Source organism: Paraburkholderia silviterrae (assembly GCF_004353915.1).
GTDB lineage: Bacteria > Pseudomonadota > Gammaproteobacteria > Burkholderiales > Burkholderiaceae > Paraburkholderia > Paraburkholderia silviterrae.
On the sequence record NZ_SMRP01000001.1, the window covers coordinates 279,593 to 337,263 of the forward strand.

The following is a 57,671-nucleotide window of genomic DNA, read 5'->3' on the forward strand; positions in this document are numbered from 1 at the left end:
GGCCAAAACCACAACAACGCACGCAAATCTCAGCTCACCGCGCGGCATCGCCGAGACGATACGCTGCGCTCGCCTCATCCAGCTGCGCCTTCAACGCGGAATCGAGCTCGAGATCGGCGGCAGCGATCGACGCATCGAGTTGCTCCGGCTTGCTCGCGCCAACGAGCGCGGAAGTCACGAACGGATTAGCCAGCACCCAGGCGATCGACGCGGTCGTGAGCGACTGGCCGGCCTGCCCGACGATGCCGCGCAGCGTCTCGATGGTCTCGAACTCGCGCGCGTGCCAGTAGCGGTCGTGGTACATCTTCCCGGCCACGCCCACGCTTTGCGTGAAGCGCCCTTCAGCGGGCGCGCTGTCCGCACGATACTTGCCGGTCAGGAGGCCACCCGCGAGCGGGTTGTACGGAATCACCGCAAGCCCCTCTTCGCCCGCGAGCGGCAGCAGCTCGCGCTCGATCTGGCGAAACAGCAGGTTGTAGCGCGGCTGCACCGAAACGAAGCGCGCCAGGCGCAGGACATCCGCACGGCCGAGCGCGCGTGCAAGCCGGTAAGCGAGGAAGTTCGATACGCCGATATAGCGCGCCTTGCCCGCGCGCACGATCGTGTCGAGCGCTTCGAGCGTTTCGTCGAGCGGCGTGTTCGGGTCGTCGGAGTGCAACTGGTAGAGATCGACGTAGTCGGTGCCAAGGCGCCGCAGCGAGGCGTCGATGGCATCGAGCAGATGCTTGCGCGACGCACCCTGATCCCACGGCGACGGCCCCACCTTGCCCACCGCCTTGGTCGCCACGATGAAGCGCTCGCGCCGCCCCTTGAGCCAGCGCCCGACGATCTCCTCGGTGCGCCCGGCGTGCGTTTCGCCGCCGCCGAGCGGATAAACGTCGGCGGTGTCGATGAAGTTGATGCCGGCGTCGGCGGCCTTGTCGAGAATGAGACGGGACACGTCCTCTTCGGTCTGCAAGCCGAAGGTCATCGTACCGAGACACAGACGCGAAACAGTCAGGCCAGTATGGCCAAAACGGCGGTATTGCATCGAATGCTCCTCTTTCTGGCGGTGCGTTACATTGCGTTGCGTTCAGCGCGCACGACGCTCGCGCAATGTTGCGAAGCATAGCGCGCTCGCGCCGAACCTGCCGGGCGCGGCAGCGGCCCCTTACGATAGTGAAATACGGGCATTCGATATGGATCGGGCAAGGCGTGGCGCGCCCGCCACCGCGCGGTAATGTTGCTGAAGGGCCAATCAACGCGATCGGGCGCGATTGATTGAATAAGCGGGTCCGGCACGCTCTAATCGCGCCGTTGCCCGCGTGCGCCCTGTCGTAAGCTCGTAGCGTCCTTCATTTCGCCCGCCCCACCGTGACCTCGACGACCACCGACGCGCCCATCCAGCCCGATCGCCAGCAGGAGGCGAGCGCGCTCAGCGCGCAAGGCCGCTTCGCCGAGGCACTCGCTGTGCTCGCGCCGCTCGTCGGCACGCATGCGCGCGCGGACGACGCGGCCCTCGCCGAAACGCTCCATCTGGCCGCGCTCTGCGCCCTAGGCACTGGCAAGACCGACATGGCGCATGCACTCTGGCAGCGTTGCATCGACGCTCGGCCCGCGTTCGTGGACGCCTGGCACGGCCTCGCCGCGATGCTCACGGCGCTCGGCCAGTGGGCCGCCGCGGAGACGCTCTGGCGGCGCCTGCTCGCCATGGACCCGGCGCATGCGGACGCGCACAGCAATCTCGGCATCGTGCTGCATCGCCTCGGGCGCGCGCAGGAAGCGGAACTCGCGTATCGCATGGCGCTCGCGCGCCAGCCCGGGCACGTGGACGCCCATTACAACCTCGGCATCGTCCTGCACGAGGCGGGCCGCCGCGACGAAGCCGAAGCGGCCTACCGCGCGGCGCTCGCGGCCAACCCGCGCTATGCGCGCGCGCACAACAATCTCGGCACGCTGCTGCGCGAGCGCGGACGCATCGAAGAGGCCGAGGAGGCCTGGCGCCAGGCGCTGCTCGCCGAGCCGCAATATCCCGAGGCGCTCAACAATTACGGCGCGCTGCTCAAGTCGCTCGGCAGGCTGATGGAGGCGGAGCTGGCGTGCCGTCTCGCGATCAAAATCCGGCCGGACTATGTCGAAGCGCTCAACAACCTGGGCTGCGTGCTCACAGAGCTCAAGCGCCAGCCCGAAGCCGAGCTGTTCTACCGGCAAGCGCTCGCGCTGCGCCCCGACCACGTCGACGCGCACTACAACCTGGGCGTCACGCTGCAGCAGCTCGAACGCTACCCCGAAGCCGAAGCGGCCTACCGCACGGCCCTGCGGCTCGCGCCGGCGCGCGCGGAAACGCTCAACAATCTCGGCTGCATGCTGAGCATGCTAGGCCGCCTGCCCGAAGCGCTCGAGACGCTTCGCGCGGCGCTCGCCTGCAATGCCGATATCGCGCAGGCCCATTTCAACCTGGGCGGCGTATTGAAAGAGCTAGGCGCGCTCGACGAAGCCGAGGCCGCATACCGCCGCGCGATCGCGCTGGCGCCCGATTACGGCGACGCCGTGTTCCGCCTCGCCACGCTGCTCATCACCGTGGGCCGCTATGAGGAAGGCTGGCGACTCTATGAACGGCGCTACGAAAACACGGGCTTCGTGCATTTCGCTTCGCGCGAGATGCTGAGCTGCGCGCATTGGCAAGGCGAGCCGCTCGCCGGGAAGTCGCTGCTGCTCTGGCAGGAAGACGGCCTTGGCGACATGCTGCAGTTCGCCCGCTACGCGCGCCTCATCAAAGCGCAAGGCGCGGCGCATGTTGCGTTCGGCTGCGTCGACGCCCTGCACCGCGTGCTCGCAGGCGTCGAAGGCATCGACGCCGTGCACACCCACGCCGAAGCCACCACGCGCGCCGCTCAGTTCGACTACTGGGCGAGCCCGCTGAGCATGCCGCTGCGTCTGGCCACGAGCGTCGACACGACGCCGCCGCCAACCCGCTTCGCCCTCGACCCTACGCTCGCACGCAAGTGGGCCGCGCGACTCGAAACGCTTGGCGACGGCCCGCGCATCGGGCTCGTGTGGAAAGGCAATCCGAAGCACCACAACGACCACCATCGCTCGGTTCCCTCGCTCGCGGCGCTTGCGCCGCTCTGGAGCGTGCCGGGGCTGAAGTTCGTGAGCCTGCAAAAAGGCGCGGGAGAGGACGAAGCGGCTGAGGCGCAGCGCGCGGGCGCCGACGCGCCGCAACCCATCCTGCACCTGGGCGCCGAGATTGCCGATTTCGTGGACACGGCGGCCATCGTCTCGCAGCTCGATCTGCTGATCTGCGTGGACACCTCGACGGCCCATCTGGCCGCCTCGCTGGGCACGCCCTGCTGGGTGATGCTGCCGAGCCGCGATGTGGACTGGCGCTGGCTCCATGCGCGCGAGGATTCGCCGTGGTATCCGCAAACGGTGCGGCTGTTTCGACAAGCGGTCGACGAAACATGGCGCGCGCCAATCGAACGCGTACGGCAGGCGTGCTTGCAGCGGTTCAGCCGGTGAGGCCTGGCGCGCGCGAAAGGCGTGGGCGTGCCAGGCCCGGATTCAGTCCCACATATTGCGGAACGCCACGGCGGCGATCACCGGCACGCAAAGCACGAGCGGAATCGCAAAGTAAGGCATCTCGCGATCGACAACCCAGCTGCGGATCAGCCAGCCCACGCCGAGCGCGAGCGTGAGAATACCCACGAGCGCAGTCAGGGTGTTGAGCAGCCAGGTGGGCGGCGGCTTGCGCTTTTTCTTGTCTTCCGTGGGAGACGGTTTCATTGGGGTGGTGAGAGTCGCGTTGAGCGATTGAGCATCCCGACCGGGACGCCAATCAAACAATTTTACTCTCGATGCCCGACCGCCAGCAGATGGGGACAGGTTCTGATCGGCCACGCGCAATACGCTTTTTTGTGGCGCCAGAAAAGAAAAAGCCCGCCTGATTGGGCGGGCTGAATCCATATCAGGAGGAGACATGGAGGAGACGAGTTGATTCTAGGGTTTTCCCTAGGCATTTGCAAGCGTTTTTTGTGGGGCCATGCTCATTCGTTGGAAATCGGGTCTTTCCCGGTATTTTCTTACCGTTGCATTACGCTTTTTCACCAGACGTTCACTAACTTTTCATTGGCCGCGGCGCTGCCGCTTTGAACGTGAATGCGGCCGCAAACAGGGCGCGCCGCTTTGGCTTTACCGGCAAGCGCGGGTATTGCGTCGCCTTCAATCAGGTGAGCGCTGCGAGAACGGACACCCGAATTAACAGGATCGACTCCACGATGATGGCCGGTGGTTACATCGGATGGAACAATCGACCCGCGTAGAATCAACAGGCCGGGACGGCCGGCGGATCAAACACTGGAGAGTGAGCACAATGACGACCTATACAGACCAACAAGCGCTTGATCGCGCCGTCGAGATCATCAAGGCCGCAGTAGCCGCAGGCGCCATTGGGACCAGCAGTCCAGCCAACATGAGCTCAGCCGATGCAAACGGCCAGAAAGTCGGCGAGTTCCTCGGAAGCGCAATTGGAGCCTTGCGCGACAAGCTGAAGTCGCTGTAAGCAAAAAGCCCGCTTGCGTTCGCATAGCGGGCTTCGATGTTGGTTGCGGGGGTAGGATTTGAACCTACGACCTTCGGGTTATGAGCCCGACGAGCTGCCAGACTGCTCCACCCCGCGACCGCAATTGTACTCGAAGAGGGGCGCCGATGCAAACAAGAAAACCGCTATCACCGCACCTGATCGCGCAAGTGCTCGCCAATGAACCTGCTCCAAGCACTTTGCATCGCATTCCTGATCGATTTGCCTTTCGGTCTCGCGCTAGCTGAAACTTCGCCGATTGCGCAACCTGATTACATGCTCGATGGCATGCCTGCAGCCTTTGAAGGCAGTGCGGAAGGCATCATCAGGGCTATCAAACGGACCATAGTCGTCGCCCACCGCTCCCGGATTGCGCGCTGCGCTTACCGAAGATTCCCTGTATGTGATGGGCTCCACGATGTAGTACTTTGCCTCGCCCTTCGAGGTGAGCCTGCTTTCAACCGTTGCCCTCATTTGCCAACCATTGTATGTGTCGAGGCGCGTTTCCATAGATCCTCCCATCGAGAGCTGGGAAGACCATCGCGAGATCGAAAGTACGATTCCCAAGCCCATGGTGCGCCTAATGCTGCACGTTCACAAGGCTTATATATCAGCGCGATGCATGACTTCGATGTATCGCGACACCCGCGCAGCCGAATGGGCCGAAATCAAGGTGGCGTCCAAATTTCAGGCGAATTCTGGACGAATTGTCGACAGCCCAGCGCTGGCGCGGGTTTGGAGGCGATCACTTTACCTGGCGGGTAATCGATTCGTCTCCTGCCCCGCCCTATTCTCGTAAGCAATTCACGCCCATTTCCATGCGCCTGCGAGGATAGCCATGACGACCTACGCCATCGCCCATTTGCACCAAACCGAACTTTGCGCCGATATCGTCGAGTACCTGGAAAAGATCGACGGCACGCTTGCGCCGTTCGGCGGCCGCTTCATCATCCACGGCGGACCCGTCGAACGGCTCGAAGGGAAGTTCAGGGGCAACCTGATTGTCATCGAGTTCGACGACCGCGAGCGCGCACGCGCGTGGTATCGCTCGCCGGCCTATCAGGCCATCCTGCCGCTGCGCACGCGGCACGCAAGCGGCGAAGTGTTCTTCATCGACAAAGTCGCGCAGCCGCATCGCGCCATCGACGTACTCGAAGGCGTTCTCACACCTGCGGCCAGAACGGTATGAGCCGGCGCGCTTCGGCGAGCCGCGGAGCGAACCACGGCCGGGCAGTCTGCCACCGTCACGCGCCCGCCGAATAAGGCGCCCGCGTCACGCTCAGCCAAGCGTGCCGCGTTGTTGCTGGTCCTTCTCCTGCGACTCGAACAGGGTTTTGAAATTGCCCTCTCCGAAGCCGTCTTCGCCGCGACGTTCGATGATTTCGAAGAACACCGGGCCAATCTGGCGCTTCGTAAAGCGCTGCAGCAGAGTCTTCCGCGGCCCCTTGCCGTCGACAAGCAGACCGCATTGCGCGAGACGCTTGAGGTCAAGGCCGTGCCCGGGAAGACGCTCGTCAATTCCATCGTAGTAGTGCCGTGAAGGAGCGGCCATGAATTCAATGCCTGCGGCGCTGAGTTTTCGAATCGTGTCCTCAATGTCGGACGTCAGCAGCGCGATGTGCTGGATCCCCTCGCCTCCGTAGTCGCGGATAAACTCGTCGTTCTGGTTGAGAACGCCGGGTTGATCGTGCGCGGCAGCCGCGACTGGAATCGACACGCGGCCACAGGGGCTCACCATCGAGCGGGCCCGCATTCCGGACATGTGCCCCTTGACCTCGAGATACTGCTTCTCCGCGAAGCCAAAAGTGTCGCGATAGAAGTTCGCCCACTTGTCCAGGTTCTCGAGATGAACAATATTCGACGTGTGGTCGACCGCCAGAATACTGGCGTCGCCCGCCCGCGTATTGCGTGCTTCGACGGGCAGTGAGAAGCCCTTCCGGAAATCGGTGTCGACGAAGTACACGAGACTCGCGCCAATGCCCAGAATCGCCGGCGTGTCGACGACGAACTCGCCTTCAATATCAGCCGAGGCCGAAAGCGCACCGCCAGCCAGCGCTTGCGCATGGGCAAGCTTCGCGTTGTCGACGCGAATGCCGATTGCCCGTACCGACGGACCATGCTTTTGCTCGAACGCGTTCGGGTTCCCGTTGACGAGGAACGCGGCTGCGCCTTGCGTCATCAGCCACACGCCGCTCGCGGACTTGCCACGGAGACGGAACCCGAGGTGTTCGAAGCACTCGACGAGCTCCATCGGGCGAGATGAAACGAATTCGACAAATGCGAATCCGTCTATTTTAACGTGCGCGCTCATGATATTTAATAGTATTCCTTATCATATTATAGAAAATAGGCCACGTGGCGCGTCCTCTCTCAGCTGCGAGTCGCAGCAACGACCTTGATTTCGACGATGAGCTCTGGACGCGCAAGCGCAGCGACGCCGAGGATGGTCCATGCCGGAAAATCCGAACGGATATAGCGCTCCTTCACTTCGCGAAACGCAGCGAGTTGCGAACCGACATCGACGTGGTACGAGACCAGTTCGACCACATCCGTGAAGTCGAGACCCAAATGCTCGAGCACAGCCTCGATGCGCTTGAACGCGACGTCGATTTGCTCCTGCGGGTCTTGCGGAATCGTCCCGTCGGCACGCAGGCCGATTTGACCGGCGATGAAGACCAGCCCGTTGGCCGTCACGGCGGTCGAGTACTGGAACAGGTCGAAAATGCGGTTGCTTCCGAAAGTGGCGTCGTCCTCGGGGAGGCGCAGGCGCTCGATTTGGCTCATGGCAGTCCTTCAATCAACAGTACGGGGAATGTGAATACAGCGTGCCCCACTCTACGTGACCGGCCAGACTGCCGTCTGTATAGCGAGTTACCAAATCAGCCAAGAAGTTTGGAAGTGTCCAGCACCCAGATACGCCGCTGACGCAATTCAATCGCGCCGAGTGTCGTCAGCCGCTTCAAGGCGCGCGTAACGGTGACACGGGTCGCGCCTGTCATCGCGGCGATTTGCTCGTGAGTCAGGGGAATGGCTATGAGCGTTCCGCCCTCGCGCTTCTCCCCGTACAACTCTGCCAGCCGGCCCAGCAACTCCCCAATTCTCATTTCTGGTTTCGGAAGCGCGAGGTACTGAATGCGGGACGCGAGAATCCGCTGCTTGATTGCAACGATGCGCATGAGGGAGATAGCAAGCTCAGGGCAGGACGGGATGGCTCCAGTAATCACCCTGATATCGAACTCGATGAGCTCTGAACGCTCGGCCGCGATAGCGGTCGCGATGCGAGGCAAGCCATCCATGGCCGGAGACTCGCCAAACATCGCCCACGGCCCCATCATCTCGAGCATGAACTCGGCGCCGTCGCTCTGGAAGATCGAAACCTGGATGCGGCCTGCCAGCAGGAAGTAGAACGTGAAGCCGAGCTCGCCCTGGCGGTATATCGTGGCGCCCTTCTCGACCTTGATCTTCCGGCCGAGATGAGCCGCACGAATCCACACGCCGGCTGTGGCGTCGTCCATGTGCCAGGTTTGCGTGGCCGCCAAAGCGCTCTTGCTCAAACTTGTCTCCTTCTTTGTCCACACGTGGCCGCACCACGATCGAGCCGTCAACCATCCGCCAGGCAACCACGCGCTGCTGACCAGCTCGATGCACGCGCCAGGCGCGCCCGATTTTTATGTGATATCGAAAGCAATTCGAAAGATTTTGGGTGATAGCTCCGAAACACTAGCACTCATTGCTGCCCAGGATTCCTGCAGCCGATCACATTCACAGCAAAGACGTTTGCAAAGGAATTTTCATCGCGCGCAAACGTTTCCGCCGCTTTCACAATTCTTTCTTCGAGACTGGCGAAACTGTGCGCCGACCCATTCTCTCGCTCATTTCACGAGACCGGAAGCGCACATGCAAAGACGCCCTTTCGCGCAGTCATTGGTGAGCACGATATCCGTTGTGCTGGCAACCATCATGCTTGCGGCATGTGGCCCGGGCGACAGCGCGTCGTCGCAAGCTGCCGCCGCGAACGCGCAAGCACGTTCCGATGATGCAGCACAAGCGCCGGATTCCTCTGCGCTACTGCCGCGCGCCTCACTGCCGCAAGCTTCGGCCTCTACGGACAACGTGGCCAACGGCATCGGCACATCGGCCCAAAACGCCGCCAGCGCCGCGGACGCCACCCGTTTCGCCAGCAACGCGGTAGAGAGCGTGCAGGCAAGTCTCGCCGCCGATAGCCAGCAAGTCGCGCCCATCATGAGCTACGCGCCCGGCGAAGGCTCGCCGCCAACGCACACCGGCAGCGATTCCAGCAGCACCGCAACGACGAGTCAGTAATCCGCCCTCAGTGTGCATATGCCAGTGCGTATGCACGCTCACCCTATCGACAAGCAGAAAGGTGAACCACAATGACGTCATCCAGCCGTCGCCGTTTCCTGCAGACCGTTGCCTCCTCGGGCGCCGCCGCCGCGGCGATGACCGTATTGCCCGAATCGATCCGCAACGCGCTTGCGATTCCGGCGTTCTCGCGCACCGGCTCGATCCGCGATGTCGAGCACATCGTGGTGTTCATGCAGGAGAACCGCTCCTTCGACCACTACTTCGGCCACCTGCGCGGCGTGCGCGGCTATAACGACCGCCTGCCGATTCCGTTGCCCGGCGGCCAGCCGGTCTGGTATCAGCCGTCGAAGGAGGACGTGACGAAGCCCGTGCTGCCGTTTCACCTCGACACGCAAACCACGAGCGCGCAATGCGTGGGCGACCTCGATCACTCGTGGTACGCCACCCACTACGCGATCAACAACGGCGCATACAACCAGTGGCCGCAGTACAAGACCGACATGACGATGGGTTATTACCTGCGCGCGGACATTCCGTTCCACTACGCGCTGGCCGATGCGTTCACCGTCTGCGACAACTACTTCTGCTCGCTGCCGGGACCGACGCACCCGAACCGCTCGTACCTGATGACAGGCATGGTCGATCCGACCGGCACGATGGGCGGCCCGCTGCTCGACAACAACGACTATGTGGACGGCGACGTGCCGCCCACATACCAGTTGCTCTCGTGGACGACCTACCCCGAGCGCCTGCAGGCCGCCGGCATCTCCTGGCAGATCTATCAGCAGGGCACGAACGGCAGCGACCCGATGAACGGCAACTACGGCACCAACATCCTGCAGAACTTCGCCAACTTCATCAACGCGCAACCGGGCTCGGCGCTGTATCAACGTGCGCAGACCGTGCGCACGATCGCCGACCTCAAGAACGACGTGCTCGCGAACAAGCTGCCGCAAGTCTCGTGGCTGCTGCCGCCGGCGGCATTCTCTGAGCATCCGAAATACACGCCTGCGTACGGCGCCGAATACACCTCGCAGATTCTCGATGCCCTTACTTCGAACCCCGAAGTATGGAGCAAGACCGTGCTCTTCATCATGTACGACGAGAACGACGGCTTCTTCGATCACGTCGTGCCGCCGCAGCCGGCCACCACGCCGGCGCAGGGCAAGTCGACCGTGAGCGTGGACGGTGAGATCCACAACGTCGTGAATCCGGGGCGCGGCGGCAAGTACACCGCCGACGGGCTGCCCTACGGCCTCGGGCCGCGCGTGCCGATGACGATCGTCTCGCCCTGGAGCAAGGGCGGCTTCGTATGCTCGCAGGTGTTCGACCACACCTCGGTGATCCGCTTCATCGAGGCGCGCTTCGGCGTGTACGAGCCGAATATCACGCCGTGGCGCCGCGCGGTGTGCGGCGACCTCATGACGGCCTTCGACTTCCGCACGCCCGACGCGACCATGCCGACGCTGCCGGACACGAGCAACTACATGACGCTCGCGAACAACCAGTGCTCCGCGAACCCCGCGCCGACCGTGCCGGCCACGCCGGGCCCGATCGACCCGCAGGAGCCGGGCGTGCGCTACGCGCGTGCCTTGCCGTACGAATTGCATGTGAACGCCCACGTCGACACGACGAAGAACGCCCTCTCGATCACGTTCGCGAACAAGGGCCGCCAGGGCGCGCACTTCTACGTGTACGGCACGAATCGCAGCGACGGCCCGTGGCGCTATACCGTGGAGGCCGGCAAGTCGCTCGACGACACGTGGGACCTGAGCGTGACCAACGGCGTCTATGCCTTCGAGGTGTACGGCCCGAACGGCTTCGTGCGCCGCTTCTCGGGCACCATCGGCACAAGCGCGGGCACCGCTGCAGCCGCGCAGCAAGGCCATGGAGGGAAAGGCGGCACGCCGCAACCCGAAGTCGCTGCGCACTACGACGTGGCGAACGGCAACCTGTTCCTGAAGTTCACGAACATGGGCGGCGGCATCGCGCGCCTCACCGTGACGGACAACGCCTATGGCGCACGCGAGCGCCTGCTGGTGGTGCCGGCCGGCGCGCACATCGAGGAGCCCTGGGTGCTGGCCGCGAGCCACCACTGGTACGACCTCACGGTCACGAGCCGCGACGACACGACCTTCGCGCGCCGCTACGCGGGCCACGTCGAGAACGGCAAGCCGAGCATCAGCGATCCGGCCGCGATTGCGCCCGTCACGCAACCGGGCTGACGTGCCGCGGCAAAGCCAGAATCGCCCCTGAATACAGGGGTCTAACCGCCAGGGCCTTCGATCTCCTCGAGGGCCCTGCTCATTTGGCGCGCCAGCAGAACCTCCTAAGCGGTGGCAGAATAGACGGCTTTCAGGCATTTTCCCGGCCACGGCGCCCCACGCGTTGCCGCGCGCGGCGCCCGCTTCCCCACCGTTGCACCGTTGAAGAGGATCGTCCCATCATGAGTTCCAGCGTGAAGCCCTATCCGGATACCCAGATTTACGTCGACGGCGCATGGCGCGCCGGCGCGAAGACGATTGCCGTGGTCGACCCCGCCACGGAGGCCGAGATCGGGCGCCTGAGCCTCGCCAGCGAGCAGGACCTCTCGGACGCCGCGGAGGCCGCCGCGCGCGCCTTCAGCGCATGGCGCAAGGTCTCGCCGCTCGAGCGCAGCAAGCTGATGCGCCGCGCCGCCGACCTCCTGCGCGAGCGCGCCGGCGAGATCGCCGCAATCATGACGCGCGAGCAGGGCAAGCCGCTTGGCGAAGCGAAGGGCGAAACGCTCGCGGGCGCCGACGTCATCGACTGGTTCGCCGAAGAAGGCCGCCGCACCTATGGCCGCGTGGTGCCCTCGCGCACGGACGCGGTCCGCCAGATCGTCACGCGCGAGCCGGTGGGCCCGGTCGCCTGCTTCACGCCCTGGAACTTCCCGCTCAATCAGGCCGTGCGCAAGGTATCCGCCGCGCTGGCATCGGGCTGCACCGTCGTGCTCAAGGGACCGGAAGAAACGCCCGCGAGCTGCGCAGCGCTGGTGCAGGTGTTCGTCGACGCGGGCCTGCCCCAGGGCGCGCTCAATCTCGTGTTCGGCGTGCCCTCGGAAGTGTCCTCGTATCTGATCGCGCATCCGGCCATCCGCAAGATCTCGTTCACGGGATCGACGCCGGTAGGCAAGCTGCTGGCCTCGAAGGCCGGCGAGCACATGAAGCGCGCGACGATGGAGCTCGGCGGCCATGCGCCCGCCATCGTGTTCGCCGATGCCGATATCCCGCGTGCCGCGAAGCTGCTCGCAGGCGCCAAGTTCCGCAACGCGGGCCAGGTGTGCATTTCGCCCACGCGCTTCATGATCGAAGATGCCGCCTACGACGAGTTCCTCGAGCACTTCGTGGCGGCCACCAAGGCGATCAAGGTGGGCAACGGTCTCACTGAAGGCGTGCAGATGGGGCCGCTTGCGAACGACCGCCGCCTTGCCGCGATGGAGCGTCTCGTGGCCGACGCGCGTGAGCACGGCGCGAAGGTCTTGACCGGCGGCGAGCGCGTGGGCCGCGAAGGCTACTTCTTCGCCCCCACGGTGCTGACCGACGTGCCGCTCTCCGCGCGCATCATGAACGAAGAGCCGTTCGGCCCGCTGGCGCCCGTTGCGCGCTTCTCGCGCTATGAAGACGCGGTGGCCGAAGCGAACCGCCTGCCCTATGGCCTCGCCGCGTATGCCTATACGCGCTCGAGCGCGACTTCGGCGGCGCTCTCGGAAGACATCGAAACGGGCATGCTGTCCATCAACCACCACGGCCTCGCCCTGCCCGAAGTGCCGTTCGGCGGCGTGAAGGATTCGGGCTACGGCTCCGAAGGCGGCACCGAGGCGATGGAAGCGTATCTCGTGACGAAGTTCGTCACCGAGCATCGTTGATTGGAAAACGCGCCGCGCGTGGGGTTTTCCGCGCGCGGCGCGTGGGTTGTACGCGTTACGTCTCCGGATAGCCGCGCGGATATCGCGGCAACCCATCGGCAAGTCGAATCCACGCGAGCTGCTGCGACGTCCAGGTGTGATGCTCGGGCGGCGCCTCGTTCGGATGATCCAGTGTGCCGGTGGCCACATCGACCTCATCCGCGAACGCCGCATTGCGATAAATGAGTGGCGTGCCACAATCGGCGCAAAAACTGCGCTCCACGTGCGCGCTCGACGCATACGTCTTCGGTGCGCCTGCAACGAATCTGAACGCCGCACGAGCGACACTCAACCAGCCGACCAGTGGCGCCCCCGATGCGCGCCGGCAATCCGCACAGTGGCACATCGTATTGCCAATCGCTTCGCCCGAGATTTCATAGCGGATCTTTCCGCATAAGCAGCCGCCAGTCATCATCGCACTCTCCACGTCCAGTTCCCGGCGGCTTGCAACCGCCTTACACCCATTCCATCCTTCGCACGCAAATTCGAATGGAATAGATCGCCTGCTCGTCCTGTTGACATCCACAACGGCCTCAAAGCCCTTCTACAGGACCGATCATGCCTCATCGCGCACCGATATGCCCATTGCGCCCGCGTGAACGCGTGGCGCTTTCCATTGCGCTTCCCGCTCCGCACGAACGAATGCAATTGGGGTGCGAGCCATGACCCGCACCGCCATCTGCGTGCCGTGCCGGCTCGCGGCCATTGCGGCGGCGACAGCCTGCGCAGGCGCCGCCTTTGCGTGGACCGCCGGTTGGATTACGCCGGCGCGCGTGAACGCGCCGCATATCGTGAACACTTTCGAATCGAACTATGGCGTGCACCCCGGCTACCGGCGCAATCATGCCAAGGGGCTTTGCGTGGAAGGCACGTTCGAGAGCAACGGCAATGGCGCGCGCGTATCGCATGCCGCCATGTTCGCGCCGGGCGACACGCCCGTTATCGGACGCTTAGCGATTCCGGGGAGCAATCCGTCCGCGCCCGACGGCAGCACGCCCGTGCGCAGCATGGCGCTGCTGTTTCAGTTGAAAGACGGCGAGCAATGGCGCACCGGCATGAACTCCACGCCCGTATTCGTCGTTCGCACCCCGAATCAGTTTTACCGGCAGCTCGTTGCGTCGAAACCCGACCCCGCGACGGGCAAGCCGAACCCCTCGAAGCTCGACGCGTTCTTCCGCGCCAATCCGGAAACCCTGCCGTTCCGTCAATGGATCAAGGCGCACCCGCCAGCTTCCAGTTTCGCGAACACGGCCTTCTACGGCATCAATGCGTTCATTGCCACCGATGCGGACGGCAACACGCACGCCGTACGCTGGCAGGTGGTGCCGCAAACGCCGTTCGAGCCCGAAACGTCTGCCCAGAAAGCCGATCCGAATTTCCTCGCCGACGATCTCGACGCGCGGCTCGCACAAGGCCCGTTGCGCTGGCACCTCGTGCTGACGGTGGCCGCCCCCGGCGACCCCACCAACGATGCCACGCTGCAATGGCCGGACGGACGCGAGCAGATCGACGCAGGCACGCTCGTGCTGCGTCGGGCGACACCGCAACGCGAAGGCGCATGCCGCGACGTCAATTACGATCCGACCATCCTGCCCGACGGTCTGAAGCCCTCCGACGATCCACTGCTCGCCGCACGCTCGGCCGCCTATTCGGTCTCGTTCAACCGGCGCACGCATGAAGAAGCCGCACGCTCACAGGGAAACGCGCAACCATGAAGACCCCTCGCTCGCATTTCAGTGTCCTTTCCCGGCTCTTGCACTGGTCCATGGCAGTCCTGATCGTTACCATGCTATTCGTCGGGGTGGGCATGGTCTCGACCGTTTCGCGACTGCACAACACCTTGCTCGCCCTGCATCGCCCGCTTGGCATCGCGTTGCTCGCGCTCGTTATCGTGCGCCTCGGCGTACGCCTTGTATCCGGCGCGCCACAACTGCCTGCCGATATGCCGGCCTTGCAGCGCATGGCGGCGCACGGCTCGCACCTCGCGCTCTATCTGCTCATGTTCGCCATGCCGTTGATCGGGTGGTCGATGCTCTCGGCCGGAGGGTACCCCATCGTGCTGGCCGGCGGCGTGCACTTGCCGGCCATTGCACCACACAACGTCGTGCTGTACGCCTGGCTGCGCGCGGCGCACACGTGGCTAGCGATGGCGCTGTACGCAGCGATCCTGCTGCACCTCGCGGCGGCGCTCTTTCACGCGCTCATTCGCCGCGACGGCGTGTTCGCCAGCATGGCGCGCGGATAGCGCGCCAACTCGTGACGCCACGCTCACGGCACGCGACCGCTTCGGGCGCGTGGCCGCGGGGCTATTGATTTCGTTTCCAACCATGCGCTGCGGTGCCGATACGAAACCGCACTACGTGGCACTGCTCAAACGCGCGGGCGCGGCGATTTCGGCGCGCCTCGGCTATCGCGAGCCGGCGCTCAGTGCCTCGGGCGAGCCTGCCGCCGCCGAGCCCAGCTGAAATTCCGCCAGCGGCGAGCCGGCGCCGCCCCGCTCAACTCGCGGCGCTGCGCCAGCCGAGCCCCAGGCTTTTCTGAAGCGAAACAAAGTCCTTGAGCAACTGGGCCTGCCCCGAAACCACGTCTTGCTGCGCGAGGAATTCGGCGCGCTGCGTATCGAGCAGGTCGACGAGGCTCGATGCGCCGGCGCGGTAACGCTGACGCATCAACGTAGCCGAACGTTGCGCGGAATCCTGCACCTTTTGCAGCGTCACCAGATGCTCGCGCTGGTAGCCATAGCGTGAGAGCGCGCCGTTCGCGTCTTGCAGCGCTGCGAGCACCGCCTTTTCGTAGCGCGCCTCGGCTTCGTCGCGCGCCGCCTCGGCGCCATGCACTGCGCCGAGCGTACGGCCGAAGTCGAAGACGTTCCACTGCAAATACGGCACACCCACCCAGCTGAAATTATTTTTGCGCAGCAGGTGACCCGGGTCTGCCGCCGTGAAGCCCAGATCGCCGAACAGCGTGAGCTTGGGCAAAAAGTCGGCCACATGCTCGCCGATCTGCGCATTGCTCGACGCGAGGCGGCGCTCGGCGGCGCGAATGTCGGGCCGCTGCGCGAGCATCGTCGCGGGGTCGCTCACCGGCACCGATGCAGGAAGCGCTGGCAGCGCGCGCGGCGCGGCCAGTTCGGCGTCGAGCGCGCCGGGCGCCTTGCCGGTAAGCACGGCCAATTGGTCGAGCGACATCTCCACCTGTGCCGCGAGCGGCGCGAGCGTCGAGCGCGTGGTCTCGACCTGTGTCGTCAGCCGCTCGACGTCCACCTCTGCCGCCGTTCCGCCGGCGCGCCGCTGCTCGGTCAGCGTCAGCATCTGTTGCTGCAATTCGGCCGTGCGTTGCGCAATCGCGAGGCGCTGCTGTTCATCGCGCAGATCGATATAGGCCTGGGCCACTTCGGCAGCGAGCGAGACTTGCGCATCGGCGAGATCGGCCTGCACGGCATCGGCTTCATCGCTCGCCGCCTCGACCGCTCGACGCGTGCCGCCGAACAGATCGATCTCCCATGACGCGTCGAAGCCCGCCGTGTAGAACTGCAGCGGGCCGCGCCCCGACCCGGAACTGGCCGGCTGCTGCGAGAACGCGCTGAGATTGGGCTCGCGCATGCGCGGCGCGGCGGCGCTGGCCGAGACCTTGGGCATCTCGGCTGCCTGTTGCTGCTGCAATTGCGCGCGCGATTCGCGCAGCCGCGCCTGAGCCGCCCGCAGATCGGGATTGTGTGCAAAGGCAGCGGCAACCAGCGCGTTCAGCTGCGGGTCGTCGAACGCCAGCCACCATTCGCTGGGCGCACGCTCGGGCGCCACGCCTTGCGCCGGCGTGCGAACGAAGGTTGCGGCGCTGGCCGCCTCGGGCGCGACCGCCGGTGCGCCGCGATAGTCGGGGCCCACGGTGCAGGCCGCGAGCGCACAGGCGGCAGCCAGCACGGTGAGCGGCGCGATTGCGGTTCGGGAAGAGCGAATTGCGGTCATGAGTCAGGAGTGAGAGCGTCAGTGACCGGCGGACGGCGTCTGCGCGCCGGGCTGCGGTTTCTTGAGCAGGAGTGCCAGCGGCACGCATGCCGCCAGCGCGATGCCGAGCACCCAGAATGTTTCGGAGAACGTGATAACCATCGATTGCTGCTGGATCTGTGCCGCGATCTGGCCAAGCGAGCGCATCTGCGAGTAAGCCATGTCGCCCGTCTGCGCGAACCAGTTCGCCGCGCCCGCAGCTACGCGCTCCTGCCCGATCAGCGAGTTGGCGCTGAGCGACTCGCGCAGCACCGCCGTGTGGAAGGTCTCGCGGCGGTCGATGAGCGTGCCGATGATCGCGAGCCCCACCGAGCCGCCCAGATTGCGCGCCATGTTGTAAAGCCCCGCCGCGTCGCCGGAATCCTCGCGGGCGACCGCTGCCATCGAGGCCTGATTGAGCGGCATCATCGCCAGCATCTGCGCCGCGCCGCGCACGAGTTGCGACCAGACGAAATCGTGGCCCACGCTCTGTGCCGTGAGCGAGATGTCGAGCATGCAGCTCAATGTGAACAACAACAGTCCGCTCACCACCAACACGCGAAAGTCCACCTGGCCGAGCAGGCGCGGCAGCACCGGCATCATGATGAATGCGGGCAGTCCCGAAAGCAGCATGATCGCGCCCGACTGCTCAGCGTTATAGCCCGCCACCAGGCTCAGGAACTGCGGCAGCAAATAGGAAATGCCGTAGAGCCCTGCCCCCACCGCGAACACGATAATGATCACACTTGCATAACGAGGATTGCGCATGAGCGAGAGGCGCAGGATCGGCTTTTTCGCCGTGAACTGCGAAAGCGCGATGAGCGCCATGCCCGCAAGCGTCACCCACGTGAGCGCGACGATCATGTCCGACTCGAACCAGCGCTCGCGCTGCCCCTCTTCGAGCACCACGGTGAGCGAGCTCAGACCAACGGCCAGGCCGACGATGCCGAGCCAGTCGGCCTTGAAAAAGGCCTCCCAATGCGGACGATCGGGCTTGAGGCCAACGAGCAGCAGCGTGATGAGAGCAAGACACACTGGCAGGTTGATGAAGAAGCACCAGCTCCAACTGATGTTCTCCGCAAGCCAGCCGCCCACGACCGGGCCGAGGAGCGGGCCGAGCAGCACGATGAGTCCGAACACCGTCATGCCGATCGGCAACTGCGAGAGCGGCAGGCGCGTGCGGATGATGGTCTGGCCCGTGGGAATCATGGCGCCGCCCGTGAAGCCCTGGCCGATGCGCCCCGCGATCATCACGCCAAGCGAGTTCGACCAGCCGCACATCATCGAAAAGCCGATGAACAGCGCGGAATTGGCGAGCAGAAAATTTCGCAGTCCGAAGACCCGTGTGAGCCACGCCGCAAGCGGGATCATCACGATCTCGGACATCAGATAGCCCGTGGAGATCCATGTGCCCTCGGTGCCGGTCGCGCCAATCTCGCCTTGAATCTGCGGCAGCGCCGAGTTCGTGATCGAGATGTCGAGCGTCGCCATCAGCGCACCCAGCGCGCCCGCCGCCACGGCGACCCAGTCGGCTGCGCTCGCGCGCTCGCCGTGCGGAGGAGCCCCGCCCGCTTGTGCGTTGGCGTGTTCAGCCACGGTGGTTCTCGGCGTCGATACGGCGATCGTCGTCGCGCGCGGAGCGCGTGTCCACGTCCACGGTCACCGACATGCCCGGCAGCAGCACGCTGCGTGTTTCGGGACCGGTATCGAGGCGGATGCGCACCGGCACGCGCTGCACGATCTTCGTGAAGTTGCCGGTGGCGTTCTCGGGCGGCAGCAGCGCGAATTGCGCGCCCGTGCCCGGCGAGAAACTGTCCACCACGCCATGCAGCGTATGGCCCGGCAGCGCGTCGACATGCATCTCGACCGGTTGGCCCACGCGCATGCGGCCGATCTGCGTTTCCTTGAAATTCGCCGTGAGGTAGGTCTTCTGCACGGGCACCACGGTGAGCATGCGCGTGCCGGGCTGCACGTACTGGCCCACACGCACCGTGCGGTCGCCCACGCGGCCCGCCAGCGCGCTCTTCACCACCGAGTTGTCCAGGTCGAGTTGCGACTGTGCCGCATTGGCGCGCGCCGCCTCGAGTTGGGCGCGAGCCTGTGCGAGCTGCGCGGTGAGCGCGGCGATCTGCGAGCGCGCCGCTTCCACGGCGGCCGAATCCGCGGCCAGCGTGGCCTGGGCCTGGTCACGCGTGCTCTTGAGTTCCGCGAGACGTTCGGCCGTTTCCGCGCCCGTCGCCGCGAGCGGCGCATAGCGCGCGACCTCGTCCTGCGCGTGGCGCAGGCTCACGCGCGCCACTTCCTGCTGTGCCTGCGCCTGGGCAATGTTGGCGTGCTGCTGTGCGATCTGCGCCTCGGCATGCTGGATGTCCGCGTTGCGCGCATCGACGGTCGCGCTGGCCTGATCGAGCGCGACCTGATACTGGCGCGCGTCGAGCTTCACGAGCGGATCGCCAGCCTTGACTGCCTGGTTGTCGGCCACGTAGACGTCGGTGACATAGCCGCTCACCTTCGGCGCGATCGTCACGCTGTCCGCCTGCAAATAGGCGTCGTCGGTGCTCTCGATGAAGCGCCCGACCAGCCACCAATGGCCACCCCAGACACCGGCGGCAACGAGCGCCGCGAGCCCGAGACCCACCAGCACGATGCGCTTCGCACCGCGCGTTTTCCCGTATTTTTCAGGCGTGACGGCGTCGCTCGGCGCCTCGCGCTCAGCTGTGCCTGCAGTCGTAGACATGTTTGCCCAGATCCAGAATTGTTCCAGTTGGCAAAATTATTCCATTCGGAAAAATTGTGTCAAGTGATATATTTCTTGGAGCGAGGGCGCAAACCGGAAATTTATGAACGAACCGAAACGACTGCGCCGCCCGACGGCTGGCGGCTATGCGCGCGGCGACGAAACGCGCCGCAAGATCATCGAGGCCGCCATCAGCCTGTTCGGGCAGCACGGCTTCGAGGGCGCCTCGACGCGGGACATCGCGGCGCGAGCCGGCGTCAACGCACCTGCGTTGCAGTACTACTTCGAGAACAAGGAAGGGCTCTACCGCGCGTGCGCCGAGTCGCTCGCCGACGCATCGTGGCAAGCCTTCGAGCCCGCCGTGCTGCGCGCGCGCGCAGCGCTCGAACGCAACGCCGACACCGCCGCTCTCATCGACGCGTTCATCGACATCCAGCGCATCGTGGCCGATCGCACCTTCGTGAAGCACTGCGAGCCGGACCAGCGCCTGTTCTTCGCACGCGAGCAAGGCGGCGGCGAGCCCGAGATTGGCACCGAAGTGCTGCGCGAGCGCGTGCGCATGCCGCTGAACAAGGTGAACACGGCGCTACTGGCCCGCATCACCGGCCTGAGCGCCGACGACCCGCTCACCATCGTGCGCATGTTCAGCCTTTACGGGCAGTTTCTGCTCTTCTATGTCGCGCGCCAATCGACGCTCACGATGCTCGAATGGAAGGATATCGACGCGGAAAAGGCCGAGTTCCTCAAGGCCAACGTCGGCGAGCAAACCCGCGTGCTGCTCGAGCACTGGAGCCGGGAGCGCGACGCGAAGCGGGATCGGCCGGCGCAGGGCGGCTAAACGTGGCTGAACGTCAGCGCGATGGCGGCTCACGTTTCCGATCATGGAACGCGACGGCGTTTTGAAGCGCTTGCGAAACTTCGGGCGCATCACACAGTTTTGCGCTCCAGCGCCTCCAACTGACCCGTGCAGCCAGCCCGTGCGCGTGCTAGTGTTAAAAATTCGTTCCTCGCGCAACCGGTGCCGCCATGTCCCCCACCACAGCCGTCCTCAGCATTCTCGCCGCCGTCCTGCTGGGCGCCATGAGCCCCGGCCCCAGCTTCGTGATGGTCGCGCGCAACGCAATCGGCTTGTCGCGCCGTGACGGCGTCGCTACGGCTTTCGGCATGGGCATCGGCGCGATCTGCTTCGCGGGCATTGCGCTCGCGGGACTCTATACGCTGCTCGCCACCGTCGCATGGCTCTATGCCGGACTCAAGATCGCAGGCGGCCTCTATCTGCTCTACATTGCCTCGCGCATCTGGCGCGGCGCGGGCCACCCGGTAACGATGAGCAAGAGCGAGATGGACGGCGCGCGGCCTGGCAAGTCGTTCTGGACCGGCCTGACAACCCAGCTGAGCAATCCAAAAACGGCGGTGGCCTACGGCAGCATCTTCGTGGCCCTGCTCCCGCAGCATCCGCCGCTCTGGTGTTATTTCGCGCTGCCGCCGCTCGTGTTCGCGATCGAAACCGGTTGGTACACCGTGGTCGCGCTCTGCTTTTCGAGCCAGCGTCCGCGCGATCTCTATCTGCGCGCGAAGCGCTGGATCGACCGAATTGCAGCCGGAGCGATCACCGCACTCGGTTTGCGGCTGATTCTCAGCGCGGGCCATCGCGGGCTCTAAGCCGCGCCTCACGGCCCATCCACGGGCACGGCATCCTTTTCCGGGTCTTTCTAGATGTTGAGTGCGCGCTTTTGAACGGCGAGCGCCGCTTCCCGCATCACTTCGGAAAGTGACGGATGCGGGTGCGAGATCATGCCGATATCTTCCGACGACGCCTTGAATTCGAGCGCCACCACGGCTTCCGCAATGAGGTCCGAGGCATTCGCGGAAATGATATGGACACCCAATAGTTCATCTGTCCGGGCATCGGCAATCATCTTGACGAAGCCTTCGGTCCGCCCGATCCCCAGGGCCCGGCCGTTGGCCATCATGGGGAATTGCCCCACCTTCACCTCGCGACCCTCCGCCTTCAACTGCTGCTCGGTCTTGCCGACCCATGCTATTTCCGGCTCCGTATAGATGACCCACGGAATGCAGTTGTAGTCGATATGCGGCTTCTGTCCGTCGATGATCTCCGCCACCATCACGCCTTCGTCCTCGGCCTTGTGGGCGAGCATGGGGCCGCGCACGACGTCGCCGATCGCGTAGACGTGCGGCACGCTGGTCGCGCAATGGTCATTCACGGGAATGAAGCCTCTTTGATCGACCGCCAGGCCGACCGAATCGAGTCCGAGATCGTGGGTGTTCGGCACTCGCCCGATCGATACGATCAGGCGGTCGGCTTCGAGCACCTGCTGAACGCCGTCCTTGTCCGCCCAGGCGATCGAGACGCCGTCGGCACGCGTCTTGACCTCGCCGATCGAGGCGCCGAGCATGATCTTGAGGCCTTGTTTGGCGAACTGCTTCGCGGCCTCTTTCGTGATGGACTCGTCCGCCGCCGGCAGAAAAACCGGCAGCATTTCCAGCAAGGTGACGTCAGCACCCAGCCGCCGCCAGACAGATCCCAATTCAAGCCCGATCACGCCGGCACCGATCACCGCCAGCCGCGCCGGCACCGAATCGAACGCAAGCGCGCCCTCGTTGTCGCAGACAATGTGGTTATCCACGGCAACGCCCGGCAAATGACGTGCGTTGGAGCCCGTCGCAATGATGACGTCCTTCGCCGTGTACGTGGCGCTTTCTGCGTAACCGCTCACGCCAACGCGTATCAGTTCGCCCGCCTTGCCCGCGAGCTTGCCATGGCCCTTGAGCCACGTGATCTTGTTCTTGCGAAAGAGGAACTCGACGCCACCGGTAATCTTTTCGACAATGGCTTCTTTGCGTCCCACCATCTTGCGCACATCGAGCGTGACGCGCTCAACGCCGATGCCGTGATCGCTCAAATGGTGCTGGGTCTTTTCGTACTCCTCCGAAGAAGCGAGCAATGCCTTCGACGGAATACAGCCGACATTCAGGCACGTTCCACCCAGCTTGGGCTTGCCGGCCGGGTTCTTCCACTGCTCGACGCAGGCGACGGACCTGCCGAGCTGCGCCGCGCGTATGGCCGCGATATAGCCGCCAGGGCCCGAACCTATGACGATCACATCGAAGTCCGCGCGCTGCGAATCCGGCTGCGCCACGGGAGCGGGAGCCTGAGGCGCAGGGGAAGCGCTAGCCGGCTGAGCGGGCGCGTGCGAGGCGGCCTCGGTATCGATGAGGGCGATGATGTCGTCCGCATGAACGGTATCGCCCTGGTTGTGCAAGGTCGCGGCCAGAACGCCGGCGGCGGGTGCCGGGACCTCAAGCACGACCTTGTCGGTCTCCAGTTCGATCAGAATCTCGTCCTGCTCGACGGCATCGCCGGGATGCTTTTTCCATGCAAGAAGTGTCGCTTCGGTAACGGATTCGGAAAGCTGCGGTACCTTGACCTCTATCTTTGCCATCGATGATTCCTCGGACGTCGAGCGTATTTCAAACGATCATACCCATGCGATTTCGCAGCACGGCTTAATCGTTCTTAACGCCAGCTGAAACCTTCGGCTGTCCGATGGCCCGGTGGCCGGGTGACCCGCCAAGCCGATGCTAGAATCGGCCGCAATGGAACCGCGGCACCGAGGCAAAAACCCGGCGGTGCAGGAGACGCACATCATGTACACACGAGTCCTCGTCCCGGTGGACGGCAGCGAAGCCGCATCGCGGGCATTGGACGCCGCGCTGGAACTCGCCGTGGAGATGGCGGCCGAGCTTCGGCCGTTTTATGTGATCGACGTACCGGTGCTCGCGTTCGAGTCACCCGAGCTCGATCCCTCGATCATGCGCAACGCGTTCGCCGCCGAAGGGCGTGTTGCCTTGGCCCATGCCGAGGCGCAGATGAGAGAGCGCAACGTAGCGGGTTCCACCTGCCTCGCCGAGATCTCGGGTCCCGGCAAGGACATTGCGCACCATATCCTGCTCGCCGCTGCCGATTGGCGCGCGGACCTCATCGTGATGGGAACGCATGGGCGACGCGGCTTGCAAAGGCTGATACTCGGCAGCGTGGCGGAGCGGGTGCTGCGCGGCACCACGCTGCCTGTGTTGCTGGTCCCCGCCCGTGCGCGGGCGGAGAATTGAATTCACCCGTTTCTGCCGATGTGCGGCTCTCGGGCGAGTGTTTGTAGACGAAGCAAAGGTGACGGCCATCGCGCCTTCATCAAGCCGAACAGCGCAATGGCCTCACTATCGAACTCGCCGCAGCGTCAGGCGATGTCGAAGCGGTCGAGATTCATCACCTTGACCCACGCAGCCGCGAAGTCACGAACGAACTTCTCCGTGGCGTCATTGCTGGCATAGACTTCGCTGAGCGCCCGCAGCACCGCATTCGAACCGAACACCAGATCCGCCCGGGTAGCCGTCCACTTCAGCTCGCCGGTCTTGCGGTCGCGTCCTTCGAACACGTCGCGCGCTTCCGAAACCGGCTTCCACTCCGTACCCATGTCGAGCAGGTTGCGGAAGAAGTCGTTGGTCAGCGCCTGCGGACGGTCCGTGAACACGCCGTGCGTCGCCTTGCCGTCGTTGGCGCCGAGGACACGCAAGCCGCCGATCAGCACCGTCATTTCCGGTGCGCTCAGCGTCAGCAATTGCGCCTTGTTGACCAGCAGCGCTTCGGCCGGTACGCGGACGCCGCCCTTGACATAGTTGCGGAAGCCATCGGCAAGCGGCTCGAGCATGGCAACGGATTGCACGTCGGTCTGCTCCTGCAATGCGTCCATGCGGCCTGGCGTGAAAGGCACGTCAACGGCATGACCTGCGTTCTTTGCCGCCTGCTCGATACCGGCGCTGCCGGCCAGCACGATCAGGTCCGCCAGCGAGATCTTCTTGCCGCCGGACTGCGCGGCGTTGAACTCGCCCTGGATGCCTTCGAGCACCTTCAGCACCTTCGCCAGTTGTTCAGGCTGGTTCGCCTCCCAGTCCTTCATCGGAGCGAGGCGAATGCGTGCGCCGTTCGCGCCGCCGCGCTTGTCCGAGCCGCGGAAGGTGGACGCCGAGGCCCACGCGGTGGACACCAGCTCCGCGATCGACAGACCCGATGCCACGATTTTCTGCTTGAGCGAGGCAATGTCCTTGTCATCGACAAGCGGATGGTTCACCGCCGGAATCGGGTCTTGCCAGATCAGCTCCTCGGCGGGCACTTCCGGGCCGAGATAGCGCGCACGCGGACCCATGTCGCGGTGTGTGAGCTTGAACCACGCGCGGGCAAAGGCATCCGCGAACGCTTCGGGATCCGCCAGGAAGCGCCGCGAAATCTTCTCGTAGGCCGGATCGAAGCGTAGCGAAAGGTCGGTCGTCAGCATCGTCGGCAACAGCTTCTTCGAAGCATCGAACGCGTGCGGGATCGTTGCTTCGGCATCCTTTGCAACCCACTGATGGGCGCCGGCCGGGCTCTTCGTCAGCTCCCATTCGTACCCGAACAGATTCTTGAAGAATCCCATGCCCCATTGCGTCGGCGTGCTGGACCAGGTGACCTCGAGTCCGCTCGTGATCGCGTCCGCGCCCTTGCCGGTGCCAAAGCGGCTCTTCCAGCCGAGCCCCTGCTCCTCGAGCTGCGCCGCCTCGGGCGCCGCGCCCACGTTGTCGGCCGGACCCGCGCCGTGCGTCTTGCCGAAGCTATGGCCGCCGGCGATCAGCGCGACGGTTTCCTCGTCGTCCATGGCCATGCGCCCAAAGGTATCGCGGATATCGTGCGCCGCAGCGAGCGGGTCGGGGTTGCCGTCCGGGCCCTCCGGATTCACATAGATCAGGCCCATCTGCACGGCCGCAAGCGGATTCTCCAGATCGCGCTTGCCCGAGTAGCGGCTGTGGGGGTTGTCACTCGGTGCGAGCCACGTGGTCTCACTGCCCCAGTAAACGTCCTGGTCCGGCTCCCACGTGTCCTCGCGGCCGCCGGCGAAGCCGAACGTCTTGAAGCCCATGGTTTCGAGGGCGACATTGCCGGTCAGGATCAGCAGGTCGGCCCAGGAAATATTCTGGCCGTATTTTTGCTTGATCGGCCAGAGCAGGCGGCGCGCCTTGTCGAGGCTGACGTTATCCGGCCAGCTGTTGAGCGGCGCAAAACGCTGCTGGCCGCGCCCCGCGCCGCCACGGCCGTCGCCGATGCGATAGGTGCCCGCGCTGTGCCAGGCCATGCGGATGAACAACCCGCCGTAGTGGCCGAAGTCCGCCGGCCACCAGTCCTGCGAGTCGGTCATGAGCGCCGCGAGGTCCTTCTTCACCGCGGCGAGATCGAGGCGCTTGAACGCCTCGGCGTAGTCAAAGTCCTTGTCGAGCGGATTGGACTTGCTCGAGTGCTGGCTGAGCAGATCCAGCCGCAGTTCATTTGGCCACCAGTCGCGGTTCGTCATCCCGCCGCCGGCCGTATGGTTGAACGGGCACTTTGCTTCATCTGACATTTTCGATCTCCTTCCAGCGTGTTCACCCATCCGGAATACGCGATGGTCGTAAAGGGAAGCAAACGCCCATGGTGTCACGGTTCTCGTCGGCTTGCATTGTGGCTGTCTGAATCGTTCTGAATGCGGGCGCGACGCCTGCGTGCTCGCGTCATCCCCCCGCCTTTGGCTGGACAACAGACCCGGTCGCGTTCACCCCCAACAACAATTCGTGATCTATGTAACCGGCACCGTCGCGCATGCGAACTAGCTCGTGTATCCGGTACGGGTACGAGTCGCGAACGACCGATCAAAAATCCGTTCGTGACAGTCACGATCTGTTCTGCGGTATTCGGTTTGTAATTTGCCAACCTATGGAGCCGTCAATGAAATCAGACCGCCTTTTCCCCCGCGCAGCGCGCAAGAATTTCATCTTTGCCATCACCGCCGCGCTGGCTTTACCCTCGATTTCATGGGCCGATTCGGATATCGACCCAGCGGGCGCTGTCTTTGTCATGTCGAACCAGCCAACCGGCAATGCCGTACTGGCGTACTCCCGGGACGCGAACGGTCAACTTGTGTACCAGGCCACCTACCCGACGGGCGGTAAAGGTGCGGGTACCGGAGCCGATCCGCTCGGCTCGCAAGGCGCACTGGTTTTGTCATCCGGATTCCTGTTTGCGGTGAACGCAGGCAGCAACGACGTTTCCATGTTCAAGGTAGAAGGCACGAAACTCACGCTGCTCGACAGGGAGCCATCGGCTGGGCAAACGCCGGTCAGTGTCGCGGTAAAAGGGTTTATCGCTTACGTGGTCAACGCAGGCGGGACGCCCAACATAAGCGGATTTTTCGTCGACGGATTTGGAAAGCGTTTGATCCCGCTACCGAATTCGCTGCGTCCGGTCGCGGGTGGCGCATCGGCTCAACCCGGTCAGATCGGCTTCGCACCGGAAAGCGACGAACTGCTGGTGACCGAAAAAGGGACGCAACTCATCGACACCTATCATGTCGACCCCGCCGGATATGCGAAGGGCCCCGTGCGGCATGCATCGAGCGGCGTCACGCCGTTCGGCTTTTCGGTCACGCGCCGCGGCTATGCAGTCGTTGCGGCGGCGGGCTCGGGCTCCGTTGCCTCTTACGACATCGAGCGCAATCAGGACCTGACACCGGTCAGCAACGTCCCCCTCGGGCAAACGGCGCCGTGCTGGCTCGTCACGACAGGTGACGGGCGCTATGCGTATACGGCCAACGCGGGCAGCAGCTCGATCAGCAGCCTTCGCGTGAACGCCGATGGAACCACGCAGTTGATCAATCCGACTGCCGCGATCGTTAGCACTCCACTCGATCTCGCACTTAGTGCGAACAGCAAGTTCCTCTACGTCCGCGAAGGTGACGGCGCCGTTAGTGGCTTCAGCGTCTCGCCCGATGGCAGCTTGAATCCGATCGGCGCAGTGACCGGCCTGCCTTCCGGCGCGCAAGGCATCGCCGCTCGCTGACCGGTTGGTACTGCTTAAGGTGCCGGGCAGCCGAGCGGGTCGGAATGCGACGGGGCGCACTGCCAGGCACGCCCGGCTTGGGTCACTGTTCGTCGAACAATCCGTTCAGCGGCGCGGTGTCGTGTTGGGCTTCGCGAACGTCACTGACGCGGGTGAAGCAGGCCGGCTCGCGCGGACGTTGCACGCGCGTCTGCAGAGCTGATCAGCCGGCTTCGTTACTGATGGAATCGTCATCGCGTGTCGGTTGCGGCCAATTCATCAAGCCGCGCTTTAGCCCGCTGCAAATCCGCAGTGCCGAATCCTTCCGTGAAAGCGTCACGGACAGGAGCGAGAATTCGCCTCGCTGCGCTCGTCCGGCCTTGCGTCAAATAGAGCCCCACCAGGCTCAGCGCCGCGCGCAGTTCGAGCGATCTGGCGCCACGGCGGTGAGCCATGGCAATCGCCTCGTTGAAACGCGCCTCGGCCGCATCGCGCTCCGCGACCGCCGCAGAGGCAACAGCAGTCGGCAGCCCCGCCGGAAGCAGCAGCAACTCGCCTGTGAGGCGATACAGCTCCGGCTCGTGATGGCGTTCGCCCGATTCTTCGACTACCGCCATGGCTTCGGCCAGCGCCTCCAGCCCCGCGTCGCGCTGACCCGCCCTTGCGCAGGTTTCAGCCAACAGTGCCAGAAAGTACGTGCGGCCAAGTCGAGCCCCTGTTGCTTCATAGTCGGCGAGGCCGTGGCGCACGCGAGCCATACCCTGCTCGGCTTCCCCCGTTTCGGCCAGCGCCCAGCCGTCGAGTATGGTCGCCCACGCAAGTATCGTAGGGAACCCCTGCTCCGTCGAAAGGTCGATGGCCGCCTCGGCGCAGTCATGCGTGAGTCTGGGCTCGCCGCGCAATTGATGGAGCTCTGCCTTGAAAACAAGCGATTGCCCGAGACTGACCAGGTCGTGCAACGCGCGAGCGCGAGTGAGCGCCTGCTCAGCACGCCTTAATGCCTCATCCGGATAGCCCATGTGCCAGAGCACGAGGCCCAGGCTGCTTTCGCCAACGCTGCGAGGATCTCGCCCGTGCGCGAAGATCTCCTCATCGAGTGGCTCAGCGTCATGCAATAGCGACAACTTCCCCAGGCCAGCGAGGTACGCATGCGCGGGAGTCAGCTCCCCGAGCCTGAACAAGCTCATTCCCAGCAGGTAGTTTGCCTCCATGACCTGCGCGGGATTGTGCGCACGCTCGGCCAGGTCGAGCAGCCTTTCGGCGATCTCCTTGGCCGTCTTGTATTCGGCGCCCAACTGATAAACCATGCGCAGGCCGGTTTGAGCCCGGAACAGATGCGGCGTTTGTCCGGCCTGCCTGCACAGCTCCAGCGCACGTGTGTACGTCGCCTTCACTTCGGGCGAAGCCCATCCCCTTGCCGCCATCAAGGCCGGCCCGATGGCAAGCCGCAACGCGAGCTCCCGATCGGCGCGTTCGGGCGTTTCAGGCAGACCTCCGAGCAGATCCAGCGCCATGCCCAGCTGACGAATCGCTTCGGCATTCGCCGAACGTTGCCAGGCCTGTTGCCCGGCGCGATGCAAATACTCGACCGCTTTCGGCACGTTGCCGCTCAGGCTGTAGTGATGCGCGAGCTCATTCCAGCGGTCCTTGAGATGCCCCTGAAAAAGCGCCTCGAGTGCCTGGCCGGTGCGTTCGTGCACCAGGCGGCGCCGCTCGGCAAGCAATGAATTGCCGGCCACTTCCTGCGTCAACGCATGCTTGAACACATACTCCACCGCCGGGAAAGCGGGTTGCTCGTCAATGAATCCCCCTCTTTCCAGGCGCGTGAGCAGTGTGTATAGCTCGTCGTCCGGCAGCTCGACAACATACTGAACCAGGTTCGCCGGGAACGTCTTCCCAATCACCGCGAGCGTTTGCAGCAAATCTTTTTCCGCGGCCGGCAGCCGGTCGATACGCGCAGCCAGCACGCCCTGCACCGTGGTCGGGATATGTAACGTGAGCGGCACCGCCTGCATGCGGTAATGGCCCTGCTCGCCCACGAGCACACGCTCTTCGGCCAGCGTTCGCACCACTTCTTCGATAAAGAACGGATTGCCTTCCGTTTTGTCGAGGACATGCTGCTTCACGGCAACGAGCGTGCGATCGTCACCGACGAGCGCGCTGATGAGCCCCTGAGCATCGGCGCGTCCCAGTGGCTCGAGCACCAACGGGGTGTAACAGTCGCGATCGCTCCAGTCATGCCGATACTCAGGGCGATAGTTGAGCAGCAGCATCAGGCGGCCACTCGATACATGATCGACCAGGAGAGCGAGGAAAGCCTGCGTCTCGCTGTCGAGCCACTGCAGGTCCTCGAACACCATGGCGACGGGTTCGTTCACGCTTTCTCGCACAAAAAGTCGTGCAATCGCCTCGAACGTGCGATCGCGCCGGATCTGCGAATCCATTCGCGTGAGCGCCGGACTCGCCTCGCCGATCCCGAGCAGATGAAGCAGATAAGGCACCCGATCCTCGAGACTGCGCTCGAGCGTCAGTACGCGACCCGTCACCTTTTCGCGGCACCGTCGCTCGTCGTCCGCCGGGGAGATCTGAAAATAATTCTTCAGCAATTCAATGAGCGGCAATAACGCGAACGACTTGCCGTGCGAGACCGAGAACGTCTCCACCACGAGGCAGCCTTTTAACGCCGCTCTCTTGAACTCATGAAAGAGCCTCGATTTCCCTACGCCCGCTTCGCCCATGACGCCAACGACACAGCCTCTCCCCGCTTTCGTCGCATCGAGCGCGCTGCGCAATGTTTCGAACTCCTCATGGCGGCCCACGAACCGGGTCAGCCCACGCTGCTCGGCCACCTGAAGACGGGTGCGCAACGCGCCTGGCCCATGCAGCTCGTAGACGGCAAGCGATTCGGCGACCCCTTTGACCTGGGTCTGCCCCAAAGCCTTGAACTCGAAATACCCCTCGGTCAGCCGGTAGGTAGACGGGCTCACGAGAATCGAGGCCGGTGTAGCAATCGCCTCCATGCGCGAGGCAATGTGGATCGTGTTGCCGACTGGGTCATAGTCCGTGTGCAAGTCGTCCTTGCGGATGGATCGCATGACGACCTCGCCGGTGTGGACACCCACGCGGATTTGCAACGGAATCGCGTGCGCGAGGCGAATGCGGTCGCTATGCCGGCGCATCGCCTGTTGCATTCTGAGCGCCGCATACAGTGCGCGCTGCGGATGATCCTCGTGCGCGATGGGCGCGCCGAACAACGCGAGGATGCCGTCGCCGAGCAACTTCGCGACAAAGCCCTCGTAATGATGAACCGCCTCCATCATCAGCTCGATGACGGGAGCGATCAGTCGATGCGCTTCTTCGGGGTCCAGATCGTAGATCAGCGCAGTCGAGCCAGCCATGTCCGCAAACAGTGCGGTAATGGTCTTACGTTCGCTGACGGCCTTGCCGCGCGCTTCGAGGACCGCCTGTGCCGCGCGGATTTGCTCAGCCAGATGCGATGGCGTGTAGTCGATGGGCGAAGGTGTGGCTCCCGTGCGAACGAGGACGACACCGCACTGCTCGCAAAATCTGGCGGCCTCGCGGCATTCAAAGCCGCAATTTGTGCAGCGCATATAGTCCCCCGGCTCGTGGGACGCTCTCGATCACCATTAAAATCTCAAACTATCCGGGTATCAAGCTGCCTGCAGCGCGTTTTGCGTGCTTTATTTTCATACGAATCGGCGCGTGCAACCTCGCGTTGCATACGCAAGGCACTATCCGTTCCAGGTGCTCGCCGAAGACAGCGCCATGCGCTTATGCTGCAGGAACCGGCGCACGGCCGGATCGCGCTCCAGGCCGATCGCCAGATCGTACGCGCCGAGCGCTTCGGCCTTCGCGCCGGCACGTGCCAGCAAATCGGCACGCGCGGCCCAGTACGGCTGGTAGTCGGCCAGCCGCGGATCGTCCGCATACGGCTCGAGCGCGGCGAGCGCCGCGTGCGGGCCGTCCCGCTCCGCCAGCGCAAGCGCGCGGTTCACCGCAACCACCGGCGAGGCGGCAATCGCGAGCAGCGCGTCGTAGAGCTGCACGATCTCGTCCCAGTTCGGGCGAAGCGTCCGGCAGCGATGCACATGCGCCGACTGCAGCGCGGCCTCGAGCTGAAAGCGTCCGATTGCATTGAATGCGCTCGCGCGCAGCAGCAGCGCATCGGCTGCGTCGATCATCGGTGCATTCCATGTCGCCGGATCCTGAGCCGACAGCGGCACATAATCACCCGCCGCATCGCGTCGCGCATCGCAACGCGCCTGCGCATACAGCATCAGCGCGAGCAGACCAAGCGTCTCGGGCTCCCCGGGCAGCAATTCGACGAGCAGGTGTGCGAGAAACAGCGCCTCGCCAGTGAGATCGCGCCGCTCGGTATCGCGGCCAAGCGGGTCGGTCCACCCTTGCGCATACGCCGCATAGACCGCTTCCAGCACCGCAGCAAGCCGGCCGGGCAACGCTTCGTGCTCGGGCACATTAAACGGAATGCCCGCGTCGCGGATCTTGTTCTTCGCCCGCGCGAGGCGCTTGCTCATCGCGGCGGGAGACATCAGGAACGCGGACGCAATCGTCTTCGCTTCGAGCCCCAGCACCACCTGCAACATCAACGGCGTGCGAATCGCGACGTCGATCGCTGGGTGCGTGCACGCGAACAGCAGCGCGAGCCGCCGGTCGGGCAACGCGGCGGCTTCATCCTCGCCGATCTCGTCGGCGAGGATGGCGAGCTGGTTCGTCACTTCGTCGCCGGCACGGCGATGGCGCGCGCCGTCGATCGCCCGGCGGCGCGCAACCGTCATCAGCCACGCTTCGGGATTGGCGGGACAGCCGCGTGCCGGCCAGTCCGCGAGCGCGGCCGCGAACGCGTCGGCCAGCGCGTCCTCGGCCGCGGCAACGTCGCGCGTGCGCATCGCCAGCAGCGCGACGAGCTTGCCGTAGCTGCGGCGAGCGACGGCCTCAGCCATCGCCTGCGCGGCGCCGTCCGCGTCACGAGCGCCGCCGGACGCACTCATGCCCCAGATGGCGCTTCGTAAGGCGCTGTCCAGACCGGACGCACTTCCATGATGCCGTGCGCCGCGCCGGGACAACGCGAAGCCCACGCGAGAGCCGCATCCAGGTTGGGCACGTCGATCAGGTAGTAGCCGGCGAGCTGCTCCTTCGAATCGGAATACGGCCCATCGAGCACCTGCGGCTTGCCGTCGACGAGCCGCACCGTGGTGGCCGCGTTCGTGTGCTGCAGCCGGTTGGCGCCGACCAGCGCGCCTGCCTTGCCCAACGACTCGGTGTACGCCTGATACGCGGCGACGCCTTGCTGCCGCTCGCTGTCGCTCATCTGGGCCCAGCCGTTTTCTTCTGAATAAATCATCAACAGGTATTGCATATGAGCCTCCATCATCGGTTGATGGCGGGTGATTGCATCGCGCCGCCATTTCAATGACGCGCGGGCCGGGTGCTGATGGACAAGCGGCGCAAAAAATTTCGCACGACCCGCGAAGGTGTCGAAGGCGGCGAACAGGCGTTTGGAGCGCGCGGCCGCCTGTCTCGATTCTGGCATCGCCGTTGTGGATCAAAGGAAATTAATTTTCGCATCGGCACTTGACAATCTATCTGCTAGTAGATAAATTAGAACCCATGGAAACGAAACTGACAGTGCGCGAACAAGTTGTGGACCACGCGATCACGTTGATGATGCTGCGCGGCTACAACGGGTTCAGCTACCGCGACCTGTCGGAGCTCGTGGGCGTGAAGACGTCGAGCATCCACTACTATTTCCCGTCGAAAGACGACCTGGTGCTCGAAGCCGTGAGCCAGTACAGCGACGAGGTCATGCACGCCCTGCAGGCGGTGGACCCCGCGCTGCCGGCAAACGAAAAGCTCGCCATGTACACGCGGCTGTTCGGCAAGACGCTCGGCGACGGCAACCAGATCTGCCTGTGCGGCATGCTGGCCGCCGACATCGAGACGCTGCCCGAGACGGTGCGTCAGGCGGTGCAGGCGTTCTTCCGCGCCAACGAGTCGTGGCTCGCGAAAGTGCTGGAGCAAGGCGTCAAGGAAGGCACGCTGGTGGCCAAAGGCAAGCCCGAAAGCGCGGCGCGCACGTTGTTCGCGGCGCTGCAGGGCAGCGTGCTGGCGAGCCGCCTGTTTCATACGAAGGCGCGCCTCGAAGATGTGGAAGCAACGTGGAAAACCGTCTCCTGATGGGGACGATCGGAAATATTTGAACGAAGGCGGCTCGCCGCCTTTTTGTGGGGCAAGTTATCTATCTTTTAATAGGTAGAATCAGTTTCGAAGCAACCCGATGCAGGCGGAGTAAGGTATGTTTCTGCTTTGCCCATGCATCTATCTAGTCATAGATAGCATCAGGCAGATGGCAATCATGCTTACGCCACGAATGACCGCTATTGTCGTTGTAACGCCGTAGTACAGCATGTCGCGAAGACCGCAGTCGGTCTGGACGACTAATGATTCAACACCCGCAGTCCAACTGCTGCATTGCTCACTCAGGAGAGCCAGTCATGTCGATCGAACAAGTCCTCTACACCGCCGACGCAACCGCAACCGGAGGCCGTGACGGCCGCGCGGTCGTTCCCGCCAGCAATCTCGACTTCAAGCTCACCACGCCGCGCGAGCTCGGCGGCGCGGGCGGCGAAGGCGCCAACCCCGAACAACTGTTTGCGGCAGGCTATAGCGCCTGCTTCATCGGTGCGATGAAGTTCGTCGGCGCGCGCGACAAGATCGCCATTCCGGCCGACGTCTCCATCAACGGCCGCGTGGGCATCGGCGCGATCCCCAACGGTTTCGGCATCGAAGTGGAACTGCGCATCTCCCTGCCCGGCATGGACCGCGCGGCCGCTCAGGCTCTGGTCGAGAAGGCACACATCGTGTGCCCGTACTCGAACGCCACGCGCAACAACATCGACGTCACGCTGACGATCGTTTAACGGCGCGCCGGTAGTTTTGCCGATTTGTTTTCCCGGTTTCCGATTGGAACGGTCGGGCCGCGCAGGTCGGACCACGCCAGGCTCACTTGCCTGCGTGGTCCGGCCCGCGCGGCCCTTATTGTTTTCGCTTTATCGGATGGGAAACCCTCATCGGCCGTCCGGCCTCACTGAGCCCCGGCGTCGTGGGCAAGCCCCGCCATCAAGCCGCTCGCGCGCTGGACCTTCGCCTGAACCGCGCGGTCGAGCACGGAGCGTCCCTCGGGAAGCGCCAGCGTAAGAAACGCACGCGCGCGCGTGATGCCGGTGTAGACGAGCTCCCGCGTGAGGATCGGACTGTAGGTATCGGGCAGCACGAGGGCCGCGTGCGTGAACTCCGAGCCCTGGGACTTGTGGACGGTGAGCGCAAACACGGTCTCGACACCCTGCAGCCGGCTCGGCGACACCCATTTCACCCCGAGCGTGCCGTCACCGGCCGGGAACGCCACGCGCAGCACCGGGGGCGCGCCCGCTTCCACCGGCAGATCGAGCGCGATGCCGATATCGCCGTTCATCAAGCCGAGCTCGTAGTCGTTATGCGTGACGAGCACCGGCCGGCCCGCGTACCAGTCGCCGAGCGGCTCGATCAGCCCCTCCTCCTGCAAAATCCGCGCGACGCGCCGGTTGAGCCCTTCCACGCCCCATGCGCCGCGGCGCAACGCGCACAGCAACTGGAACTCGGTATGCGCCTTCAACACCGCGGCCGCCCATTCGGACAGCGCCTCGGGCGACGCGCCCGGCGCGGGACGCAAGGCGCGCATCGTCACCAGGTAGTGCCGGTAGCCGCGCCGCTGCGCGCCCCCATCGGGTACGTCGCGCGCGTCGTGCTGTTGCGGCGCCTCGCTCACGACGCCGTCGACGATGAGTGCGCGCAGCGGCGCGTCGTCGTGCGCAGGACAAACGAGCCGAGCGAGATCCGCGTAGCCATGCCGCCAGATTTTTGCCACCCCCGTGGCGTCGCCCACGTTGACGAGATCGGCCAGTGCGCCGATCCCGCTTTCCGATGCGAAACGATGACTCTCGCGCAGCATGGCCACGGCCTGATCGAGTGGCGTGCCGCGCGCATCGAGCATCGCGACATCGATCCGCTCGCCCGTCGCGGCCTCGAGCCAGCTGCGCGACGCCTGCGTGTAGTGCCCTTCGCGCGCGCGGTTGCAGAGCTCGCCCAGCACCGCGCCCGCTTCCACCGAGGCCAATTGATCCTTGTCGCCGAGCAGGACGAGACGCGCCGTGGGCGGCAAGGCATCGAGCACTGCCGCCATCATCTCGAGATCGACCATGGAGGCCTCGTCGATCACGAGCACGTCGACAGGCAGCGGATTGCCCGCGTCGTGGCGAAAGCGCCGGCTGCCCGGCCGCGTGCCCAGCACGCGGTGCAACGTCGTCACCACGGTGGGAATCGCGCTGCTTAGCGCGGCGGCGTCCACCTGCTGCGCGAGCGCCTCGAACGGCAGCCGTGCAACGGCACCCGCGATCGATTCGTTCAGGCGTGCCGCCGCCTTGCCCGTGGGCGCCGCGAGGCGAATCCGCAGCGGCCGCCCGCCGGGGTTCTGCGGACTCGCAGCGCGGCCGAGCGCCAGCGTCTGCAGCAACGCGAGCAACTTCACGACCGTGGTCGTCTTGCCGGTGCCGGGACCACCCGTGATGATGCTGAAGGCGCTGCGCGCCGCGAGCGCACAGGCGAGCTTCTGCCAGTCCGTGCCTTTCGCATCGGCGCGGCGCGGCGCAAACAGCGCGTCGAGCGCCGCACGCGCGAGCGCTGGGGGCAACTCGGCCTCGAGCCGGGCGCCCTGCGCGAGCCGCGCTTCGATACCCGCACGCACATCCTGCTCGTACTGCCAGTAGCGGCGCAGATAGAGCCGCGTGCCCGCCAGCACGAGCGGCGTATTGCCTTGCTCGCGGCCGACCAGGTCGGGTAGGTCAAGCGCGCTCAGCCACTGCGTGAGCGTCACGCCAGCCAGCACCTCGGCGGGCGGCAAGGGCGGCTCATCGGGCAACTGCGCAGTGGGCAGTTGCGGGCCATCCGGCGGCAACGAAAGCGCGAAGGCCGGATCGTCGAGCGTCGCGTGCAGGTCGAGGCAAACGTGCCCACGCCCCAGCTGGTGGCTCGCGAGCGCCGCGGCCAGCAACAACAGCGGCGGCGCATCGGGCGCCTCGTCCAGCAGAAAGCGGGCGAAGGCGCCGTCGAGCGTACGCAGCCAGCCGCGCTCGACCCAACGGCCGAGGGTGGCGAGCATCTGCGCAGACGATTCGCATGCCGTTGCGCTCACAACCACATCGGGTTGCATGGAGCTGCGCACCGGCTCCTCCGGCGTCTCGCCCTGGCCGCCATCGAATTGCTCGAACAGATCCCCGGTCACGCCGATGCCATCTTTCGGCCCGCGTGCCCCCGTGGTACGTCGCTTCGTCATACTGCGTCCTCCAACGCGCCGTGATGCGCGAACAGCGCATCGAGTTGCTCGATCAGCTCGCGCGGCGGGCGCTCGCAATGCAGCCCCTGGCTCGGCGCGTGGCCGCCGCGCAGGAACATGTAGACCGCGCCGCCCACGTGACGGTCGTAGTCGTAGTCGGGCAGGCGTGACTTGAGCAGGCGGTGGAGCGCGAACAGATAGAGCACGTACTGCAATTCATAGCGCGAATGGAGGATTTGAGAGCGCATCTTTGCCGCTGTATACGACGCGTCGTCGGGTCCCAGCCAGTTCGACTTGTAGTCGGCCACGTAGTAGCGGCCTTCGTGAATAAACACGAGATCGATGAAGCCCTTGAGCATGCCGTTCAGCCGCGCTGCATCGAGTGGTGGGCGAGCAGCGCCGTCGAGCGTCAGCGCCGTGACGAGCGCATCGAGTTCCTGCGTGTCCACCTTGTGCACTGCGACCCAGAACTCCATTTCGGCCATATAGGACGACTTGTCGAGCGCAGCAAGCACGACGGGCGGCACCGCCTCGCCATCGAATGCCGGCAAATGCAACGGCATGCTAATGAACTCCCGCATCCACTGCGTGAGCGTGTCGATCCAGCGATCCCAGCCGCGCATGCTGCAGCGGCGCGCGATCATGTCGCGCAATCGCGCGCCCTCCTTGTCTTGCGCGATCTCCGCGAAGCCCTCGTTCGCCACCCATTCCATCAACTCATGCAGGAAGCTGCCTGCGTCGGCACCGCGCGCGAAGCCGTGCATCGGCGCGTCCGCCGGCGCAATGGCGTTGGCCTCGGGCACCGCAAGCGCGGCGTCATCATCGGCGGGCGCGCTTGCGCCCAGCAGTTCGAGGAACACGTCTTCGCCGCGCGTGTCGGGCGCCGTGCGCGCCTCTTCCTCAGCGTGCGCGGCAAAGGCGTCCTGCGCACCTTCCACCGTCTTCAGGCTCGAATAGCTCGCGATCCACCACGGTATGCGCGTGCGGCGCGGAAACGTGCGTGCACGTCCGCGTACCGCGCCCGGCCCTTGCTGTGCGAAGACTTCGTTGCCAGGCTCCGGCGCCTGCGCCACGGCGATATCCGTGCACGATCCACGCAACGTCTCGAGCAACGTCGCGCTCTGGTCCGCCGGCAATGCCGCGCCGCCGCCCACGAGGTAGCCGAACGCGCTCGACTCCACGCTTTGCACGGGCGCATAGCCGATCCACGTCGCGTAGCGCGCGCGCGTGAGCGCGACGTACAACTTGCGCAGGTCCTCGCCAAGCCGTTCGCGGTCGGCCTGTTCGAGCACGCGCGGGTCCGCTTCGAGCGTGACACGCAGATCGCCGTCTTCATCGTGCCACTTGAACGGCACGTCGTCGGCCTTCACGGCGCGATGCGCGCATGCGAACGGCAAGAACACGAGCGGATATTCAAGACCTTTCGACTTGTGGATCGTCACCACCTGCACGAGCCCCGCATCGCTTTCGAGCCGCAGCTGGCGCGCATCGCCTCCACCGCCCGCCCCTTCGTCTTCGCGCTGCTCGTCTAGATAGCGGATCAGCGCATGCTCGCCGTCGAGCTGCGTGCTCGCCTGCTGAAGCAGCTCGGCCAGATGCAGCAGATTCGTGAGCGCGCGCTCGCCATTGAGGCCCGAAGCCGCGCTCTGCCAGAGCAGGCGCTGCGGCACGTGAAAGTCGTTGAGCAGACGCCGCAGCATCGGCAGCACGCCCTTCTTGCGCCACACCTCGCGATAGCCGCGGAATTGCAGCACCCGCGCTTCCCATGCAATCTCGTCGTGGCCGAGCGCATCGAGCTCGCTCCAACCGAGACCGAGCGAAGCCGTTGCGAGCGCGCTGCGCACGAGGCGCCCATCGTCGGGTTCCGCGCAGGCGCCGAGCCAGTAACGCAATTCCTCTGCCTGCGGCGTTTGATAGACGGAATCGCGATCGGACAGATAGACACTGCGCACGCCACGCTGCGCGAGCGCGTCGCGAATTGCGCGCGCCTCGTCGCGATTGTTCACGAGCACGGCCATGTCCGCAGGCCGCAAGGGCCGCAGCCCGTGCTCGCCTTCGAAGCCCGCCTGCTGTGCCTGGCCCAGGTTGAGAAAGCGCACCATCTCGGTCGCGCAGCTCGCGGCCATGCTTGCAAAGTAAGCGGTCTTGCTCAACGGCTTGCCGTCTTCCGTGGCGGGCAGCCACCAGACATTGAGCGCCGCAAGCGCCTTGCCGGCCGCCTCCAGCTCGTCGGCGCGGCCATGCGCGTCCGCGGCGACGAACGGCAACGCGTTCGTCTCGCCTTGCGCGCCGCGAAACAGAAATGCACCGCTTCCTTCGGGGCGCAATTCCGCCGCTTCGAAGCATCGATTCACCGCGTCGACCATCGCACGCGTGGAGCGGAAGTTCTTCTTGAGCGTGTAGAGGCGCCCCGCGCACGCGCGCCGCGCGCGCAAGTAGGTATAAATATCGGCGCCGCGAAACGCATAAATCGCTTGCTTCGGATCGCCAATCAATATGATGGCCGTCTCGCTGCGATTCGCTTCGATGTCGTAGACGGCATCGAAGATCTGATACTGCACCGGATCGGTATCCTGGAACTCGTCGATCAGCGCAACCGGATACTGCTTGCGAATGATCTCGGCAAGACGCGGCCCGTTCGGCTTTTTCAACGCCGCGAGCAGGCGCGTGAGCAGGTCGTCGAAGCCCATTTGCGAACGACGGGCCTCTTCTTGCTCGAAGCGGTGCGCCACCCATCGCGCCGCGTGGCAGAGAATGGGCAGCTTCGCCTCCGGGCGCGCGGCGAGCGCCTCACGCAAGGTCTCCATCGCGCAGAAGCAGGCGTGTGCCGGCGGCGCGCCGTCCTTCCAGATTTCGGCGAGGCCGGCAGGCGTGAGACGCGTCCAGACCGCCGCGTCGTCCTTGAAGCCCGGGTGCGTGCTCTGCGGGTCGTTCGCCCATTCGCGCAGCTTGCCGAACCACGTTTCGCAATGGCGCGTGTTCAGCTTCTTCGCGTCGAACTGCTTCTTTTCGCGCGCCGCCGCGATCAGCCCTTGTGCTTCGTCGATGCCTGCGCGCCACGGCGCCTTGAGGGCTTCGAGCGCCTCTTGCGCCCGGGTGCGGGCGTCGAGCAGCGCCGCCTCGGGCGTTGGCGCCTCGGGCAGCAGGTCCGCGTGCGCAAGCAGCCCGCGAATCGCACCGTGCAAGTCGTCTGGACTCCCAAACCAGGCACGGACTTCTTTCGCGCTCTGCGCATCGAGCGGCGCCATGAAGGTGCGCCAGTAGTCGCGCACGACTTCGGCACGCAGCTCGGTCTGGTCCGTCTCCAGCGTCTGCGAAAAGAGGCTGTCGCTATCGAACGCGTGCTCACTGAGCATGCGGTTGCACCAGCCATGGATCGTCGAGACGGCAGCCTCGTCCATCCATTCGGCGGCAAGCTGCAGCCGCCGCGCGCAAGCGGGCCACCGATCCGGCGCGTACTCTTCCCGCAAGTCGTATAGCAGATCCTCGCCGGGCGAGCGCAGCGGCACGTCTTCGGGCAGCGCGCGGAAATACTCGGCCGCTTCGATCAAACGCGCGCGAATGCGCTCGCGCAACTCTTTCGTGGCGGCGTCCGTGAAGGTCACCACGAGAATCTCGGGGGGCGTGAGCGGGTGCATGCCCTCATGCGCCTCCGCCGTTTCGTCGTGCTCGAGTTCATCGTCGCCATGCCCCGCGCTCTGGCCACGATGGCCCAGCACGAGACGCACGTACAGCATCGCAATCGTGAACGTCTTGCCAGTGCCCGCGCTCGCTTCGATCAGGCGGCTGCCATACAGGGGGAAGCGCAATGGCTCCAGCACGTCGGCAATCATGTCGTCTGCCGGGGTCATGCGGTTTCTCCAGCGGAGTCGGCTGCGTTGGGGGCGGCACGGTCGGGCTTCGATGAAGCAAGCGGCGCGCGCTGCACCGGCTGCAGCAATGTGGTTGCTAGCGCAACGAATTCGTCGCTTTCAACGAGCGCATCGAAATCGGCAAATGCCCTGCGCAGATAGGGATTGGTCTCGCGCTCGCCGGGCATGCGCATAGCGCCCTCGTACGCCGTGCGCGCAGCGTCCCACGCCTCGGCCGGCACCGTCCCGTGCGCAGCGCCGAAATCGACTGGCAGCTTGCGCAGCCACGCAAACGCGGTCTTCACGGCCAGCGGAAGCGGCCGCCGCCCGCCTTCGTCCCAGGCCGCGAGCAGCGCGAGCAGCCACGCGCGCGCGACGGGCGGCGCCACGGGCGCGAACTCCGCCACGCCCACCTTGCTCACGATCACCGTCGTGACCTCGCCCGCCGCCAGTTGCGCGGCGACATGCGCGACCCAGTAAGCGACGAGACGCTCGCCGCGATATTTGTTGTCCTTCACGAGCGTGCCGGCATCGAGAATGACGCGCCCCAGTGCGCCGCCCTCGCCTTCGCGGATGTCGTCGATCCAGTCCTGAATCGCGAGCGTGCGCCCATCGATCTGCGCATCGAGGCGTATTTCGTATTGGCGCGCGAGCGACGTGGGCCAGCGCGCGAGCGCCTTGCGATATTCGCCGAACAGGTCCTGCATCGGAGCGAGCAATTCTTCGCCGATGACTTCGCCGAAACCGCCCGCCGCGAGGTCGCCGCTGCGGTGCATGCGTTCGAGCCGCGCGCGCGCCGCCGTATCGAGATCGGCAACGCCTTGCTCCATCGCACTCAACTGCGCGCGGATCAATTCGCCCTGCAACTGCCACGCCTGCAGCGCATCCACTTCGAAGGGCTCGTGATTCTCACTCGCCTCGTCCTGCATTTCGAGTCCCACGCGCAGACGCTGGCGAAAGAAGCTGCGCACCGGATCGCGCAGGAATTCGCCCAGCTCGCGCACGGAAAGCGGCTCGTCGCGCTCGGACGCGGGCAATGATGCGCCCGCCTGCGCCGCGCCGGCCAACGGCGCGGGGCGGCTCCATTCGTGCGCGTAGGTATAGAGCGTCGCGCTGCGCGGATCGGCGGGAAAATAGTCGGGGCTGAAGGGCTGCAGCCGATGCTCGATCGTCAACGCATCGAGCAGCGCGTGAGGCGCTCCGTCCTGTTCATCCTCTTCGTGCTCCAGCCGCCAGCCGGCCTTCAGATGGTCGCGCAACTGCCCGACGAGCACCGAGGGCGGCCGTGGCGTATTGTCGGTCACGCTGCGGCCCACCCACGAAACATGCAGATGATCGCGCGCGGAAAGCAGCGCTTCGAGAAACAGGTAGCGGTCGTCCTCGCGCCGCGAGCGGTCACCAGGCCGATAGTCGCGCCGCATCAGGTCGAAATCGAGTGGCGTGCGGCTGCGCGGATAGTCGCCGTCGTTCATGCCCAGCAGGCAGACATAGCGAAACGGAATCGCGCGCATCGGCATGAGCGTCGCGAACGTCACCGCGCCCGCGAAAAAGCGCTGCGCGAGACCACCGCCGTCGAGCTGCCCGAGCCAGTTCTCCGCGACGATCGCGAGCGGCAGCGCTTGCGTGAGCGCGGCTTCGCTACACGCCTCGCGCCACGTTTGCAGCGCGTTGTCGAGACGTTCCAGCGTATAGGCGTCCTCGCCTTCATCGGCGGCGAAGAACGTGGCCTTCAACGCGCGCAGGCGCTCGCACCAGACGTCGACGCTGGCCGGCTCGCGCAGCGTGCGCCATGCATGGTCGAGCGCATCGACGAGACGCGTGAGCGGCCCGAGCAACGCGGCGTCGAGGCCGCCGATTTCGGCGTACGGCTCGATGCCGCGCCACGTGCCAGAGCGGTCTCCCGCCGCGTAGCCGAGCAGCATGCGCCGCAGCCCGAAAGCCCAGCTGTTTGGCGCACTCGCATCTTCGCCTTGCGGCAGCCCCAGGCTTGCGCGCTGCTCGCCATGCAGGCCCCAGCGGATATTCGCGCCGTCGATCCAGTTGCGCAGCGTGGGCACGTCCTCGGCCTCGATGCCAAAGCGCGCGCGCACGGCAGGCACTTCGAGCAGGTCGAGCACGTCGCTCACCGTCACGCGCGCGTGAGGCAGCGAGAGCAGCATTTCCAGCGCGCCAATCAGCGGATCGAACGCACGTTGCGCGCGGTCCGCAATGCTGAACGGGATGTAGCGCGGATCGTCGTTCTCGACGAGGCCGAACACGGCCTGAATATGCGGCGTGTAGACCTCGATATCGGGCACCATGACGATCACGTCGCGCGGCCGCAAGGCCGGGTCCGCCGCGAATGCCGCAAGCAGCCGGTCGTACAGGATCTCTACTTCGCGCTGCGCACTGTGTGCTACATGGAAACGGACCGACTCGTCCACCTGCGGGTCGACCGCGGGCCAATGCTCGCGCGTTTCGGGCAAGGGCCGCAGATCGCGAATGTCGTCCTGCAATTGCTGCAAAAGCGTCTGCGCGTCGGCGCCATCGAACAGATCGATGCGCTGGCCAATGCGCGTGAAATGCGGCGTGTAGGACTCGCGCGCTTCGTCGCTATCGTATTCGTCGAGCAGGCCGATGAAGTCGCGCCCCTGCTTGCCCCATGCCGCCAGCAAGGGCTGCGCGTGCAGATGCAGTTGCGACTCGTCGAGTATGGCGGGCGCGCCCGCACGGCGGCGCTGGCGCGCGTGCCGCGCGCGCAGCAGATCCTGGTCGGCGACGATGTCGGCCCAGTAATGCATGCAGGGGTTGTGCACGCACAGCAGCACCTGGCTCCAGCGCGCGAGCGCGGCAAGCACTTCGAGCGACTGGCGTGGCAGGCTCGAAATGCCGAACACAACAAGGCGGCGCGGCAGAGCGCGCGGACGCGCATCGCCCTCCTGCCATGCCTGTGCGCGCGCCATGAAGCGCTCGTGCACGGCGGCGCGGCCCGTCAGCGCCGCCTCACTGCCTTGCGGCGCGCTCGCGCTCACGTCGGCCAGCAGCGCGCGCCAGAGCGCGGCCTGCCAGCGGGCGTCGTCGGCGAGCGGCACGCGGTTGTTGCGCGCGTCGATCACGACGTCGTCGTGCGCGGCCCATGCGGCGAGCCAGTCGGCGCGATAGACCTGGTACTGGTCGAACAGATCGGCCACGCGCTGCGCGAGCTGGAAGCACTTGCGCTGCTCCTCGTCGTTCGCCATGAAGCGCTTGAGCGGCTCATAGCCGGGCGTGTCGAGCAGCGCGGGCAGCATGCGCATGAGACGCCAGACGAGGCGCGATTTGTCGAACGGAGAAACGGGTGGCACCGCGTCCTCGCCCAGCACGGCGCGATACACCGCCCAAAGAAAGCGTGACGGCAGCGACATTTCGAGCGCCGCCGCGATGCCGCAGCCGCCGTCCTCGGGGTCGGCCGCAAACGCTAGCTTGAGCCACTGCGCAATGCCATTGCTCTGCACGAGCAACATTTCCTTTTCGAGCGGCGCGATGGGGTGCTGGCCGATCCATTGCACGATCAGGTCGCGCAGGCGCTCGGGCTCGTTGCCGTGAACGAGCATCAGCCCCGCGGGCAATTCGCGCGCGCTCAAGGGCGGACTCCTTGCGGGACGCGGGCGGCATGGCCGCCGTGATCGATTGCGGAGCGTTGTGAGCGAGGTTCAAGCGTGAGGAATGCGGCCATGTCGCCTGGTGATGTCTGTTGCCGATAAGAAACCTGATGTGCCGCGCGCACTTTCCGATACGAAACCAAAGGGAAATCGATGCAAAGCGCGGCGCGGGCCGGCTGTGCAGGCCGGTCCGAAGCGACATGTTACGACATTGGCGCCTCAGCCGAGGCGGGTTCCCGCGGCGGGATCGAAGAAATGCAGGCGCGCCGCCGGCAAGCGTACGGCAATGCGCTCGCCGCGTGCGGGACGCACCTCGTGCGGCAGGCGCACGACCACTTCGTTGCTGCCCCAGCGGCCATGCGCGAGATTGTCCGCGCCAAGCAGCTCGCAGGTCTCCACTTCGACGGAGGCGGGCTCGCCCGCCTCCGGCTGCCCACTGCCGTTGTTGCCACTATTGCCATTGCCGTGCATGTGCTCGGGGCGCACGCCCAGCACACATTCGCGTCCCGGCTGCAGCGCCGCGCGCAAGCCGCCCGGGAACTGCTCCATCGGCAGCGGCAGTTGCGGGCCCATGCCCGCCGTCTCGAAGCGCTGGCCATCCGCGCTCACGCGGCCGCGCAGCAGATTCATTGCCGGCGATCCGATGAAGCTCGCCACGAACATCGACGCGGGCCGGTCGTACACCTCGCCGGGCGTGCCGATCTGCTCGGCGCGCCCGCCGTTGAGCACGATCACGCGCTGCGCGAGCGTCATCGCCTCGATCTGGTCGTGCGTGACATACAGGCTCGTCGTGCGCAGGCGCGCATGCAGCCGCTGGATCTCGAGGCGCATCTGCACGCGCAGCTTCGCGTCGAGATTCGAAAGCGGTTCGTCGAAGAGGAACACCGAAGGCTCGCGCACGATGGCCCGTCCCATCGCCACGCGCTGGCGCTGCCCGCCCGAAAGCTCGCGCGGCTTGCGCTCGAGCAGCGCGCCGAGCTCGAGGATCTCGGCCGCAGCCGCCACGCGCGCGTCGATCTCGCGGCGCTCGAGCCCCTGCAGTCTGAGGCTGTAGCCCATGTTGCGCGCCACCGTCATATGCGGATACAGCGCGTAGTTCTGAAACACCATCGCGATGTCGCGGTCCTTCGGCTCCATGCGATTGACCACCTTGCCGCCAATCTCGATCTCGCCCGAGCTCACGCTCTCGAGCCCCGCCACCATGCGCAGCAGCGTGGATTTCCCGCAGCCGGAAGGCCCCACGAGCACCATGAATTCGCCGTCCGCCACCGCCACGTCGATGCCATGCAGCACCTGCTGCGCACCGTCGTACGATTTCATCACGCCCCGCATGCTCAATGCCGCCATACCGTCTCCCGCTTGTTCGTTCGATGTTTCGTTGGCTCTTTTGCTTGCTCGTTCACTTGTTCGTTCGCTTTCTGCCCGATGTCCTGGCCTTCATCGTCACGCGTCACTTCTCGACATCCACGAGCCCGCGCACGAACCAGCGCTGCATCGCGAGCACCACGACTAGCGGCGGCAGCATCGCGATCATCGTCGCGCACATCACGAGATGCCATTGCGTGGCCGCGTCGCCGCTCGCGATCATGCTCTTGATGCCGACCACGGAAGTCGTCATGGACGCCGTGCTCGACATGAGGATCGGCCACAAGTACTGGTTCCAGCCGTAAATGAACGTGATGACGAAGAGCGATGCGATATTGGTCTTCGAAAGCGGCAGCACCACGTCCCAGAAGAAGCGCAGCGGACCCGCGCCGTCGATGCGCGCCGCCTCGATCAGCTCGTTGGGCAGTGTGAGAAAGAACTGGCGAAACAGAAACGTGGCGGTGGCCGAGGCGATCAGCGGCAGCGTGAGGCCCGCATAGGTGTTGGTGAGATGCAGCGTGGCCGCGACCTGCACCGTGGGAAAGATGCGCACTTCCACGGGCAGCATCAGCGTCACGAAAATGAGCCAGAACGAGAGGCGCCGAAACGGGAAGCGGAAGAACACGATCGCATAGGCGGAAATGATGGAGATGGCGATCTTGCCCACCGAGATCACCAGCGCCGTGATGACGCTGTTGAGCAGCATCTTGCCGAAGGGGCTTGCGGCATTGCCCGTACCCACGTTCCAGACCGTTGCCGCGTTCTCCAGCAGATGCGTGCTGGGCACGAGCGAAAGCGGCACCGAGAACACCTCCTGCGCGTTCATCGTCGCCGCACAAAACGCGACGTAGACAGGAAACGCCACCACGGCCACGCCGGCGAGCAGCATCGCGTGGCAGAAAAGGTTGAAGTATTTGCGGTTCTCGATCATAGGTGACCTAGTACTGGACCCGCCGTTCGATGAAGCGGAACTGGAAGATCGTGAGCGCTGTGACGAGCAGCATCAGCACCACGGACTGCGCGCCGGAGCTGCCGATATCGAGCCCGCGAAAGCCTTCGTCGAAGATCTTGTAGACGAGCGTGCGCGTAGCCTGCCCCGGTCCGCCGCCCGTTGCCGCGTCGATCACTGGGAAGGTGTCGAAGAGCGCGTAGACCACGTTCACGACGAGCAGAAAGAAGCTCGTAGGCGAAAGCAGCGGCAAGGCAATGCCGAAGAAGCGCCGCACCGGCCCCGCTCCGTCGATGGCCGCGGCCTCGAAGAGCGACTGCGGAATGGCTTGCAGCCCCGCGTAGAAAAACAGGAAGTTGTAGCTGATCTGCTGCCACACGGACGCAACCACCACGAGCGTCATGGCCTGCCCCGGATTGAGCGCGTGATTCCATATCACGTGCACGCGCGCGAGCGTGTAAGTCACGAGGCCGATGCTCGGATTGAAGAGAAAGCCCCAAAGCACCGCCGCGATCACTGGCGCCACCGCGTACGGCCAGATCAGGAAGGTCTGGTAAAAGCGCTTGCCGCGCGTGACGTGATGCGCCATGGCGGCGAGCGCGAGAGAAAGCACGAGGCCGCACACGGTCACGAGCGCGGCAAAGACGACCGTCGTCTTGATGGAGTCCAGATACAGCGGGTCTTTGAACAGGTGTGCGAAATTCGCGAAGCCGACGAATTCCGAGGAGGTGCCGAAGGCGTCTTGGGCCTCGGTGGATTGCAGGAGCGCGACGCCCGCGGGCCAGAGAAAGAACACGGCCGTGACCGCGAGTTGTGGGCCGACCAGCAGATAAGGCAGCAGGCTCGCGCCGAAACGGGAGCGTTGTTCCATCGCGTCGATCTCCTCGGGTTGCGGCGCCGCACCGGCACGCGCCCCAATTCTAGCCGAGAGTCAAGACACGCCCCCTCACGATGCACCACGCGCTGCAATCAGTTCGTCCACCACGCTGATCACCTGGCCTGCGGTGATCACTGTCGTGCACTGATAGCGCAGCGCGTCGCCCGCGTGGCGCGGACACCAGCCGAAGTCGCTGTCGAACTCGACTGTGGTGTCGTTGTAGCAGCTATTGCAACCATGAAAATTGATCACGCGCCACGGCGTATGGAACTCGTTTTTCGGATGCGAAAAACCGCTGATCATGACCACAGGCACCCCCACCGCCCAGGCAAGCCAGGACAGGCCACTGCTAAGCCCAACGAAGAAGTCCGCGTGCGCGAGCAGGCTCGCGCGTTCCTGCAGGGGCCGCGCGCCGGTGAAGTCCTCGGCGCCTTCCGGCATCGTGTTCGGCGCGCCGGGCAAGCCATATTCGCGGTCGCGGTCGATGCACAGCACGCGATAGCCGCGCGCCTTCAGGTGCGCGACAAGCCCGCGCCAGCCGTCCGGATTGTTCCAGTATTTGCACTGCGCCGACGCCTGTGCTGCGATGCACACATAGGGCTGCGCCACGGCGCGCGAGTGGTCGGCCATTACGACGTTGGTACGCCGCTCCACCGGCGGCACGCCCAGCAGGTAGGAGGCAAAGTCTTGCAGGCTGCTCACGCGCGGATCGGTGGGCTGGTGATCGCGGTCGGCATATGGCGAAAAACAGCCCACGCGGTATGTTGCATAGATTGGCTTGCCGCAATCGTCCAGGGTACCGGAGTCCCCCGGCATTTCCGATACGAAACGCAGCGCCGGATAGCCAGCTTCGAACAGCTCATGCAGCCACGGCCGCATCTGCACGGTCACTGAGCAGCCGTGCCGCCGCCGAAAGGCCTCGATAGCCGGCACCCACGCGATCGCATCGCCCAGTGCGCCCGAGCCGATCGTCATCCAGACGTGCTTTTCGGCGGCATCGAATGCATGGGAGAAGACCTGTCGGGGGCCGTCGAACACCTCCAGCAGGAATCGCACAAAGTATTTGCGGCGGCTCGCCACGATCTCGCCGGCCGCAAGCGCGGCGTCGAACACGAGGTTCTGCGTGTCGAGATCGACCATGCGCACGCGCCAGCCCGCCACCGGCACATGCACGCGACACCCATAGTTGAAGTCGTAGCGAATGCCCTCGGGGCCTTCAAGGCAAGGTGCGTCCACGCGCGCGAAACTCGCCGCGTGGCTGCCACGTTGCGTATCGGAAAACCCGGAAACTTCAGGAGAGGAACGCGATTCTGGATGAGCGGATGTATGCACCGTGCGGACCTTGTTTGCGTGGCTGCCATATGCGAGACCGACGCGCCAGGCAAAACGCACGGTTGCGTCGCGTCCGCGATGATAGTGGAGCGCCGCCCCCCCGCGCTGGCACGCAGATCAAGACATCGCCAAATAGCCAGCCCCGCAATGCGCGCTGCGCTCGCTACGCCAGCGCCGCCGCCGCGAACTTGCCGAGATCCGTGCCCGGGTCGCGCAGCGCGGCGAGATCGAGCCGCTTGCCCGAGCCCACGAGCTTCTTGCCACACAGGAAATCCGGCATCGAGCTCACCGCATCGACCGCCAGCAGCGTGCCGTTTTTCAGGTAGTAAACAGCGAAGCGGCGCGCGGCCGGATCGCCGCGCACGACGGTCTCGTCGTAGCCCTCGTGCAGGCCCACCGTCTGCAGCTTGAGATCGTACTGATCGGACCAGAACCACGGCGCGTCGCACGCGGGCCGCGCCTTCCCGACAATGGCCGACGCGGCGAGCTTCGCCTGCTCCACCGCGTTGTGCACGCTCTCGAGACGGCCCGTGCGGCTGTAGTGCGCGAGCGGCCGGCTCGCGCAGTCGCCAATGGCAAACACGTCGGGGTCCGACGTGCGGGCGTCCTCATCGACCTCGATGCCGTTGGCGCACGCGATGCCCGCCGCCTGAGCGAGCGCGACGTTCGGCGTGATGCCGATGCCGATCAGCGCAAGCGTGGCGGGCACGATCTCGCCGCCAGCGAGCTTCACACCCGTGAGCTTGCCATGCTCGCCCACGAACGCCTCGATCTTCGAATTCAGGCGCAGGTCGACGCCCTGCGCGCGATGTTCGTTCTCGTAGAACGTGGAGACCGTCTCGCCGGTCACGCGCCCCAGCACGCGCGGCGCAGCCTCGAGCACCGTCACCTCGTGTCCCAGTTGACGGGCGGCGGCCGCGGCTTCGAGACCGATGTAGCCCGCGCCGATCACCACGAGCCGCTCGCCGGGCTTCACGCGCTCGCGCAGCACGTCGGCGTCGGCGAGCGAGCGCAGCGCCACGATGCCCGCGAGGTCGTGTCCCGGCAACGTCAAGGCACGCGGCGTCGAGCCGGTCGCGAGAATGAGCTTGTCGTAATGCAGCGCCGTGCCGTCGCTGAGCGTCAGCGTGTGGCTTGCGCGGTCGAGCGATTGCGCGCTCGCGCCGAGCTTCAGTTCGATGCGCTGATCGTCGTAGAACTGGCGCGGCTTGAGCCAGAGCCGCTCGAGATCGGCCTCGCCCTTCAGGTAGGTCTTGCTTAGCGGCGGACGATGATACGGCGGCACCGGTTCTTCGCCCACCAGCACGACGCGCCCCTCGAAACCGTACTGCCGCAGCAGCGCCGCCGCGTTGCCGCCCGCGTGCCCTGCCCCGACGATCACTACCGTGTTGCCTGCTTCCTGCATGTCCGCTCCCGTTCATTGATTCGCCGCACGCCTGGGCCATGGCCATTGAGCACGGCACCTTGCCAGTCTGGGCTTGACGACGCGCACCGCTCGCGCGCGCCGGGACCGGAATCATCTCACGTCTGTACGGCGGACGGCAAAGCCCCGGCTCGTGTGCATAGCACAGGCCCGCAGGAGAACGACGCCGTCAATCGAGCGCGTGGTCGTTCGGCGCCGCATAGAGCGCACGCAGCGCATCGCTCATCGGAAAGTGAAAGTTCACGCCCTTGGGCGGCACCGGCTGCTCGAACCACTTCATATAGAGCGCGCCGATCTGCCCGCTCTTCATGAGCGCGCTCATCGTCTCGTTCACGAGCTGCCGGAAAGCCGGATCGCCGTTGCGCAGCATGAATGCATAGGCCTCCCAGGATTGTGGCGTGCCGACGATCACCCAGTCGGACGGATGCGCAGTCAGCGAGCGCGTGCCGGCGAGCAGCACGTCGTCCATCATGTACGCGACAGCGCGCCCCGATTCGAGTATCTCGCGCCCCTGCCTATAGTCCTTCGCGCTGATCACCTGCATGTTCATATGCTTCTCGAGATTCATGCGGCGCAGGATGCGCTCGGACGTCGTGCCCTGATTGGTGAGCACGGTCTTGCCCACGAGATCGCTGAAATCGTGAATGCCCGAATCCTTGCGCGTCAAGAGGCGCGTGCTCGCAACGAAGAACGTATCGGAAAACGTCACCTGGCTGTGGCGCGCCTGCAGATTGGTGGTGACGCCGCATTCGAGATCGACGGTGCCGTTCTGCACGAGCGGGATGCGGTTCTGCGAAGTCACGGGAATGAAGCGCACCTGCAGATTCGGGCGATGCGCCTGCGCTTTTACGGCATCGACGACATGATTGCAGATGTCCTGCGAAAAGCCGATCACGTTGCCGTTCGCGTCCACATACGAGAACGGCACGGAGGTCTCGCGATAGCCGATTGCAATCATGTTCGCGGCCCGGACCTTATCGAGCGTGGGCTGCGCAACCTGTGCGCCAGCCGGTTGCAGCAATAGCAACGGCAGCGCCAGCGTTGCCGCGCCGGCAAGACCTGTGCGCAACGCCCGACACCGCCCCTTCGCCACGCGCTTGAGCCGGTTCATGATTCGCTCCCCCATGCCCGATGGTCGTTTCGATTCGTGAAGTGATGCGCCCTGCACAACGCGCCCGATCCGCATGGCTCGGCGCCATCCTATGCGATGTTAGCGCGCGCACGCCGCCGCGAGAAACGCAAGGCGAAAAAAAACAGCGGCCACAGCCGCTGCTTTCGCGTCGCATGGGTCCGGCCCGCGGGCTCAGCCGTTGACGATCTCCTTCGGCTGCAGCAGCGAGAACGCGGCGCCCAGCACCATCGCCGCCGCCACGCAGTACATGCCCGCGTTGGTGCTATGCGTGACGTCCTTCATCCAGCCGATGATCGTCGGGCTCACGAAGCCCGCGAGATTGCCGATCGAATTGATCATGCCGATGGCCGCGGCGGCCGAACCGCCGGCGAGTATCGCGCTCGGCCAGGCCCAGAAGACCGGCATGGTCGCGAGCATGCCGGCGGCGCCCACGGACAGCGCGAGCATCGCGAGCGGCACGTTGTGGCCGAACACCGTGCTCAAGTAGAGACCGAGCGCCGCCGCCAGCGAGGCAATCGCGAAGTGCCAGCGGCGCTCGCCGCTGCGGTCCGCGCTCTTCGCCACGAACAGCATGCTGAACACGGCGCAAGCGTAGGGAATCGCGGTCAGGAGGCCCACGTCGAGCGCGCTCTTCACGCCGCTCGCCTTGATGAGCGTGGGCAGATAGAAGCTGATGCCGTAGAGGCCCATCATGCAGCAGAAGTAGATGAGCGCCATGAGCCACACGCGGCCATTGCTGAACACCGAGGCAACCGATGCATGACCCTTGCCGGCCTGCTCCTGCTCGATGTTCTCCTCGAGCACGGCACGCTCTTCGTTCGAGAGCCACTTCGCCGCGCGGATGCTATTGGGCAGATAGAACAGCGTGATCACGCCGAGCACGAACGAGGGCAGCGCCTCGATGAAGAACAGCCATTGCCAGCTCGCCCAGCCATCCCGGCCGTCGAAGGCCGCGAGAATCCACCCGGAAAGCGGGCCGCCCAGCACGCCCGCGACCGGAATGCCGATCATGAAGAGCGCGTTCATGCGGCTGCGCCGCGCGGCGGGAAACCAGTAGGTGAGATAGAGCACGATGCCGGGGAAAAAGCCGGCTTCGGCCACACCCAGCAAGAAGCGCACGAGATAGAACTGGGTGGGCGTCTTCACGAACAGCGAGGCCGCCGATATCACCGCCCACGTGAGCATGATGCGCGCGATCCACCTGCGCGCGCCCACGCGATGCATGAGCAGATTGCTTGGGACTTCGAAGAAGAAATAGCCGATGAAAAAGATCCCCGCGCCAAGACCGTAGACGGTCTCGCTGAACTGCAGGTCGCTCAGCATCTGCAGCTTGGCGAAGCCGACGTTCACGCGGTCGAGATAGGCCGCGACGTCGCAAAGGAAGAGAAAGGGCAACAGGCGCAGGGTCGCTTTTGAGTAGGCCCGGGATTCGAGTTGCTGTCGTTGGGCACTCGCAAGGCCGCTAGTGATGGTATTCATGGTCTCCACATCATGGGTCTGGCGCTTGCATGCGTTGGTCGTGCGTTGTTCATGCGAGCCATCGCAGCTCGGCCAGGAAAATCGGGTCTTATGCCTGGCGTTGCAGGCGCGGATGTTACCGGTCACGCCCCTGCCCTGCAATGAATGCAAAGTGCATAATCGTAGCGGCACGCAATCGGCACAGTCAACATTATGTAAGCAAGACCGAAACTGTGGGCACGCCCGGTGCGGGGCTACAATCATCGGTCGAGTTTCGTATCGGATACATCGCATGGAGGAGCGCACGCCATGACTCATGCCGCCCCGCCCCGTCGCCCGCGCGTCTATCTCGCGGGCTTCGACGTGTTTCGCCCCGACGCGCTCGAACACGGCGCACAGCTCGTCGCCGCATGCGGCGACTTCGGCTTCGAGGGTCTTTACCCGCTGGACGTCCAGGTGCCCGCCGATCTCGACGGCCCGCGCCAGGCCGCGTGGATCTATCGCGCCAACATCGACGCCATCCGCAGCGCAGATATCGTGATGGCAAATGTCAACGATTTTCGCGGCCCGGGCGAGCCCGACTCAGGCACCGCTTTCGAGATTGGCTTTGCCGCCGCACTGGGCAAGGAAATCTGGGCTTATTCGGCCGACACCGGCACGCTGATCGAGCGCGTGCCTTCGCACCCCGGTGCGCAAGGCCGGCTCTGCGAGCGCGGTTTTCTCGTCGAGGATTTCGGCTTGACGAAAAACCTCATGATCGCGTGCGCGGCGCGCATCGTGCCGGGCGACGCGCGCGCGTGCCTCGCGGCCATGGCGCGGGGACGCCTGGACTAGCCGCCCCGCCGCACGACTGCGCAGCAGTACGCATCACTACGCACCACTACGCATCACGCCGCGCCGCTGCACTTGCGGCACCCGCTGCACGATGGGCAGCGCGGCGCCCTCAGTGATGCATCGCGCTCATCGTGCTCATGCGCTGCAGCGCGCGGATGCGCGCGACCGCAGGACGGTCGGACACCGCGTTCTGGTAGAGCTTCGCGACATCGGCCTTGAGCGCCGTGCGCGAGGCACCGTCGAGATACACCATGTGCCCCGATGGATAGAAGCGCGCGCTCAGGTTGTTGCGCACCTTCTGGTCGACGAGCGGCATCTGCTGCAAATCGATCACGGTCTGGTAGAACGGCGTGACGAAATCGTAGTAGCCGTTTGCGGAAAGCACGCGCAAATCCGGATTCAGCGCCATCACGGCGGCCAGGTCGCCCGCCGTGTAAAGCACGATGTTGCCCTGCGCGTCGACGCCCTTTTGCGCGCCCGTCGGGTCGATGTGGCTGAAGTTCCAGTTCTTGAAGGCCTGGTCGTTGAGGTCCGTGAACGACGAGTTGGTGCGGAACTTGAGCGTCTCGTTCAGATAGCTGTTCCACATGGCCGTGTACACGCCGCTCACCGCCGTCATGGTGGGGTCGTTGCCACCCGAATTCGGGTCGATGTTGCCGGCAATGCCCGTGTCGATCGCGCTCACGCGGCCGTCGTACGAGCCAAGCGCCACGCCCTTGTCCTTGAGCAGCGTGGTGAGGAACAGCGAGTTGCCGCGGCTGTCGTAGGCCGCGATGTTGAGGTCCCAGGCCTGCAGCGTTTGCGTGTCGATACCCGTGTATTCCGAAAGTTTCTTGAGCGTAGCGGGGATCGCCGGATTTTTCGGATCGGGGAATTTTTCCAGCGCCACCCGGTAGTCGGTGCGCGCGAACTGCGCCACCTGGGCCGCGAAGGTCTGCAAATCCTTGGGCGCCGGCTTGACGCCAAGCCGCTGGTGATACCACGCGTCGGCCGCCGCCGTGGGCAGCGCGCCAACCGGATTGCCGCTTTGCGTGTAGTCCAGAATCGAAGACTGCAAGGTGATGCCGTTCAGGTCCACGCCGTCTTCGTGAAGGCGATACGCGAGCACGCAGCTGCGCGCCGTGCCGTACGATTCTCCGTAAAGAAACTTCGGGGAATTCCAGCGGTCGTTGGCGCTCAGGTAGCGCTTGATGAACTGCTTGAGCGAATCCGCGTCCTGATCCACGCCCCAGAAGTCGCGATTGTGATGCGGCGCGATGGCCGCGGAATAGCCCGTTCCCACCGGATTGATGAAGACCAGATCGCTCTTGTCGAGCAGGCTGTCCGGGTTGTCCTCGAGCGCATAGGGCGCGGGCGGCGTGAAGCCCGGCATGGAGGTCTTGATGCGCTTGGGCGCGAACGAACCCAGCAGCACGAACACCGAGGAGGAACCCGGGCCGCCGTTGTAGAAGAACGTGACGGGCCGGTCCTGGGCCTGCACACCGTCCTTCGTGAACGCCACGTAGAAAATCTTGGCGTTGGGCTGCGAGCTGCTCGGGTCGACCGTGACGAGATGGCCCGCGGTCGCTGTATAGGCAATCACCTCGCTGCCGATCTGGATCGCATGATGCGTGACGGCGGCGTTCTCGGTCATGTCGGTCACGAAGTCGTCGGGGCCGTTGCCGTAAGCGGTGGGATCGAAACACGGCTGGTCGTTCGGGCTGCGGTGCTTGCCATTGCCGCTCGCCGCTGCCTTGCCGTCGTTGGTCTGAGCCTCTTCGTTCATATTTTCTCCTTGCTCGTGGTACGCCGTGGTATATCGATCGCCCGGAACGCGGTTTCGCTTTGGAAACCAGGAAAATTTTTGCATGCGCGCCGCACTCCGTCACGCGGCGCGCTGGTCCCCGATGCTACGCCGAGCCAAGCGCGGCTGCCACCCTGGTGCCCACGGGTGTGCCGAGCCCCGTGCAGGCGTCCCAGCCGGGCGTGGCCGCGTAGTCGCCGTTGTTGCCGCTCGTGATGTCGTTGAACGCGCCAGGCTGGGCGTAGAGCTTCGCGTTGACGAAGCCCGCCGCCTTGCCGCTGCTCGCATTGATGCGCGCGATCAGCGCGGCCCACAGCGGCGCGACGGCGCTCGTGCCGCCCACCACGGTATCCGTCCCGCCGATATGCACCTCGTAGCCCGTCGACGGGTCGGCATCGGCGGCCACGTCGGGCACGCCGCGCTGCGCGAGCGCGGCCGCTGCGCCGCTGCTGCGCGCCAGCTTCAAACCCTGCTGCCACGCGGGCAGCGCGAACGTTGCGCTCACGCCGCCGCCGGTCGCGCCGTTCTCGCCGCTGCTCCACACCGTTTCACGCGTAATCTGGCCGTTCGCCGCGGTGAGCTGCGTGCCGCCGCAGCCAAGCGCATAGGGGCTGGACGCGGGGAAGTCGACATGGTCAGCGCCATCGCCCACGCCGTCCGACGAGCCGCTGTCGCCCGCCGCGCAGCACACCGTCACGCCCAGCGCGACGGCCGTCTGCAGCGCGTCGTTGAGCGCGCCCAGCGTCTGCTGCGACCACACCGACTCGGGCGCGCCCCAGCTGATCGAAATGACCGATGGCTTGCGCTGGCTGTCGTGCAGCGCCGCGCTCACGGCGTCGACGAAACCGGCTTCGCTGTTCGGCGCGAAGTAGACAGCGATCAGCGCCCCGGGCGCGAGCGCGCCGGCGATCTCCACGTCGAGCGTGACTTCGCCGTCGGGCCCACTGGGGTCGCCGTTCGGCGCGTTGGTCGCCTGATCGACCGAGACGGCCTCCACGCGCGGCGGCGAGACGCCAAGCGCGCTGAAATAGGCATCGAGGTCCGACTGGGCGTAGCCGCCGCCCATTTCGATCAGCGCGATGCATTGGCCCTTGCCGTCGCCGGCCGGAAAATCGTAGAGCCCGGCGAGTTGCAGCGGCGTGAATGAGCGGCTCACCGCGCGCGCGGCCCGGATCGGCGCATGCACGGCCCCGCCAGAGCCGGTGGCTGTCACAACCGGCGGTGGGCGTTTCGCCGGGGTTGTCGCGAGCGTTGTCGATTCAATGCGGAAATGCGCCTGCGCCTTTGCGCGGCTGTCGAGGCCGACGACCGCGGTGACGATCCCGTGCAGGTCGTCGGGCAGATGCACGGGGCCAGTGGGCTGGCGAAAGTGCTGCTTGAGCTTGCCGACCTGATGCTCGAAGCGCTGCAAGTCCACGCCGAATGCGGCGTTGTACTGCTGCACGGTGCCCGAGAGCACGACGCGGCGCGCGCCGGGGTCGGCCTTCACGACCGCCAGGCCGTGCGCCTTCGCGAACGCCTCCACGCGTGCGATGTCGGCGGCGTCTGCGCCGAAGCGCTGGTCGTATTGCTCGCGCGAAATCGGATGCGCGCCGGGCGCGCCCGACGCGATGCGCTCGACCAGCTCGCGGAACGCGGGCTCGGCCTGGCGGCGCAATATCACTACGACGTTGAAATGTTCCGCGGGATCGCACGCGCCGACGCATTGCGCGCCGGTGGGCACCGGGTGTTCACTGCCTGCTACGGGACGCCTGATCATTGCCGGATCTCCTCGATGAGCACGTAGTCGTTCGCATTCGGACACGCAACCGATTATGCGAGTTCCACGCGCCGCGCGAGTCGTCGACGCCCTTGCCCCATCCGCCGGGCCTGCGGGCAAACGCAGCCGGCACTTTCGTGCCGACGTTGCCGATGCATCACGCATCGCGCGGAGCTGGCCGAACGCACAGGCCCATACGAAATCCGCGCAAGCAGGCACCAAAAGAAAAAGCACGCTGGGCGCCAAAGCGCCCAGCGTGCTTCGATAAGGATCGCTAATTTCAGGCCGCTGCGGCCAGTGCCTGCGGCAGGTGGTTCTGCAGATAGGCCTCGAACTCGTCCTTCACTTCAGGATGGCGCAGTGCGAACTCGACGGTGGCCTTCAGGTAGCCGATCTTGCTGCCGCAATCGAAACGCGTGCCCATGTAGCGATACGCGAGCACCTGCTCTTCCG

At 65.1% G+C, this 57,671-nt stretch carries 42 protein-coding genes, 1 tRNA gene and 1 pseudogene (1 of these 44 cut by a window edge); 16 read left to right on the plus strand and 28 right to left on the minus strand.

Annotation, left to right across the window (positions count from 1 at the left end; translation table 11 throughout):
• Positions 1 to 34 precede the first annotated feature (34 nt).
• Positions 35 to 1,030, minus strand: a complete 996-nt coding sequence (locus EYW47_RS01370; RefSeq protein ID WP_133193093.1) for an aldo/keto reductase — start codon at positions 1,028 to 1,030, stop codon at positions 35 to 37.
• A gap of 323 nt (positions 1,031 to 1,353) precedes the next feature.
• On the opposite strand from EYW47_RS01370, the gene EYW47_RS01375 reads away from it, so the two are divergent.
• Positions 1,354 to 3,501 carry a tetratricopeptide repeat protein gene (locus tag EYW47_RS01375; protein WP_133193094.1) on the plus strand — a complete coding sequence of 716 codons (2,148 nt, stop codon included), beginning with the start codon at positions 1,354 to 1,356 and terminating at the stop codon, positions 3,499 to 3,501.
• Positions 3,502 to 3,543: 42 nt separating this feature from the next.
• On the opposite strand, the gene EYW47_RS01380 is transcribed toward EYW47_RS01375, so the two are convergent.
• Entirely contained in the window at positions 3,544 to 3,765 is a 222-nt protein-coding gene (locus tag EYW47_RS01380) for a hypothetical protein (protein ID WP_133193095.1), read from the minus strand.
• 586 nt (positions 3,766 to 4,351) lie between these two features.
• Between EYW47_RS01380 and EYW47_RS01385 the strand changes: the two genes are divergently transcribed.
• The gene (locus tag EYW47_RS01385) at positions 4,352 to 4,540 is read left to right on the plus strand and encodes a hypothetical protein (RefSeq protein ID WP_133193096.1); all 189 of its coding nucleotides are present in this window, start codon (positions 4,352 to 4,354) and stop codon (positions 4,538 to 4,540) included.
• A gap of 40 nt (positions 4,541 to 4,580) precedes the next feature.
• Here the strand turns inward: EYW47_RS01385 and EYW47_RS01390 are convergent.
• Positions 4,581 to 4,657 (minus strand) — tRNA-Met (locus tag EYW47_RS01390).
• Positions 4,658 to 5,396: 739 nt separating this feature from the next.
• Here EYW47_RS01390 and EYW47_RS01395 point away from each other — a divergent pair.
• Positions 5,397 to 5,747, plus strand: coding sequence for a DUF1330 domain-containing protein (locus EYW47_RS01395; protein ID WP_133193097.1), 351 nt, complete (start codon positions 5,397 to 5,399; stop codon positions 5,745 to 5,747).
• A gap of 90 nt (positions 5,748 to 5,837) precedes the next feature.
• Here EYW47_RS01395 and EYW47_RS01400 read toward each other — a convergent pair whose 3' ends face one another.
• From EYW47_RS01400 to EYW47_RS01410, 3 genes are all read right to left on the minus strand, one after another.
• Positions 5,838 to 6,869, minus strand: a complete 1,032-nt coding sequence (locus EYW47_RS01400; protein WP_133193098.1) for a 4-hydroxyphenylpyruvate dioxygenase family protein — start codon at positions 6,867 to 6,869, stop codon at positions 5,838 to 5,840.
• Positions 6,870 to 6,928: 59 nt separating this feature from the next.
• Positions 6,929 to 7,342, minus strand: coding sequence for a RidA family protein (locus EYW47_RS01405; protein ID WP_133193099.1), 414 nt, complete (start codon positions 7,340 to 7,342; stop codon positions 6,929 to 6,931).
• Between the two features lie 95 nt (positions 7,343 to 7,437).
• The gene (locus tag EYW47_RS01410; RefSeq protein ID WP_133193100.1) at positions 7,438 to 8,112 is read right to left on the minus strand and encodes a Crp/Fnr family transcriptional regulator; all 675 of its coding nucleotides are present in this window, start codon (positions 8,110 to 8,112) and stop codon (positions 7,438 to 7,440) included.
• Here EYW47_RS01410 and EYW47_RS01415 point away from each other — a divergent pair.
• The 3 genes from EYW47_RS01415 to EYW47_RS01425 all read left to right on the plus strand — a co-directional run bounded on the left by EYW47_RS01415 (position 8,105) and on the right by EYW47_RS01425 (position 12,773).
• On the plus strand, positions 8,105 to 8,881 hold the full coding sequence (locus tag EYW47_RS01415) for a hypothetical protein (protein ID WP_133193101.1): 777 nt from the start codon (positions 8,105 to 8,107) through the stop codon (positions 8,879 to 8,881). The two genes, EYW47_RS01410 and EYW47_RS01415, sit on opposite strands and share 8 nt — an antisense overlap.
• A 71-nt stretch (positions 8,882 to 8,952) precedes the next feature.
• Complete coding sequence (locus EYW47_RS01420; protein WP_133193102.1) at positions 8,953 to 11,109, plus strand: phosphocholine-specific phospholipase C; 2,157 nt, start codon at positions 8,953 to 8,955, stop codon at positions 11,107 to 11,109.
• Positions 11,110 to 11,330: 221 nt separating this feature from the next.
• Positions 11,331 to 12,773 (plus strand): NAD-dependent succinate-semialdehyde dehydrogenase, encoded by a 1,443-nt coding sequence (locus tag EYW47_RS01425; protein WP_133193103.1) that lies wholly within the window; start codon positions 11,331 to 11,333, stop codon positions 12,771 to 12,773.
• Positions 12,774 to 12,828: 55 nt separating this feature from the next.
• Here the strand turns inward: EYW47_RS01425 and EYW47_RS01430 are convergent, their stop codons facing one another.
• On the minus strand, positions 12,829 to 13,227 hold the full coding sequence (locus EYW47_RS01430) for a GFA family protein (protein WP_133193104.1): 399 nt from the start codon (positions 13,225 to 13,227) through the stop codon (positions 12,829 to 12,831).
• A gap of 247 nt (positions 13,228 to 13,474) precedes the next feature.
• On the opposite strand from EYW47_RS01430, the gene EYW47_RS01435 reads away from it, so the two are divergent.
• The 3 genes and pseudogenes from EYW47_RS01435 to EYW47_RS01445 form a co-directional block, all read left to right on the plus strand.
• Complete coding sequence (locus EYW47_RS01435) at positions 13,475 to 14,527, plus strand: catalase family peroxidase (RefSeq protein ID WP_133193105.1); 1,053 nt, start codon at positions 13,475 to 13,477, stop codon at positions 14,525 to 14,527.
• Positions 14,524 to 15,057, plus strand: coding sequence for a cytochrome b (locus tag EYW47_RS01440; RefSeq protein WP_133193106.1), 534 nt, complete (start codon positions 14,524 to 14,526; stop codon positions 15,055 to 15,057). The genes EYW47_RS01435 and EYW47_RS01440 overlap by 4 nt, the downstream gene beginning before the upstream one ends.
• Before the next feature lie 34 nt (positions 15,058 to 15,091).
• Positions 15,092 to 15,277, plus strand: a pseudogene (locus EYW47_RS01445) (DNA-binding transcriptional regulator KdgR); the annotation flags it as partial.
• Positions 15,278 to 15,310: 33 nt separating this feature from the next.
• Here the strand turns inward: EYW47_RS01445 and EYW47_RS01450 are convergent.
• The 3 genes from EYW47_RS01450 to EYW47_RS01460 are packed head-to-tail and all read right to left on the minus strand — an operon-like array spanning position 15,311 to position 19,532.
• Positions 15,311 to 16,777 (minus strand): efflux transporter outer membrane subunit, encoded by a 1,467-nt coding sequence (locus EYW47_RS01450; protein ID WP_133193107.1) that lies wholly within the window; start codon positions 16,775 to 16,777, stop codon positions 15,311 to 15,313.
• 18 nt (positions 16,778 to 16,795) lie between these two features.
• Positions 16,796 to 18,391, minus strand: coding sequence for an MDR family MFS transporter (locus EYW47_RS01455; protein WP_133193108.1), 1,596 nt, complete (start codon positions 18,389 to 18,391; stop codon positions 16,796 to 16,798).
• Positions 18,384 to 19,532: an HlyD family secretion protein gene (locus tag EYW47_RS01460; protein WP_133193109.1), complete on the minus strand. Its 1,149-nt coding sequence runs from the start codon at positions 19,530 to 19,532 to the stop codon at positions 18,384 to 18,386. Before EYW47_RS01460 ends, EYW47_RS01455 begins: the two co-directional genes overlap by 8 nt.
• Before the next feature lie 103 nt (positions 19,533 to 19,635).
• Between EYW47_RS01460 and EYW47_RS01465 the strand changes: the two genes are divergently transcribed.
• Together EYW47_RS01465 and EYW47_RS01470 are read left to right on the plus strand one after the other, a co-directional pair.
• Positions 19,636 to 20,370 carry a CerR family C-terminal domain-containing protein gene (locus EYW47_RS01465; protein WP_133193110.1) on the plus strand — a complete coding sequence of 245 codons (735 nt, stop codon included), beginning with the start codon at positions 19,636 to 19,638 and terminating at the stop codon, positions 20,368 to 20,370.
• 188 nt (positions 20,371 to 20,558) lie between these two features.
• Positions 20,559 to 21,194, plus strand: a complete 636-nt coding sequence (locus EYW47_RS01470; protein ID WP_133193111.1) for a LysE family translocator — start codon at positions 20,559 to 20,561, stop codon at positions 21,192 to 21,194.
• Between the two features lie 50 nt (positions 21,195 to 21,244).
• Here EYW47_RS01470 and lpdA read toward each other — a convergent pair whose 3' ends face one another.
• On the minus strand, positions 21,245 to 22,996 hold the full coding sequence (gene lpdA, locus EYW47_RS01475) for a dihydrolipoyl dehydrogenase (protein ID WP_133193112.1): 1,752 nt from the start codon (positions 22,994 to 22,996) through the stop codon (positions 21,245 to 21,247).
• Positions 22,997 to 23,201: 205 nt separating this feature from the next.
• Between lpdA and EYW47_RS01480 the strand changes: the two genes are divergently transcribed.
• Positions 23,202 to 23,663: a universal stress protein gene (locus EYW47_RS01480; RefSeq protein WP_133193113.1), complete on the plus strand. Its 462-nt coding sequence runs from the start codon at positions 23,202 to 23,204 to the stop codon at positions 23,661 to 23,663.
• Between the two features lie 125 nt (positions 23,664 to 23,788).
• On the opposite strand, the gene katG is transcribed toward EYW47_RS01480, so the two are convergent.
• The gene (gene katG, locus EYW47_RS01485; RefSeq protein WP_133193114.1) at positions 23,789 to 25,978 is read right to left on the minus strand and encodes a catalase/peroxidase HPI; all 2,190 of its coding nucleotides are present in this window, start codon (positions 25,976 to 25,978) and stop codon (positions 23,789 to 23,791) included.
• Between the two features lie 236 nt (positions 25,979 to 26,214).
• Between katG and EYW47_RS01490 the strand changes: the two genes are divergently transcribed.
• Entirely contained in the window at positions 26,215 to 27,450 is a 1,236-nt protein-coding gene (locus EYW47_RS01490; protein ID WP_133193115.1) for a lactonase family protein, read from the plus strand.
• A 230-nt stretch (positions 27,451 to 27,680) separates the two neighbouring features.
• Here EYW47_RS01490 and EYW47_RS01500 read toward each other — a convergent pair whose 3' ends face one another.
• The 3 genes from EYW47_RS01500 to EYW47_RS01510 form a co-directional block, all read right to left on the minus strand.
• Positions 27,681 to 31,040 carry an adenylate/guanylate cyclase domain-containing protein gene (locus tag EYW47_RS01500; protein ID WP_133193117.1) on the minus strand — a complete coding sequence of 1,120 codons (3,360 nt, stop codon included), beginning with the start codon at positions 31,038 to 31,040 and terminating at the stop codon, positions 27,681 to 27,683.
• Positions 31,041 to 31,181: 141 nt separating this feature from the next.
• Positions 31,182 to 32,459 (minus strand): RNA polymerase sigma factor, encoded by a 1,278-nt coding sequence (locus EYW47_RS01505; RefSeq protein WP_133193118.1) that lies wholly within the window; start codon positions 32,457 to 32,459, stop codon positions 31,182 to 31,184.
• On the minus strand, positions 32,456 to 32,827 hold the full coding sequence (locus EYW47_RS01510) for a YciI family protein (protein WP_133193119.1): 372 nt from the start codon (positions 32,825 to 32,827) through the stop codon (positions 32,456 to 32,458). Before EYW47_RS01510 ends, EYW47_RS01505 begins: the two co-directional genes overlap by 4 nt.
• A 251-nt stretch (positions 32,828 to 33,078) precedes the next feature.
• Between EYW47_RS01510 and EYW47_RS01515 the strand changes: the two genes are divergently transcribed.
• Positions 33,079 to 33,645 carry a TetR/AcrR family transcriptional regulator gene (locus EYW47_RS01515; protein WP_133193120.1) on the plus strand — a complete coding sequence of 189 codons (567 nt, stop codon included), beginning with the start codon at positions 33,079 to 33,081 and terminating at the stop codon, positions 33,643 to 33,645.
• A gap of 317 nt (positions 33,646 to 33,962) precedes the next feature.
• Positions 33,963 to 34,388 (plus strand): organic hydroperoxide resistance protein, encoded by a 426-nt coding sequence (locus EYW47_RS01520; protein WP_133193121.1) that lies wholly within the window; start codon positions 33,963 to 33,965, stop codon positions 34,386 to 34,388.
• A gap of 164 nt (positions 34,389 to 34,552) precedes the next feature.
• On the opposite strand, the gene recD is transcribed toward EYW47_RS01520, so the two are convergent.
• From recD to EYW47_RS01570, 10 genes are all read right to left on the minus strand, one after another.
• Positions 34,553 to 36,835, minus strand: coding sequence for an exodeoxyribonuclease V subunit alpha (gene recD, locus EYW47_RS01525; RefSeq protein WP_240763488.1), 2,283 nt, complete (start codon positions 36,833 to 36,835; stop codon positions 34,553 to 34,555).
• Positions 36,832 to 40,686, minus strand: a complete 3,855-nt coding sequence (recB, locus tag EYW47_RS01530; RefSeq protein WP_133193122.1) for an exodeoxyribonuclease V subunit beta — start codon at positions 40,684 to 40,686, stop codon at positions 36,832 to 36,834. The genes recD and recB overlap by 4 nt, the downstream gene beginning before the upstream one ends.
• On the minus strand, positions 40,683 to 44,288 hold the full coding sequence (recC, locus tag EYW47_RS01535) for an exodeoxyribonuclease V subunit gamma (protein WP_240763489.1): 3,606 nt from the start codon (positions 44,286 to 44,288) through the stop codon (positions 40,683 to 40,685). The genes recB and recC overlap by 4 nt, the downstream gene beginning before the upstream one ends.
• A gap of 237 nt (positions 44,289 to 44,525) precedes the next feature.
• Positions 44,526 to 45,653 (minus strand): sn-glycerol-3-phosphate import ATP-binding protein UgpC, encoded by a 1,128-nt coding sequence (locus EYW47_RS01540; RefSeq protein WP_133193123.1) that lies wholly within the window; start codon positions 45,651 to 45,653, stop codon positions 44,526 to 44,528.
• Between the two features lie 103 nt (positions 45,654 to 45,756).
• On the minus strand, positions 45,757 to 46,602 hold the full coding sequence (gene ugpE / locus EYW47_RS01545) for a sn-glycerol-3-phosphate ABC transporter permease UgpE (RefSeq protein ID WP_133193124.1): 846 nt from the start codon (positions 46,600 to 46,602) through the stop codon (positions 45,757 to 45,759).
• Between the two features lie 7 nt (positions 46,603 to 46,609).
• Positions 46,610 to 47,491 (minus strand): sn-glycerol-3-phosphate ABC transporter permease UgpA, encoded by an 882-nt coding sequence (gene ugpA / locus EYW47_RS01550; protein WP_133193125.1) that lies wholly within the window; start codon positions 47,489 to 47,491, stop codon positions 46,610 to 46,612.
• A gap of 75 nt (positions 47,492 to 47,566) precedes the next feature.
• Positions 47,567 to 48,733: an autotransporter strand-loop-strand O-heptosyltransferase gene (locus EYW47_RS01555; protein WP_165976467.1), complete on the minus strand. Its 1,167-nt coding sequence runs from the start codon at positions 48,731 to 48,733 to the stop codon at positions 47,567 to 47,569.
• Between the two features lie 259 nt (positions 48,734 to 48,992).
• Positions 48,993 to 50,234: an NAD(P)/FAD-dependent oxidoreductase gene (locus tag EYW47_RS01560; protein ID WP_133193127.1), complete on the minus strand. Its 1,242-nt coding sequence runs from the start codon at positions 50,232 to 50,234 to the stop codon at positions 48,993 to 48,995.
• A 187-nt stretch (positions 50,235 to 50,421) separates the two neighbouring features.
• Positions 50,422 to 51,363: a transporter substrate-binding domain-containing protein gene (locus EYW47_RS01565; RefSeq protein WP_133193128.1), complete on the minus strand. Its 942-nt coding sequence runs from the start codon at positions 51,361 to 51,363 to the stop codon at positions 50,422 to 50,424.
• Between the two features lie 192 nt (positions 51,364 to 51,555).
• Positions 51,556 to 52,863, minus strand: coding sequence for an MFS transporter (locus tag EYW47_RS01570; protein ID WP_133193129.1), 1,308 nt, complete (start codon positions 52,861 to 52,863; stop codon positions 51,556 to 51,558).
• A 288-nt stretch (positions 52,864 to 53,151) separates the two neighbouring features.
• Here EYW47_RS01570 and EYW47_RS01575 point away from each other — a divergent pair, with 288 nt between their 5' ends.
• Positions 53,152 to 53,676 carry a nucleoside 2-deoxyribosyltransferase gene (locus EYW47_RS01575; protein WP_133193130.1) on the plus strand — a complete coding sequence of 175 codons (525 nt, stop codon included), beginning with the start codon at positions 53,152 to 53,154 and terminating at the stop codon, positions 53,674 to 53,676.
• 109 nt (positions 53,677 to 53,785) lie between these two features.
• Here the strand turns inward: EYW47_RS01575 and EYW47_RS01580 are convergent, their stop codons facing one another.
• From EYW47_RS01580 to galU, 3 genes are all read right to left on the minus strand, one after another.
• Entirely contained in the window at positions 53,786 to 55,441 is a 1,656-nt protein-coding gene (locus EYW47_RS01580; RefSeq protein ID WP_133193131.1) for a S10 family peptidase, read from the minus strand.
• Positions 55,442 to 55,565: 124 nt separating this feature from the next.
• A complete protein-coding gene (locus tag EYW47_RS01585; protein ID WP_133193132.1) occupies positions 55,566 to 57,218 on the minus strand; it encodes a S53 family peptidase in 1,653 nt (550 codons plus the stop codon).
• A gap of 280 nt (positions 57,219 to 57,498) precedes the next feature.
• Positions 57,499 to 57,671, minus strand: the 3' portion of a protein-coding gene (gene galU, locus EYW47_RS01590) for a UTP--glucose-1-phosphate uridylyltransferase GalU (RefSeq protein ID WP_133193133.1). The gene runs 718 nt beyond the window's last position; the window shows 173 of its 891 coding nt (coding positions 719–891); its start codon lies off the right edge, out of view — the gene reads right to left on this strand; it ends in the stop codon at positions 57,499 to 57,501.

Coding starts and splice junctions, on each gene's coding strand:
- ugpE (WP_133193124.1), bottom strand. CDS start 46,602: ATGATCGAGAACCGCAAATACTTCAACCTTTTCTGCCACGCGATGCTG.
- EYW47_RS01370 (WP_133193093.1), bottom strand. CDS start 1,030: ATGCAATACCGCCGTTTTGGCCATACTGGCCTGACTGTTTCGCGTCTG.
- EYW47_RS01470 (WP_133193111.1), top strand. CDS start 20,559: ATGTCCCCCACCACAGCCGTCCTCAGCATTCTCGCCGCCGTCCTGCTG.
- EYW47_RS01440 (WP_133193106.1), top strand. CDS start 14,524: ATGAAGACCCCTCGCTCGCATTTCAGTGTCCTTTCCCGGCTCTTGCAC.
- EYW47_RS01510 (WP_133193119.1), bottom strand. CDS start 32,827: ATGCAATACCTGTTGATGATTTATTCAGAAGAAAACGGCTGGGCCCAG.
- EYW47_RS01500 (WP_133193117.1), bottom strand. CDS start 31,040: ATGCGCTGCACAAATTGCGGCTTTGAATGCCGCGAGGCCGCCAGATTT.
- recD (WP_240763488.1), bottom strand. CDS start 36,835: ATGACGAAGCGACGTACCACGGGGGCACGCGGGCCGAAAGATGGCATC.
- EYW47_RS01520 (WP_133193121.1), top strand. CDS start 33,963: ATGTCGATCGAACAAGTCCTCTACACCGCCGACGCAACCGCAACCGGA.
- EYW47_RS01575 (WP_133193130.1), top strand. CDS start 53,152: ATGACTCATGCCGCCCCGCCCCGTCGCCCGCGCGTCTATCTCGCGGGC.
- EYW47_RS01425 (WP_133193103.1), top strand. CDS start 11,331: ATGAGTTCCAGCGTGAAGCCCTATCCGGATACCCAGATTTACGTCGAC.
- lpdA (WP_133193112.1), bottom strand. CDS start 22,996: ATGGCAAAGATAGAGGTCAAGGTACCGCAGCTTTCCGAATCCGTTACC.
- EYW47_RS01480 (WP_133193113.1), top strand. CDS start 23,202: ATGTACACACGAGTCCTCGTCCCGGTGGACGGCAGCGAAGCCGCATCG.
- EYW47_RS01580 (WP_133193131.1), bottom strand. CDS start 55,441: ATGAACGAAGAGGCTCAGACCAACGACGGCAAGGCAGCGGCGAGCGGC.
- EYW47_RS01490 (WP_133193115.1), top strand. CDS start 26,215: ATGCGAACTAGCTCGTGTATCCGGTACGGGTACGAGTCGCGAACGACC.
- EYW47_RS01565 (WP_133193128.1), bottom strand. CDS start 51,363: ATGAACCGGCTCAAGCGCGTGGCGAAGGGGCGGTGTCGGGCGTTGCGC.
- EYW47_RS01405 (WP_133193099.1), bottom strand. CDS start 7,342: ATGAGCCAAATCGAGCGCCTGCGCCTCCCCGAGGACGACGCCACTTTC.
- EYW47_RS01540 (WP_133193123.1), bottom strand. CDS start 45,653: ATGGCGGCATTGAGCATGCGGGGCGTGATGAAATCGTACGACGGTGCG.
- katG (WP_133193114.1), bottom strand. CDS start 25,978: ATGTCAGATGAAGCAAAGTGCCCGTTCAACCATACGGCCGGCGGCGGG.
- EYW47_RS01560 (WP_133193127.1), bottom strand. CDS start 50,234: ATGCAGGAAGCAGGCAACACGGTAGTGATCGTCGGGGCAGGGCACGCG.
- EYW47_RS01460 (WP_133193109.1), bottom strand. CDS start 19,532: ATGTCTACGACTGCAGGCACAGCTGAGCGCGAGGCGCCGAGCGACGCC.
- EYW47_RS01380 (WP_133193095.1), bottom strand. CDS start 3,765: ATGAAACCGTCTCCCACGGAAGACAAGAAAAAGCGCAAGCCGCCGCCC.
- EYW47_RS01515 (WP_133193120.1), top strand. CDS start 33,079: ATGGAAACGAAACTGACAGTGCGCGAACAAGTTGTGGACCACGCGATC.
- EYW47_RS01585 (WP_133193132.1), bottom strand. CDS start 57,218: ATGATCAGGCGTCCCGTAGCAGGCAGTGAACACCCGGTGCCCACCGGC.
- EYW47_RS01465 (WP_133193110.1), top strand. CDS start 19,636: ATGAACGAACCGAAACGACTGCGCCGCCCGACGGCTGGCGGCTATGCG.
- EYW47_RS01420 (WP_133193102.1), top strand. CDS start 8,953: ATGACGTCATCCAGCCGTCGCCGTTTCCTGCAGACCGTTGCCTCCTCG.
- EYW47_RS01435 (WP_133193105.1), top strand. CDS start 13,475: ATGACCCGCACCGCCATCTGCGTGCCGTGCCGGCTCGCGGCCATTGCG.
- recB (WP_133193122.1), bottom strand. CDS start 40,686: ATGACCCCGGCAGACGACATGATTGCCGACGTGCTGGAGCCATTGCGC.
- EYW47_RS01570 (WP_133193129.1), bottom strand. CDS start 52,863: ATGAATACCATCACTAGCGGCCTTGCGAGTGCCCAACGACAGCAACTC.
- EYW47_RS01400 (WP_133193098.1), bottom strand. CDS start 6,869: ATGAGCGCGCACGTTAAAATAGACGGATTCGCATTTGTCGAATTCGTT.
- EYW47_RS01430 (WP_133193104.1), bottom strand. CDS start 13,227: ATGATGACTGGCGGCTGCTTATGCGGAAAGATCCGCTATGAAATCTCG.
- EYW47_RS01385 (WP_133193096.1), top strand. CDS start 4,352: ATGACGACCTATACAGACCAACAAGCGCTTGATCGCGCCGTCGAGATC.
- ugpA (WP_133193125.1), bottom strand. CDS start 47,491: ATGGAACAACGCTCCCGTTTCGGCGCGAGCCTGCTGCCTTATCTGCTG.
- EYW47_RS01395 (WP_133193097.1), top strand. CDS start 5,397: ATGACGACCTACGCCATCGCCCATTTGCACCAAACCGAACTTTGCGCC.
- EYW47_RS01505 (WP_133193118.1), bottom strand. CDS start 32,459: ATGAGTGCGTCCGGCGGCGCTCGTGACGCGGACGGCGCCGCGCAGGCG.
- EYW47_RS01450 (WP_133193107.1), bottom strand. CDS start 16,777: ATGACCGCAATTCGCTCTTCCCGAACCGCAATCGCGCCGCTCACCGTG.